General features: G+C 58.3%; 46 protein-coding genes and 1 tRNA gene. 21 read left to right on the top strand and 26 right to left on the bottom strand.

Translation table 11 applies throughout. The features are described from left to right. Positions 1-361: 361 nt before the first annotated feature. The 4 genes from VG146_09915 to VG146_09900 all read right to left on the bottom strand — a co-directional run bounded on the left by VG146_09915 (position 362) and on the right by VG146_09900 (position 5,862). Entirely contained in the window at positions 362-2,032 is a 1,671-nt protein-coding gene (locus tag VG146_09915; protein ID HEV2392665.1) for a DUF3631 domain-containing protein, read from the bottom strand. Positions 2,033-2,927: 895 nt separating this feature from the next. Continuing rightward, complete coding sequence (locus VG146_09910) at positions 2,928-3,554, bottom strand: BON domain-containing protein (GenBank protein ID HEV2392664.1); 627 nt, start codon at positions 3,552-3,554, stop codon at positions 2,928-2,930. Between the two features lie 76 nt (positions 3,555-3,630). Further along, positions 3,631-4,758, bottom strand: coding sequence for a PfkB family carbohydrate kinase (locus VG146_09905; protein HEV2392663.1), 1,128 nt, complete (start codon positions 4,756-4,758; stop codon positions 3,631-3,633). Positions 4,759-4,770: 12 nt separating this feature from the next. Beyond that, entirely contained in the window at positions 4,771-5,862 is a 1,092-nt protein-coding gene (locus tag VG146_09900) for a hypothetical protein (GenBank protein ID HEV2392662.1), read from the bottom strand. A gap of 141 nt (positions 5,863-6,003) precedes the next feature. Between VG146_09900 and VG146_09895 the strand changes: the two genes are divergently transcribed. Further along, positions 6,004-6,918, top strand: coding sequence for an HAD family hydrolase (locus VG146_09895; GenBank protein ID HEV2392661.1), 915 nt, complete (start codon positions 6,004-6,006; stop codon positions 6,916-6,918). Here VG146_09895 and VG146_09890 read toward each other — a convergent pair. Genes VG146_09890 through VG146_09865 form a run of 6 tightly spaced genes read right to left on the bottom strand, consistent with a single transcriptional unit; the run spans position 6,875 to position 12,244 of the window. Next, positions 6,875-8,008 (bottom strand): sugar phosphate nucleotidyltransferase, encoded by a 1,134-nt coding sequence (locus tag VG146_09890; GenBank protein HEV2392660.1) that lies wholly within the window; start codon positions 8,006-8,008, stop codon positions 6,875-6,877. The genes VG146_09895 and VG146_09890 overlap by 44 nt on opposite strands. Further along, complete coding sequence (trpA, locus tag VG146_09885; GenBank protein ID HEV2392659.1) at positions 8,005-8,805, bottom strand: tryptophan synthase subunit alpha; 801 nt, start codon at positions 8,803-8,805, stop codon at positions 8,005-8,007. Before trpA ends, VG146_09890 begins: the two co-directional genes overlap by 4 nt. A gap of 33 nt (positions 8,806-8,838) precedes the next feature. Further along, positions 8,839-9,645, bottom strand: coding sequence for a type III pantothenate kinase (locus VG146_09880; protein ID HEV2392658.1), 807 nt, complete (start codon positions 9,643-9,645; stop codon positions 8,839-8,841). Beyond that, positions 9,642-10,622, bottom strand: a complete 981-nt coding sequence (locus VG146_09875) for a biotin--[acetyl-CoA-carboxylase] ligase (protein HEV2392657.1) — start codon at positions 10,620-10,622, stop codon at positions 9,642-9,644. The genes VG146_09880 and VG146_09875 overlap by 4 nt, the downstream gene beginning before the upstream one ends. 3 nt (positions 10,623-10,625) lie before the next feature. After that, entirely contained in the window at positions 10,626-11,501 is an 876-nt protein-coding gene (gene nadC, locus VG146_09870) for a carboxylating nicotinate-nucleotide diphosphorylase (GenBank protein HEV2392656.1), read from the bottom strand. Between the two features lie 17 nt (positions 11,502-11,518). Beyond that, on the bottom strand, positions 11,519-12,244 hold the full coding sequence (locus tag VG146_09865) for an acyloxyacyl hydrolase (protein ID HEV2392655.1): 726 nt from the start codon (positions 12,242-12,244) through the stop codon (positions 11,519-11,521). A gap of 163 nt (positions 12,245-12,407) precedes the next feature. Between VG146_09865 and VG146_09860 the strand changes: the two genes are divergently transcribed. The 4 genes from VG146_09860 to VG146_09845 all read left to right on the top strand — a co-directional run bounded on the left by VG146_09860 (position 12,408) and on the right by VG146_09845 (position 17,528). Continuing rightward, positions 12,408-13,838 (top strand): Gfo/Idh/MocA family oxidoreductase, encoded by a 1,431-nt coding sequence (locus VG146_09860; protein HEV2392654.1) that lies wholly within the window; start codon positions 12,408-12,410, stop codon positions 13,836-13,838. 84 nt (positions 13,839-13,922) lie between these two features. Then, positions 13,923-15,350 carry an NAD(P)H-hydrate dehydratase gene (locus VG146_09855; protein ID HEV2392653.1) on the top strand — a complete coding sequence of 476 codons (1,428 nt, stop codon included), beginning with the start codon at positions 13,923-13,925 and terminating at the stop codon, positions 15,348-15,350. A 71-nt stretch (positions 15,351-15,421) separates the two neighbouring features. Beyond that, a complete protein-coding gene (locus tag VG146_09850; GenBank protein ID HEV2392652.1) occupies positions 15,422-17,311 on the top strand; it encodes an ABC transporter ATP-binding protein in 1,890 nt (629 codons plus the stop codon). 4 nt (positions 17,312-17,315) lie between these two features. Next, on the top strand, positions 17,316-17,528 hold the full coding sequence (locus VG146_09845) for a DUF2905 domain-containing protein (protein ID HEV2392651.1): 213 nt from the start codon (positions 17,316-17,318) through the stop codon (positions 17,526-17,528). 103 nt (positions 17,529-17,631) lie between these two features. Here the strand turns inward: VG146_09845 and VG146_09840 are convergent, their stop codons facing one another. From VG146_09840 to ilvE, 4 genes are read right to left on the bottom strand one after another with little or no spacing between them, the layout of a single operon-like run. Next, complete coding sequence (locus tag VG146_09840) at positions 17,632-20,133, bottom strand: ATP-dependent Clp protease ATP-binding subunit (protein HEV2392650.1); 2,502 nt, start codon at positions 20,131-20,133, stop codon at positions 17,632-17,634. A gap of 28 nt (positions 20,134-20,161) precedes the next feature. Continuing rightward, positions 20,162-21,268, bottom strand: coding sequence for a protein arginine kinase (locus tag VG146_09835; GenBank protein HEV2392649.1), 1,107 nt, complete (start codon positions 21,266-21,268; stop codon positions 20,162-20,164). A gap of 2 nt (positions 21,269-21,270) precedes the next feature. Further along, on the bottom strand, positions 21,271-21,780 hold the full coding sequence (locus tag VG146_09830; GenBank protein HEV2392648.1) for a UvrB/UvrC motif-containing protein: 510 nt from the start codon (positions 21,778-21,780) through the stop codon (positions 21,271-21,273). Between the two features lie 7 nt (positions 21,781-21,787). Then, positions 21,788-22,660 carry a branched-chain-amino-acid transaminase gene (ilvE, locus tag VG146_09825; protein HEV2392647.1) on the bottom strand — a complete coding sequence of 291 codons (873 nt, stop codon included), beginning with the start codon at positions 22,658-22,660 and terminating at the stop codon, positions 21,788-21,790. Between the two features lie 102 nt (positions 22,661-22,762). On the opposite strand from ilvE, the gene VG146_09820 reads away from it, so the two are divergent. Both VG146_09820 and VG146_09815 read left to right on the top strand, forming a co-directional pair. Further along, positions 22,763-22,837 (top strand) — tRNA-Glu (locus tag VG146_09820). 3 nt (positions 22,838-22,840) lie between these two features. Continuing rightward, positions 22,841-23,041 (top strand): hypothetical protein, encoded by a 201-nt coding sequence (locus VG146_09815; GenBank protein ID HEV2392646.1) that lies wholly within the window; start codon positions 22,841-22,843, stop codon positions 23,039-23,041. Positions 23,042-23,069: 28 nt separating this feature from the next. Here VG146_09815 and VG146_09810 read toward each other — a convergent pair whose 3' ends face one another. Both VG146_09810 and ndhC read right to left on the bottom strand, forming a co-directional pair. Then, entirely contained in the window at positions 23,070-23,327 is a 258-nt protein-coding gene (locus VG146_09810; protein ID HEV2392645.1) for a hypothetical protein, read from the bottom strand. Positions 23,328-23,559: 232 nt separating this feature from the next. After that, on the bottom strand, positions 23,560-23,946 hold the full coding sequence (gene ndhC / locus VG146_09805; protein ID HEV2392644.1) for an NADH-quinone oxidoreductase subunit A: 387 nt from the start codon (positions 23,944-23,946) through the stop codon (positions 23,560-23,562). A gap of 175 nt (positions 23,947-24,121) precedes the next feature. Here ndhC and gmd point away from each other — a divergent pair, with 175 nt between their 5' ends. Further along, entirely contained in the window at positions 24,122-25,135 is a 1,014-nt protein-coding gene (gmd, locus tag VG146_09800; GenBank protein ID HEV2392643.1) for a GDP-mannose 4,6-dehydratase, read from the top strand. A gap of 12 nt (positions 25,136-25,147) precedes the next feature. Further along, entirely contained in the window at positions 25,148-26,599 is a 1,452-nt protein-coding gene (locus VG146_09795; protein HEV2392642.1) for a PhoPQ-activated pathogenicity-related family protein, read from the top strand. 42 nt (positions 26,600-26,641) lie between these two features. On the opposite strand, the gene VG146_09790 is transcribed toward VG146_09795, so the two are convergent. Then, the gene (locus VG146_09790; GenBank protein ID HEV2392641.1) at positions 26,642-26,893 is read right to left on the bottom strand and encodes a hypothetical protein; all 252 of its coding nucleotides are present in this window, start codon (positions 26,891-26,893) and stop codon (positions 26,642-26,644) included. Between the two features lie 144 nt (positions 26,894-27,037). On the opposite strand from VG146_09790, the gene VG146_09785 reads away from it, so the two are divergent. The 4 genes from VG146_09785 (at position 27,038) to VG146_09770 (ending at position 35,898) form a co-directional block, all read left to right on the top strand. After that, the gene (locus tag VG146_09785; protein HEV2392640.1) at positions 27,038-28,393 is read left to right on the top strand and encodes a Gfo/Idh/MocA family oxidoreductase; all 1,356 of its coding nucleotides are present in this window, start codon (positions 27,038-27,040) and stop codon (positions 28,391-28,393) included. Between the two features lie 180 nt (positions 28,394-28,573). Further along, positions 28,574-32,359 carry a DNA polymerase III subunit alpha gene (locus VG146_09780; protein ID HEV2392639.1) on the top strand — a complete coding sequence of 1,262 codons (3,786 nt, stop codon included), beginning with the start codon at positions 28,574-28,576 and terminating at the stop codon, positions 32,357-32,359. Positions 32,360-32,580: 221 nt separating this feature from the next. Continuing rightward, positions 32,581-34,707, top strand: coding sequence for a right-handed parallel beta-helix repeat-containing protein (locus tag VG146_09775; protein ID HEV2392638.1), 2,127 nt, complete (start codon positions 32,581-32,583; stop codon positions 34,705-34,707). Positions 34,708-34,842: 135 nt separating this feature from the next. Then, positions 34,843-35,898 carry a C-type lectin domain-containing protein gene (locus VG146_09770; GenBank protein ID HEV2392637.1) on the top strand — a complete coding sequence of 352 codons (1,056 nt, stop codon included), beginning with the start codon at positions 34,843-34,845 and terminating at the stop codon, positions 35,896-35,898. A gap of 6 nt (positions 35,899-35,904) precedes the next feature. Here the strand turns inward: VG146_09770 and VG146_09765 are convergent, their stop codons facing one another. Together VG146_09765 and VG146_09760 are read right to left on the bottom strand one after the other, a co-directional pair. After that, complete coding sequence (locus VG146_09765) at positions 35,905-36,417, bottom strand: hypothetical protein (protein ID HEV2392636.1); 513 nt, start codon at positions 36,415-36,417, stop codon at positions 35,905-35,907. Positions 36,418-36,668: 251 nt separating this feature from the next. Then, positions 36,669-37,055, bottom strand: coding sequence for a hypothetical protein (locus tag VG146_09760; protein ID HEV2392635.1), 387 nt, complete (start codon positions 37,053-37,055; stop codon positions 36,669-36,671). A 565-nt stretch (positions 37,056-37,620) separates the two neighbouring features. Between VG146_09760 and VG146_09755 the strand changes: the two genes are divergently transcribed. The 3 genes from VG146_09755 to VG146_09745 all read left to right on the top strand — a co-directional run bounded on the left by VG146_09755 (position 37,621) and on the right by VG146_09745 (position 40,309). Then, on the top strand, positions 37,621-38,850 hold the full coding sequence (locus VG146_09755) for a M20/M25/M40 family metallo-hydrolase (protein ID HEV2392634.1): 1,230 nt from the start codon (positions 37,621-37,623) through the stop codon (positions 38,848-38,850). A gap of 207 nt (positions 38,851-39,057) precedes the next feature. Further along, positions 39,058-39,480 carry a polymer-forming cytoskeletal protein gene (locus tag VG146_09750; protein HEV2392633.1) on the top strand — a complete coding sequence of 141 codons (423 nt, stop codon included), beginning with the start codon at positions 39,058-39,060 and terminating at the stop codon, positions 39,478-39,480. 109 nt (positions 39,481-39,589) lie between these two features. After that, complete coding sequence (locus VG146_09745) at positions 39,590-40,309, top strand: polymer-forming cytoskeletal protein (GenBank protein HEV2392632.1); 720 nt, start codon at positions 39,590-39,592, stop codon at positions 40,307-40,309. Here the strand turns inward: VG146_09745 and VG146_09740 are convergent. After that, complete coding sequence (locus tag VG146_09740; protein ID HEV2392631.1) at positions 40,279-41,685, bottom strand: TonB-dependent receptor; 1,407 nt, start codon at positions 41,683-41,685, stop codon at positions 40,279-40,281. The two genes, VG146_09745 and VG146_09740, sit on opposite strands and share 31 nt — an antisense overlap. Positions 41,686-41,963: 278 nt before the next feature. Further along, on the bottom strand, positions 41,964-43,646 hold the full coding sequence (locus VG146_09735) for a glycosyltransferase family 39 protein (protein HEV2392630.1): 1,683 nt from the start codon (positions 43,644-43,646) through the stop codon (positions 41,964-41,966). A 445-nt stretch (positions 43,647-44,091) separates the two neighbouring features. On the opposite strand from VG146_09735, the gene VG146_09730 reads away from it, so the two are divergent. Beyond that, positions 44,092-44,526, top strand: a complete 435-nt coding sequence (locus tag VG146_09730; protein HEV2392629.1) for a LamG domain-containing protein — start codon at positions 44,092-44,094, stop codon at positions 44,524-44,526. Positions 44,527-44,720: 194 nt separating this feature from the next. On the opposite strand, the gene xth is transcribed toward VG146_09730, so the two are convergent. Continuing rightward, positions 44,721-45,491 carry an exodeoxyribonuclease III gene (gene xth, locus VG146_09725; protein ID HEV2392628.1) on the bottom strand — a complete coding sequence of 257 codons (771 nt, stop codon included), beginning with the start codon at positions 45,489-45,491 and terminating at the stop codon, positions 44,721-44,723. A 376-nt stretch (positions 45,492-45,867) separates the two neighbouring features. On the opposite strand from xth, the gene VG146_09720 reads away from it, so the two are divergent. The 4 genes from VG146_09720 to VG146_09705 all read left to right on the top strand — a co-directional run bounded on the left by VG146_09720 (position 45,868) and on the right by VG146_09705 (position 51,835). Beyond that, entirely contained in the window at positions 45,868-47,472 is a 1,605-nt protein-coding gene (locus VG146_09720; protein HEV2392627.1) for a sigma-70 family RNA polymerase sigma factor, read from the top strand. Positions 47,473-47,545: 73 nt separating this feature from the next. Then, complete coding sequence (locus VG146_09715) at positions 47,546-48,937, top strand: glycoside hydrolase family 18 protein (GenBank protein ID HEV2392626.1); 1,392 nt, start codon at positions 47,546-47,548, stop codon at positions 48,935-48,937. A gap of 126 nt (positions 48,938-49,063) precedes the next feature. Beyond that, a complete protein-coding gene (locus tag VG146_09710) occupies positions 49,064-51,394 on the top strand; it encodes a LamG-like jellyroll fold domain-containing protein (GenBank protein HEV2392625.1) in 2,331 nt (776 codons plus the stop codon). A gap of 60 nt (positions 51,395-51,454) precedes the next feature. Next, positions 51,455-51,835 (top strand): hypothetical protein, encoded by a 381-nt coding sequence (locus VG146_09705; GenBank protein HEV2392624.1) that lies wholly within the window; start codon positions 51,455-51,457, stop codon positions 51,833-51,835. Between the two features lie 136 nt (positions 51,836-51,971). Here VG146_09705 and VG146_09700 read toward each other — a convergent pair whose 3' ends face one another. The 4 genes from VG146_09700 to VG146_09685 form a co-directional block, all read right to left on the bottom strand. Then, complete coding sequence (locus tag VG146_09700) at positions 51,972-52,928, bottom strand: carbohydrate-binding family 9-like protein (GenBank protein HEV2392623.1); 957 nt, start codon at positions 52,926-52,928, stop codon at positions 51,972-51,974. Between the two features lie 197 nt (positions 52,929-53,125). Continuing rightward, the gene (locus VG146_09695) at positions 53,126-54,643 is read right to left on the bottom strand and encodes an MFS transporter (protein HEV2392622.1); all 1,518 of its coding nucleotides are present in this window, start codon (positions 54,641-54,643) and stop codon (positions 53,126-53,128) included. A 7-nt stretch (positions 54,644-54,650) separates the two neighbouring features. Then, positions 54,651-56,987 (bottom strand): glycoside hydrolase family 3 N-terminal domain-containing protein, encoded by a 2,337-nt coding sequence (locus tag VG146_09690; GenBank protein HEV2392621.1) that lies wholly within the window; start codon positions 56,985-56,987, stop codon positions 54,651-54,653. Beyond that, a partial coding sequence (locus VG146_09685; GenBank protein HEV2392620.1) for a glycoside hydrolase occupies positions 56,984-57,528 on the bottom strand: 545 nt, incomplete at its 5' end. The genes VG146_09685 and VG146_09690, both read right to left, overlap by 4 nt.

The following is a 57,528-nucleotide window of genomic DNA, read 5'->3' as shown; positions in this document are numbered from 1 at the left end:
AGCGAAGGCCAGCGCGAAGCGTTTGGATCTCAGTTCCGCCTACCGCCCTCCAGCGTGCAATCATACCGTTCCAACCGCCTTCATTCTAAAAGCTCCTTCCCCTTCTACCCAAACTCAGCCACTAAATTCCCCGAATATCCTCTGTTTGTAGTCTATCCCACGGTCCTTTCATTATCTGGCCGATGATGCCGTGGCGAAGGGGTTTCCCATAGTTAGTTGGTTTGGCTCCCCCATTGACGCGGCTCAAGTTGGGCGGCGCAGCCCAACTCCACGCCCCTCCCACACCCCTCAAGAGCTCAAGCCGCCACCAACTCGGCTTTGATTTTCCCCCCCAGGCCGCGGCCCGCTTTTTCCAGGGTGGTCATCCCCCCTGTCTGCTGTCCCCATTCCCACCCTCCTTCTTCTTCGCCTCCTCCGCCAATCTCGCCTTCTCCGCTTCATACCTCTTGCGCATCGACGCCTGCTCATCCAAAAACGCCTGCGCCATCGCCTTCGGCATATACCGCCGGAATGTCTCAGTGAAATCCTCCGCCATATATCCCTTTGCCGAAACTTCCCCAATCCATATCGTCCGCGGCCGCACTCCATACGGATTCAACTGCTGCGACAGCCACCGCTCCGTCACTTCCTTTCCCCGCCGCATCACCACCCACGGACGGTCCTCGCTCCGGTTCAGCCCTGCCACGATGTCCCTGCTGAACATCCTCACCCCGCCGCTGCTTTTCATCCACTGGTTGTTCTCATCACTCTCCTGCTGCAACAGCAGAACCCAGATGTCCAGCAACAGTGTTCCAATCGGGCTCTCCTCTTGCGCCCCCACCGTTAATGCCACCGCCGCCTGCCGCGCCTTCTCCGCCCAGTCTCCCCCAGCCAGGTCCGCTATCGCCAGCAGCGGCTCCCAAATGTCCGCCGCGCGGTCGTTCAAATCCTCCGGCAACTCCGGTTGCGCCTTCGCTATCTCCTGCGCGTGGTCCGCCACAAACCGCGCGCACTTCCGTCTCAAATCCTTCCCGTCCAGGTTCCTCATCCGCTCGCACTTCTCCTTCGACGTCTTACGGTCCATCCGTATAATAATGCACCGGTCCGCCAGCGTCTCAGGCAGATGTTTGATCGTCGCTATCACCTTCGGACACCAGCTCGAAAAACGCCCCAGCTCCAGCCCGTTCCCCTGCCCCTTGCCATTTGCCTCTTTCGCCTGGGCGCTTTCCTTCTTGGCACCTCCCGCATTTGCCTTCGGCGTCATCCGGATCACATACGCCGTTCTCTTCTTGTAGCCCGAATTCAATATCCCCTTCAGTTCCCGGTTCCGGTGCAGCACCGTGTCCCACTCATCGATCAGCAACGTCGGCTTCTTGTCCTCGATCACCCGGTAAAACGCCGGCGAACTGATGTTCGACGCCACAATTGGCCGGTTCACCAATTCGCATAAGCCCGTCAGCAACGTCGTCTTCCCGCACCGCTTCTCCGGCGATTCAATCCCAATGTAAGTCGCCACAGGCCGCAACTCGAACGCATAGGTGTGTGCTATCCACAGCGCCAAGGTCTCCGCGCTCCATTGCGCCAGGACCACATACCGCTTGAGCCAGAGCGTCAATTCATTCAGCAACTCCTTCCCATCCACCGGCTCATCCCAAGGCTCCACCGCAACACCTTCCTCCCATAAATACAGGTCCTCGGCCGCCCCCGTCCCGTTCCCTATCGCCTTCCCAAACGCCGCGGCCTTGGCAAACACCCCGTCGCCCTCCTCGCCCGGCCCCATCTCCGCCTCCCGCTCCTCGCTCCCAATCTCAGCCGCGCCCTCCGAACCCGGACCCGCGCTCTCCGCCGCCTGCGCTCCACCTCCCTGCCCTTTCAAGCCGCCGCCTGAACCGTTGCCCGCCTGTTCCGCCCCAGAACCTTTGCCTTTCACTGTCCCGTCCTTGGACGCTTCCTGTCCACTTCCGTTACCCTCCGGCCCTGGATGTGCCACATCCGCCTTGCTTTTATCCTGGGGCTCCTCTGCTTCTCTTCGCTCGCTTTCATCATTATTCATACTTCATTTCCTTCCAATTATCCGCCTCTCATCAGAAACGATTAACATTTCCGAACCCACTCCACCCGCAGTAAAGCACCTTCTAGGCCCAATTCCCCTCCTCGTGTGCCGCAGGCGTCCTCGCCTGCGAGATCACCGGGCGTCTTGCCCGGTTTTTTCCCCCTACCAGCGTCTCGAAATCTCGAAATTGACGGATGCCTGACGGATAATTGACGGGAAATTGACGGATCTTTTTGAAAAAAATGCCCATCTTTCTGTGTTCCTGACGGGTTGACGGCAAAACAAGGGGGTGAGGGTGTGTCCCCCCTGTTTTACCGCCCCCTGTTCCCCTCTTCTATACTCAATACGCCATGGCCATCGGCTATTGGCTATCGGTGGCTACTGGCGATTCGTCACGTTGGCTCTCGCTGCTCTTCCTCAAAAAAACCGGAGTCAACCGGAGCCAACCGCACTCAACCGGACCTATTTCAGTTTTCCTTCGCGGCATTCTGCAGTTTTCCCCTTGCCCCCATTAAGCCAAATTAAGCCAGATTAAACCAAATTAAGGTAAATTAAGCTACGAAATGCACCGCAGCGGCGGTGGCGCCCCCAAACCCCAATCGGTGGTCTCCTTTCTAAAAATTCAATGTCAAACTTCGTACTCCCTCCCTCCGCGCCTGGAAAAAATTGCGGTAAATTGCGCTTGGTTGCGCCAAATTGCGCTTCCCTCATTTTGCCCCACAACTTTAACTCCCTTAAAAGGGGTGAGCCCTCTGCCGCTTGCTCGGCGCCTTGGTAACCGTAGTAGCGAAATTATCAACCCGCACAGGCGCCGAGGCATTGAGAAAACCAAACCACCGAAAGCGGCTTCGCGCAGTCTTCTCTGAGCCTCAGTGCCTGTGGTTAACCTGCAAGCTTAATCCCGTTGCAACTGGTCGTAGATAGCGGTTAGGCCGCTAACATGCTGGATCGAGGCGATGATCGCATCGTGAGCGGTCGAACCCGCCGTGCCCTGCAAGCTCACCGTTCCGTTCCTGACCATGATGGTCACATTCTCCAGCCCCGCTGAGGGGACATCATCCTCTTGCAACTGGCGGGCAATCCGTTTGGCTGCCAAGACGTCGTCGCTCGACCAAGGCTGCACCTTGAGCTTGGGATACTGGGGAATAATCACCGGCGTTGGAACGGTCACCACCGGTGCTGGGGTTGCCACCACTGGCGGAGGAGTTGCATAAACCGGCACTGTCGAGGGTTGCGCGCCCAGCACTCCTGGCGAAGGGAGAGTCACCTTCAAATTGTCCTTTACCGCCACCACACCGGCGGTATCGCGCACCAGCGAATCGATTCGTTGGCGGTCCGCTTCGGTAGGCACCTTCCCGTCGAGGGTGACAATGCCGTCGTGGACGTTGACGTGAACATGACGTTCGTTAAGAACGGCTCGCAAACTCCCCTCCAACCCTTTGTCCGCTTCGTGGTTGTCGGCCGCGCAAACGGTCGCAAAGAGCAGAAACGAAGCAATCGTGAACATTCCGAGGATTTTCATACAACAGACTCCTTTCTCCTTGTTTGGAATAACCTCGGTCCCCCCCGGCCAGATTGCAGTGGGGTTTATTACCTACTCAGCGCGCCAGTTCGGCAATTTCAGCCACACTGGCCGTCCCGGTTGTCCCGAGCTTGTGAATGACAATGGAGGCAGCCGCGTTGGCCAGTTCCATAGCTTCGTTCACAGTCGCGCCAGCCGCCAGGGCCGTTGTCAGGTTGGCAGAGACGGCATCACCCGCCCCTACAATGTCAATCGGCCCGCGAGTCGCCAGGGCCGGGACATGGTCCAACCTGCCTCCAGGCGCCGCCCCAAGAATGCCGCGTTCGGATAAGGTAATAAAAACCGGGCGTTGGTTCTTTCTGGCGAGAGCCAGCGCGGTTTGTTTAATGTCATCAAACGCGCTCACCCCAAGCCGCCGAAGTTCCTCCCCCTCCCCTTCCGACTCGCCGCGCTGTCGCGCCGTCGCAGCGGGAGGGCAGAGGGCTCCCTCTGCGTGTAGTCCATCCCGCGGTCCTTCCGGTTGTAGCACACGACTTCTCTGTAATTCCTCCGCATTCATTTTGAAGATAACCGGCGGGAATCCGGCCAACCCGCGGCGGCCGTCCGCAAGCACCGGAAGGCCGGGGTTTTTTGCCGCAAACTCATCGAGCGCCTTGAGCACTCGTGTCGTCACCACCCCCGTTTGCGGGAGATCGACCTGGTCCAAAACGATGAGGGCATCGATGGAACCGCTCAGTCCGAGCAACCGCCTGGCCAATTCCTCCTCGATGGCCGGGGGCGTAGGCGTCCAATTCTTTGAATCGAGGCGGTTCAATTCCACAGGCGCTTTGCCTGCGGCAACCACCAGGGGTTTGCAATACGTGAAGGTGCGGCGTTGGTTGGTTTTGATGAAGAAATCGAGCCGCACCCCGGGCCTGCTTTCGAGCGCGCGCCGCAACTCGAACCCCTCGCCGTCATCCCCGGCAAACCCAATGGGGTGTATCGTCCCGATACCCTGCGCCACCAGGTTGTTCAGGATCGTTCCAGCCCCGCCAGGCTGCGCCCGCACATTCACCACATTATGAACTGGCAGACCCGTCTCGATTGAAACCTCCTCTCGGGTTGGATCAATCTCGAGGTAGCGGTCCAGGCAGAAATCCCCCAGGACCCCAACGCGCAACCGCGGATACACTCCAGTAATGGCATGAAAGCGCGCGAGGTCCATCCGGTCAACGTTTCACTTTGTTGGGCTGGATTCCAGCCGCTGAAGCAGATGATGCAGAAAGGCGGCGTTGTCGCATTGGCTGTACACCATCGCGCCGCCCATGCGGGAAAAGCTCTTACAGAAGCGCAAATAATAAGCTGGATTATCCTTTGGCGGCTCGCCTTTGGACCAATCCCAACGACCCCCGTCCTGGATGTCCACCACGTAGATGGTGTGACCCTGAACGATGGGCCGCTCCGCCTGGAGCCGCAAATTATTGACCACGCTCAAGCTCTTTTCAAAGACCTGCGGCGCCATGATGGCCGAGCCGACGCAAAGCACCACGCCGTTGTCGAGTCCTTCGACGGCCTGGCCAAAGAGGAGGAAGTCGGTTTGCGCCGCGCGGCCAATAGCTGCGCCATTGAACATGGGGTGTGTGGAAAAAATGTCGTAACCAATTCCCGGATGCGCCGTGAGCGGGTCATTCGTGGAAAAAGCCCGCGCAAGGATTGAGTTCTCCTTCCAGGGATGCTTCACCTCGATCCGTCCCGCAGGCAAATGATGGGTGAGCATGGCCTGGAGCAGCTCAGCGCGAGCAGGGGCCAGCGGATGCGATGGCTCGGCACGCAAAATCGCAGCGAGCGATTCGATCGTTGGCAGGGTAACGCCATCCTCGACAATAAAGCGGCCCAGGCTGCGTCCATAACCCTCTTCGCGCAACCCCCCAACTAACAGAGCGAGGTGGATGCAGCGCCCCGTTTCGTCCCAAGTCCCAAATGAACCTGTCGCGACGTTTTGGCGCACGTTTTCCTCCGTTCGTCCTTGAAAAGCCAATTCCCAATCGTGAATTGTTCCGGCCCCGTTGGTGGCCAGGTGAGTGACCCAACCCCCCTCGATGAGCCGATTGACGATCTGCATGGCCCCATTCTTGATGAGATGCGCGCCGTAAAGGAGCATCACACTGGCGCCCACGGCTCGCGCGGTGAGGACCCGGCTCGCGCACTCCTGGATGGTATCAAGTACTTCAGCCGGACAGGCCCGCAGCGCGCCGTCCGGATTGACAAGCACGTCGGCTATTGAGCTCAGGCTCCGGCGTGTTGCCAGCGGATAAACCTTCACCTTCATTAAATCCAGTGGTTTCGGATAATCTCTCATCAGGATGGGCCCTTGGGATTACTGATATCTGGAAAGACGTTGCGCATCGCGGTATGAATAAATGGCCCTCATGATGCGCGCAAACACTTTCCGGTTGCCCCGGCAAGCCCCTTGCCGGAACATCGCCACATTACGACACAACCTTATCAAACCACGAACCAATTTGGCGGCAGGGTCGAGTTCAGCTCGGGCTTTGCCCCAAGGCCTTGCATCAGCCACATCCTGTTTGATTTCGATGGCACTCTCTCTTTGATCCGCGAGGGTTGGCCCGAGGTAATGGCGCCGATGTTTGCTGAGTTTCTGCCGGCAATCCCAGGCGAGAGCGAGCAGGCTCGCCGCCGGCTTTGCAACGAGGATATCATGCGCCTCAACGGCAAGCAAACCATCTACCAGATGATCCAATTGGCCGAGCGGATTAAAGAGCGGGGCGGCGCGCCGCGGGACCCCCTTTGGTACAAGCACGAATACCTTCGCCGGTTGGACGAGCGGATTCGCCACCGGCTCGAGGGCCTGCGCAACGGTGCGATTAAACCGGACGATCTGCTGGTTTATGGAGCCGGTCCCTTTTTGGAACTGCTCCGGCGCGGCGGATTTCATCTTTATCTGGCCAGCGGCACCGATGAGATATTTGTGAAACAAGAGGCTGAGCTGCTGGGCCTGGGGCCTTTCTTTGGACCGCACATCTACGGCGCGCTGGATGATTACAAGCAATTCTCGAAACAAAAGGTCATTCGGCGCATTTTACGCGATAACCAAATCGATGGGGGTCAATTGGTTTCCTTTGGCGATGGGTATGTTGAAATCCAAAACACAAAAGAAGCCGGGGGCCTGGCCATCGCCGTTGCCAGCGATGAAGCCCACAATGGCTCTGGCAGGTTCGATGAATGGAAATATCGCCGCCTCTTAGGAGTCGGAGCCGATGTGGTCATCCCGGATTTCCGCGATGCGGAAGCGTTGCTGAAGGAAATCGTGGGCCATGCCCCTATACCAATTTCTTCAGCTTCGGGTCCTGGGCCAGTTTCTTGACCAATTCTTTCACCTTTTGAGCTTGGGTCTTGTGCGCCAGGAGCGTGGCGTCATCGGTCTGGACCAGGATTGAATCCCGCAAACCGACTACGGCAATTGGGGTGCGCCGCTCTTTGCTGCGCGCATCAAAGATGATGTTTCGAGCGCCGTCCACATGGATGAACTCGCCCACGGCGCAATTGCCTTCCGGGTCGGCTTTCAGATGCCGCCCCAGAGCAGTCCATGACCCAAGGTCATCCCACTCGAAGGCGCCGTCGGCCACGACGACATTCTGGGCGTGCTCCATCAGCGCATAATCAATCGAGATTCTCTTAAGGCCAGGGTAATCCTTGGCCAAGGCGCTTTTGAGTTTTGCGGGGGTTGCGGCAAGCTTGAACCAGCGCTGGCAGGCGGCGTACATCTCGGGCTGGTGCTTTTGCAACCCCTCAGTAATGGTGACAAAGGACCAGAGGAACATCCCGGCATTCCAGCGATACCGGCCACTGTTGACATACTCGAGGGCTTTGTCAAAGTGCGGCTTTTCCACGAATTGTTCGGCGCGGAAGAATTGGGTTTTATAGCCCTTGACACCCTGAGGCGGCGGCAAGGCTTCGCCGACCCGGATGTAGCCGTAACCGGTAGCCGGCTCGGTCGGCTGGATGCCTATCGTGACAATGGCCTGGCCTCGGCCGGCCAAATCAAAGGCATCGGACAGAACCTGCTGGAATTTCTTCTGCTCCGGAATGACGTGGTCGGCAGGCAGAACGGCCATCACCCCGGTGGTCGAGCGCGCGCCCACTAATGCGGCGCCCAGCGTGACAGCGGCGGTGGTGTCGCGGCCTACCGGCTCGGCAATCACATTTTCCTTGGGCAGTTTTGGCAACTGCTTTCGCGCTTCCGGCGCCTGCGTCTCGTTGGTAATCACGAACACGTTGCGCAGGGGGATAATGGGCAGCACCCGCTCGACGGCCTGCTGAAGGAAGGAACCCCCTCCCAGCAATGATAAAAGCTGCTTGGGTGTCTTCTCCCGGCTTACGGGCCAAAACCGCTCGCCTTTTCCCCCGGCCATAATAATTGCAAAGCGATCCGTTGTGTTGATCTTGCCTTTCATGAATTCTTGACCCCTTCCATCAAGGATTTTACAAACGCGGCTGTGCGCTCGACCAGATTAAACGCACTGCCATGCAGCGCGATCTGGTTGACAATAGCGCTGCCGACCACTACCGCCTGCGCGTTCTGCGCCACCAGGCGCGCCTGGTCCGGCGTCGAGATGCCAAATCCCACCGCAATGGGTAAATGGGTGTGCGCGCGGATTTTGGCCGTCATTTGTGCAATGCTCTCGGCTACTTTGGCCTGCATTCCGGTGACGCCTTCGCGCGAGACGTAATAAATGAAGCCTCGCCCCCGTTTAACGATGAGAGCGATGCGCTCATCGGGGGTTGTGGGGGCAACCAGATAGATGTTGGACAAGCCATGGCGCTGCATCAGAGCCTCATAATTATTGCTCTCTTCCGGCGGCAAATCCAGGACCAGCATACCGTCCACACCCGCTCTGGCGGCATCATGGATAAACCGCTCGATGCCATGACGGTGTACCAGGTTGAAATAGATATAGAGCACGATGGGGATGGCGGACTCCTTCCGAATTTGACCCACCAGTTCCAGGACCTTTGGAGGCGTGGTGCCGGATGCCAGCCCGCGCTGGGCCGCCAGTTGGTTCACCAATCCATCGGCCAATGGATCGCTGAAGGGGACACCCAGTTCGAGAACATCCACCCCAAGCCGATCAAACGCCAGCCCCAGTTGGCGCGTCGATTCGAGGTCGGGGTCCCCTGCCCCGATATAGACAATAAATCCCTTTTGCCCTGACTTTTCGAGCCGGGCGAATCGTTCCTCAATGCGATTCATGCCCGCGAAGTTTCAGGGTTCAGCTTATGTGTTTCAAGCGGGAAAGGGTCCCGACTTCTCAGTGCCCGAACCTTTGTGCGATGAATGCCAGACCAGGCGGAGGCCCTCGAGCGTCAACTCCGGTTCGACGGCGCTGATTTCCGGCATGCGCGAGGCCATGAGGCACCCATAACCGCCTGTCGCAACGACGGGCAGCCGCGGCGCCTTCAGTTCGCGCCTGAGTTCCCGGATTAATTCCCGGACCAGGCCGCGGTAGCCGTGAACGGCCCCAATGAGCATTGCTTCCTTGGTGCTCTTGCCGATAACTGGCTCAATCTCGCGGATTTCGATTCGCGGCAGCAGGGCTGTTTTTTCATGCAAGTACTCGGTCATCGCCGCCAAGCCCGGCGCGATGATGCCCCCGGCGTAATTGCCGGCCCGGTCCACCACATCGAATGTAACCGCCGTCCCGAAGTCCACCACAATCACGGGGGCCCCGAAGCGGTGGTGGGCGGCCACGGCATTGGCAAGGCGGTCCGGGCCGATGGTGTGAGGTTGAGGGTAATCGATTCCAATGCCGGCCAGGGTTTTTTCTGTCAGCTCCAATGCTTCAACGCCCCACGTCCGCTTAAGCATCCGCGCGGCGAGCGGCGTGGCCCGCGGCACAACGCTGCACAAGGCCGCCCCGCTAAATTGCGTGGCGCCGGCAAATCGGGCTGCGGCTTTAACGGCAGGCCCTTGAAACCAGTCTGCGGTCGATATAGTGGCTTGCTTAATCACCCGCTCGCCGTTGGCCAGGCCCAGGTGGGTATGAGTATTGCCAATGTCGAGCAGAAACAGCATGGGGCCGGTTGCTTTCACGCCTCGAGCGTCACGTCTCCTCCCACGACTCGCTCGAGGTGGCCGTGCTCGCTGCGCAGCAGCAGCTCGCCATCTTCTCCAAGCGATTCGGCCCGCCCGTGCAGTTGGCGCTGCCCGCTTCGAATGGTGACCTGCCGGCCTATGGTGCTACAGCAGGCCTCCCACTCATCGGCCACCTTGGCGAAGGCTCCCGAAACAACGCGCTCGTAATCGCTATCCAGCTCTCGCAGGATGGCCACCGCCAGTTCCGCCCGATCTATCGCGCTGCCCAACTCTGCCTTGAGCGACGTTGCACGGCTGCTCAGGTCCTTGGGGAAACCCTCCGTATCCACATTAACATCGACACCGATTCCCAGGATTAGGTAATTGACTCGATCGACTTCCGCGTTGAGTTCGGTAAGGATTCCGGCGACCTTTTTGCCTCCCAGGAGAATGTCGTTGGGCCATTTGACCTGAGGGTTGAGCCCGGTTTGCGCGACAATGGCTCGCCTCAGAGCCGTGGCGGAGGCCACTGTCAAGCGGGTGGCTTCCTGGGGGCGCAAGGCTGGCGTGAGCAGAATCGAAAACCACAGACCCTGACCGGCGGGGGACATCCATTTTCGTCCCAGCCGCCCGCGGCCTTTGGTCTGCGTCTCGGCGAAGACGGCGACGCCTTCCTTGACACCATCACGGGCGAGCTTGTCCACGACATCGTTTGTGGAAGTCGTTTTCTGGAAGACATAAATCTCGCGCCCGATCACGCGCACTGAACCCAGCCGCGCGGTTAAATCGTCCGCGTGCAACAGGTCGGGAGCGCTCAGGAGCCGGTAACCCTGGTGCGGGCTGGCTTCGATTTCATAACCCAAGCCGCGCAAGGCCTCGATGCGCGCCCAAACCGCAGCGCGGCTGACGCGCAGTTTCTGCGACAATTCGGTTCCGGAAACCGCCTCCCGCTCGCCGCGGCGCAGGGCATGAAGAATCTGAGCATCGAGGGACATGGCTCAACCTTTCAGTGGTCCGGACTCAAAGTCCAATCCAATGTCCACAGCCCGGGCCGAATGTGTCAATGCGCCGATCGAGATGAAATCGACGCCAGCCTCCGCAATAGCCCGAACGCTGGCAAGGGTGACTCCCCCGCTGGCCTCGGTTTGCGCGCAGCCTCTGCATTTCTGGACTGCCAGCCGGAGTTGGACCAGGTTCATATTATCCAGCAGGATGAGGCGCGCCCCAGCCTCGAGCGCTTGCTCGACCTGTTCGAGGGTGTCGGTTTCCACCTCGATCTGGAGCTGCGGATAAGAAGTCCGCGCGCGTTGCACTGCGGCGGCAATGGGGTTGGGCAACTCACCCGCCAATGCGGCCAAATGGTTGTCCTTGATCAAGACCATATCATAGAGCCCCAATCGATGGTTGCGCCCGCCGCCGCAACCCACGGCGTACTTCTCGAGGCGGCGCCAGCCCGGAGTGGTCTTGCGCGTATCCAGGATTTGGGCGGAGGTTCCTTTGAGTTGCTCGACGAACTGGGCCGTCAAGGTCGCAATGCCGGAGAGCCATTGCACAAAGTTCAAGGCGATACGTTCGGCGCTCAACAGCGGTTGGGCCGGCCCGGAGAGACGCAAAATCGATTCTCCGGCATCGAGTCGCTGGGCATCCTGTGCCTGGCGTTCCAGGAACACGGCTGGGGAAAGATGGCGAAAAGCCGCTTCGGCCAGAGGCAGACCAGCCAATACCAAAGGCTCACGCGCGCGCAACACGGCGCGCGCAATGGTATTCTCGGCAACGGTTGCCAGTGTCGTGACATCCCCTTCGCCGATGTCCTCGCTCAAGGCGAGTTCGACAGCGGAGTGAATCTCTTGGTCAGTGAGCGCGTTGACACGCACAAAACGAAACTGTCACGTTAAAACCACCAGGCAACTCCAACGAGCAACGTGCTATTGTTGACCCCAAGGTTGGGGGATTCCATGCCTGCATTGGACAGGTGCATCATGCGGTATTGGGCGGTCAGCGCGGCGTGATCGCACAAAAACCAATGGACCCCTGCGCCGAATTGGAGATTGAATTCAAATGATGTGCTTAAATCGCCGTTGCGGATGTCTGTCCCGCTGACGCCCGCCCCGATGTTGACGAAAGGGACCAACCGCGTTCCGGTGGCGAAATCGTAGCGCAGGAGCGGGGCTGCCCCAAAAAGGTAGGCATGATTCGGATGAAACTGGAAACCGCCGAACACATCGGCCATCAGTTCCCAATTACCGCAATACCAATGGCCATTGCCGACCACATCCGTCAGCACCCATCCATAATCGACCGCGCCCAAAACCCAGTCGTGGTACTGGCGCGTGCCGAAGATAGCCATGCCCGCTCCAGCGCCGGATGACAACTCGAGTTCATGGGCGCCGCGGGTGAATCCCTCGCCGACCTCCCCCGCCCACAAAGAGGGCGCCGGAGTGGAAAGAGCTTGCTGCGCGCTTTCCTGCGCCAATGTGACCGGAGGGCCTGCGAGCACCAGGGCAGCCACCACCACAATAAGAACCAGCAGTGAAGATGTGCCAGGAGCCACTGGCCGCGGCTCACTGCAATAGCCGGTCTTTGTGTGGACAAGGTTTCCGCGCCATGGTTTGGCCATAACATGCATAGGTTTTCCACCGATGAAATTCCGTAGTTCGCCTAGTGTACTTGAGGATGGCTTTTTGGCAAATCCTCTTTGCGCCAAGGCTCTTTACGACCTTTACGACTGTCCGGGGAAAAATAATCTTGTAACATGCCGGTTTTCGCGTAGGAAAAGACTTATGTTGAAAAACGATTCCATCCGCGCCTCCTCCCTCACCCGTCGTCAGTTCCTTTATTATTCGGCTTTGGCTGCTGCCGGGGCCAGCACGTTGAGCGGCTACGCCAAACCACAGCCGCGCATGCTCAGCCCAGGGGACAAACTGCGCATCGCGTGCGTGGGCACGGGCGGCAAGGGCCGCAGCGACATCCAGCACTGCAGCCATGAAGAGATTGTTGCCTTGTGCGACGCCGATGAGCATATGGCCGCGCGGTCGCGGGAGGCCCATCCCAACGCCAAATTTTATTCCGACTGGCGGCAGATGCTTGATAAAGAGCACAAGAACATCGACGCCGTCACGGTATCGACACCCGACCATTGCCACGCCCTGGTTGCCTCGGCGGCCATTAAACTGGGCAAACATGTGTATTGCCAGAAGCCCTTGACGCAACGGGTCTATGAGGCGCGCTATTTGCGCAAACTGGCTAAAGAATATGGTGTCGTGACGCAAATGGGCAACCAAGGCAGTTCCGAAGACGGCTTGCGCCGGGCCGTGGAAGTGGTTCATGCGGGAGTGATCGGAAATGTGAAGCAGATCCATGTCTGGACCAACCGCCCGATTTGGCCGCAGGGAATACGCCGGCCAGAGGGGGAAGACCCCGTGCCGCCGAATTTGAAATGGGACTTGTGGCTGGGACCGGCGCCCGCGCGGCCATTCAAAGACGGGGTATATCATCCGTTTAAGTGGCGCGGCTGGTTCGATTTCGGCACCGGGGCAATGGGCGACATGGCCTGCCACACGGCGAATATGCCATTCCGCGCGGCCAAACTGGGTTACCCGCGTCTTATTGAGTTGGTCGATCATTCCGAGTTGAATCCGGACACTTACCCCAAGACGGCCAAAATCCGGTTTGTGTTTCCTCCTCGCGAAGGGCTGCCTGAAACGGAATTCTTCTGGTATGACGGCAATCCGCAGGACAAGACCTGCACCCCGCTGCGCCCCTCGCCAGAGTTGACCAGCAGCATTAAGGAAATGTTGGATAAAGTTCCCTCGAGCGGTTGCCTGCTCATCGGTGAGAAAGGCCAAATCTTTTCGCCCGACGATTACGGGGCGCGTTTCTTCATCAAGCTCAATGACGAAAAGGAATTTGTGAATGGCAACAATCATGAGGCGGCCAAAGCGGTCCCGGAGACACTGCCGCGCAATCACCTGGCCTCGGACGCCGATGCCAAGCAGCACCTCGAGTGGATCGAGGCCTGCAAAGGCGGCCCAACGCCCTACTCGAATTTCGAAATAGCGGGGTACCTTACCGAGATTATTCTCCTGGGATGCGTGGCGCTGCGAGTCGGCAAACAACTGGAATGGGACGGACCCAACATGCGCGCCACAAACGCGCCTGAAGCCGCCCAGTTCGTGACACGCCATTACAGGAAGGGTTTTAAGCTGGCCTGAGAAGGTGCGGTATCTTTGGTCACGGGACCTGCACCTCGCTTTGGAACTGGCGAAGCTTAGGGAAATCGCGTGTATTGTTAATTCATGGGGCTGCCTGTCATTGCGGTCGAGCAAATGCGGGACTGGGAAAGGGCCACCTGGGCCGCCGGCCAGACTGAGGCGGAGGTCATTCGCCGCGTGGGCCGGTGTGTGGCCCGGCGCGCACTGAGCCTGACCCGGCCGGCGGACTTGGTTTTGATCCTCGCCGGCAAAGGCCATAATGGGGAGGACGCCCGGGGGGCCCGCGAGCTTCTGGGCGAGAGGCGGGTGGATGTGCTCGAAGTGACGGAGCCTGCCGCCGACCTGCCAAAGCTGGATGCCCTGCTTTCCTTGAAGCCAGCGCTGGTCATTGATGGCCTTTTTGGAATTGGGATAAACCGCCCGCTCTCGGCTGAATGGATTGCCCTGATCCAGCGGGTGAACGAAGCCCGACGGCCTGTCCTGGCTGTGGATGTGCCTTCGGGGTTGGATGCCAATACCGGCCAACCGCATGGAGGAGCGGTACGGGCATCGGTGACGCTGACGGTTGGGGCACCCAAGGTGGGAATGCTGCAGGAATCGGCGTGGCCATTCGTGGGGCAACTCGAAGTGGCCCCCGACGTCGGCCTGGTCCCCTGCCCTCTTTCGGGCGAGCTGCAATGGACCTTGCCTGGAGACTTTGAGGCCTTCCCTCCGGCCCGCTCTGCGGCGACTCACAAAGGAAGCTACGGACATCTCCTCATTATTGCGGGCAGCATGGGCTACCATGGGGCGGCGGTGCTGGCTGCCCGGGGCGCCCAACGGGCGCAACCGGGGTTGATTACCCTCTACACGATGGAATCGGTATATCATTCTGTGGCCCCGCAATTGCAGGCCGTGATGGTGTCCCCATGGCGGATGGAGTCGAAATTGCCCAACTTTTGGGATGCGGTCCTGGTAGGCCCCGGGTTGGCGGCCACTGAGATGCCAGACCAATTGAAGACTCAGGTGCGCCATCTTTGGCGGGATTCGCCGGTGCCGGTGGTGGTGGATGCCAGCGCCCTAGACTGGCTGCCGATGGAATCCCCCCCCAAAACCGGCATCCGGGTTATCACTCCGCATCCGGGCGAAGCGGCGCGATTGATGCGAGCCACGCCGGCCCAAATGCAATCGAATCGGTTGCAGTCCCTGCGGAATGTGTCGAAGAGATTCGGCAACTCGTATGTGGTGCTCAAAGGCCATCAAACCCTCATTGGCCGCAGCGCCGGCGAGGTCTATGTGAATTGCTCCGGCAACCCGCATTTGGCGCAAGGCGGGAGCGGCGATGCGCTTTCGGGGTTTCTCGCGGGTTTGCTGGCCCAACCAGCGATGCAGGCGGACCCGTTGCAGACAATCCGCTATGCGGCATGGCAGCACGGCGCCACCGCCGACGCTCTGCAGGCCACAAGCCGCAATTGGGTCGTGGAAGATTTGGTGGCGGCTTTGGGGAGCCAGGCGCCGCGAGCGCACCCCTAAACTCGTCGTACTGGGAATTCCCTTCATCGCCCGGCTTGTCCCAAAGCCTTTTTTGGCCAATAAATAAGGGGATGCATCACATGGCACATGGAGACCCAACGTTTCAGGCCAGGTCGCGCACGACTTGGGAAGTCCTGAGGCGTGTTGCCCGCTATTTGCGTCCTTACAAACTGATGGCCGCCGGGAACATTGGTTGCGCGCTCCTTTCATTGGGCTTTGCGCTCGCCTATCCCAAGCTGACGCAATTTGTCATAGATGATGTCATCGGCCACAAGCGCATTAACCTCCTGATGCCGATGATGCTTGGGCTTCTGGGCGCATTTCTCTTGCGGGACCTTTTCAACAGCCTTCGTCTGTGGATCAACAACACATTCGAGCAGAATGTCATCTATGATATGCGCCGGGATGTGTATGCCCGCCTGCAGCGGCTGCCGGTTGGCTATTTCGACCAGCGCGCCTCGGGCGACCTCATGACACGCGTCATCGAGGATGTTAACTCCGTCGAGCGCGTGCTCATTGACGGGACGGAACAGGGAACGGTTGCGGTTCTGGCGATCATCGGGGTGGCGACGATCATGTTCACGACCAACTCGACGCTGGCGTGGGTGGCGTTGATTCCGCTGCCCTTGCTGAGCGCAGGCGCGCTCTGGTACACCCTGACAGCCCATCGCCGCTACCGCGCCCAACGGCTCGCAGCCAGCGCCATGAACGCGCTGCTAATGGATAATCTCCAAGGGGTCCGCCAGATCAAGGCCTTCCACCGGGAGGACCACGAGGATGCGCGGTTCGACCAGCGAGCGGATGACCTGCGCAAGGGAAGTCTCGGGGTCATGCGCGTCTGGGCAGCCTATTCGCCCGCGATGAGCTACGCCGGCGCCCTGGGCCTGGTCCTGGTCCTGTGGGTTGGGGGCCGGCAGGTGCTGGCGGATCACCTGACGCTGGGCCAGCTCATCGGCTTCATGTTTTACCTCGCCCTTTTCTATGAACCTGTCGCCCGGCTTCATGGATTGAATCAAATGGTCCAGGCGGCGCGCGCGGCCGGTGAGCGTGTGTTCGACATTTTGGATACAGCCGAGGAACGAGCGGCGGGCCAAACCAGCGCGCTTCCTTCCCAAGCAGAAACCAGCCCTGCCCTGCAGGCGCCTGGGACAAAGCTCGGGATTGAGCCGGGCGGTCGAGAAACCCTCCGCAACCCAGTTCGCGGCGAGGTCGTTTATGAAAACGTGGCATTCGGCTACAACCCCGAGCGCGTAGTGCTGCACGGGATTTCGTTGCATGCCCGGCCCGGAGAAATGATCGCGCTGGCTGGGCCTACCGGCGCGGGCAAATCGACATTGGTCAATCTTTTGCCGGCCTTTTACGAAGTCACTTCGGGCCACATCCTGATTGATGGGCAGGATATTCGCGGGATTTGCCTTGAATCGTTGCGGAGCCACATCAGTGTCGTCAGCCAGGAGGCATTCCTCTTCAACGGCACGGTGCGCGAGAACATCCTGTTTGGGCGGCTGGATGCGACCGAGGAGGAGCTGCTGGCGGCGTCGCGCGCAGCCAACTGCCATGAATTCATCAGCCGGCTGCCGCAAGGGTACGAGTCGCGTGTTGGCGAACGGGGCGTGAAGCTCAGTGTGGGAGAAAAGCAGCGCGTGAGCATCGCCCGTGCATTGCTCAAGAACGCGCCGATACTTATCCTGGACGAGGCCACCGCCAGTGTGGATACGGCGACCGAAAAGCTCATCCAGGAAGCGCTTGAACGGCTCCTGGCTAATCGCACCAGCTTCGTCATCGCTCATCGCCTGAGCACGATTCGCAAAGCCGACCAGATACTCGTCATGCGCCAGGGCCAGATCATTGAGCGCGGCACACACGATGAACTGGTCTCGGGCAGCGGGCTCTACAGCAAATTGGCTCGGATTCAAAGCACTGCGTTGATTGAAGAAACACTCGAAATGGTCGAGGGTTGATTCAATGAATGAGTTGGGCAAGTTTCTCGTGATAGCCGGACTGGGCTTGGCGGCGCTTGGGGTTTTGCTCTGGACCGGTTTTGGCCGTGGTTGGTTGGGACGGCTTCCGGGCGATATTAATTACACGAAAGGAAACTTCACTTTCTATTTTCCAATTGTGACCTGCATTTTGGTGAGCCTGTTCCTGACACTGATCCTATGGTTGTTCCGGAAGTGACAAGACTTATTAGCCGCAAAGGAACGCAAGGAACACAAAGAGGGAAATAATAAGGACCCTTTGCGATCTTTGTGTTCTTTTGCGGCTGGGTCCCTATTTCGACCTAGCTCGAAAGGGCGGCGCCCTCGGTTTGGGCTTTTTGGGAGAAGACCAGGCGGTCTTTATCCACGCTCACAAGGATCGGTTCGCCTTCGTGGAAGGCGCCTTTGAGGATTTCTTCGGCCAAGGGGTCTTCGAGGAAGCGCTCGACGCCCCTACGCATTGGGCGGGCGCCGTATTGCGGGTCGTAGCCGCGGGTGACCAGGAAGTCTTTGGCGCCCTCATCGAGTTGCAGCACAATGTTGCGGGCCTTAAGCCGATGCATGACTTTGTTGATTTCGAGGTCGAGAATCTGGATGAGGTCGGGCTTGGTGAGGGCGCGGAAAACGATGATGTCGTCCAAGCGGTTGAGGAACTCGGGGCGGAAGGTCCTTTTGGCCTCATCGAGGATCTTCTCGCGCATTCTCTCGTAACTGTTCTCGTCGGAAATGGGCGAAAAACCCATGGTAGATTGTTTTTTGATTGTGTCGCTGCCGACGTTGGAGGTCATCAGGATGATAGTATTCCTGAAATTGACGACCCGTCCGATGTTATCGGTCAGCTTGCCCTCTTCGAGAATCTGCAGGAGCAGGTTCCAGACATCAGGATGGGCCTTCTCGATTTCGTCGAAGAGAACCACGGAATAGGGTTTGCGGCGGACCTGTTCAGTGAGCTGGCCGCCTTCCTCGTAACCGACATAGCCCGGAGGGGAACCGATCAGGCGCGAGACATTGAATTTTTCCATGTACTCGCTCATGTCGAGTTGGATGAGGGCTTTGGAATCGCCGAATAATTGTTCGGCAAGGGTTTTGGCCAGCAACGTCTTGCCGACCCCCGTAGGGCCGAGGAGGGCAAAGGTGCCGATGGGGCGGCGCGGGTCTTTGAGATCGGCGCGGGAGCGGCGAAGGGCTTTGCACATGGCGGAGACGGCTTCTTTCTGGCCGATGACGACCTTGTCCATCTCGGTTTCGACCTGCATCAGGCGCTGCATTTCGCCCTGCTCCATGCGCTGGAGGGGGATGCCGGTCCATTTGGAGACGACATGGAGGATGTCCTCTTCATCGACCTTGACGCGCTTTTCCTCGCGGGCGGTGCGCCACTCTTTCAAAACGGTCTCGAGCTTTTCCTTGGCTTGCTTTTCTTTGTCGCGCATGGCGGCAGCGCCCTCGAAATCCTGGTTCTTGATGGCGCGCTCTTTCTTGGCCTTAATTTCCTCGATGTCGCCTTCGAGGACCTTGACTTCAGGCGGGCGGGTCATGGTGCCGATGCGGGCGCGGGAGCCGGCTTCATCCATGAGATCGATGGCCTTATCCGGGAGGTACCGGTCGGTGATATAACGGTCGGAGAGTTTGACAGAGGCTTCGATGGCCTTGTCAGTAAATTCGGCTTTGTGGTGCTCTTCGTATTTGGGTCGGAGCCCCTTGAGGATGAGGATGGCCTCATCGATGGAGGGTGCTTCGACCTTGACGGCCTGGAACCGGCGTTCGAGGGCGGCGTCTTTTTCGATGTATTTGCGGTATTCGTTGAGGGTGGTGGCGCCGATGCACTGGAGTTCACCGCGGCTGAGGGCGGGCTTGATAATATTGGAGGCATCCATGGTGCCTTCGGCGGACCCGGCGCCGACAATGGTATGGAGCTCGTCAATGAAGAGGATAATGTTCTTGGAGCGGCGGATTTCGTCCATGACGGCTTTGATGCGCTCTTCAAACTGGCCGCGGTATTTGGTGCCGGCGACCATGAGGGCGAGGTCGAGGGTGATGACGCGTTTGTCCCGAAGCAGTTCGGGGACATTGCCGGCGGCGATTTCCTGAGCGAGGCCCTCGACGATGGCGGTTTTGCCGACACCGGCCTCGCCGAGGAGGACGGGGTTGTTTTTGGTGCGGCGGCAAAGGATTTGGATGACGCGTTCGATTTCGCTCTTACGTCCGATGACGGGGTCCATCTCGCCTTTGCGGGCGATATCGGTGAGGTCGCGTCCAAAGGCCTTGAGGGCCGGGGTTTTGATTTCGCCCTTCTTCTCCGGGGCCGGCTTTTCGGAAGGAGATTCAGCGGAGCCGGATTCTTCCTGGGCGGCGAAATTGGGGTCGAGTTCCTTGAGGATTTCCTGACGGGTCTGTTCGATATCGACGTCGAGGTTTTTGAGGACGCGGGCGGCGACGCCATCACCTTCGCGCAGGAGGCCTAAAAGGATATGTTCGGTGCCGACATAGGTATGGTTAAGGGCCTTGGCTTCTTTGGCGGCGAGGGCGAGGACCTTTTTGACACGCGGTGTGTAAGGGATGTTGCCGATCATTTTTTGGTCAGGCCCGGTGCCGACCTGCTTCTCGACTTCCATGCGGACGGTTTCCAGGTCGAGGCCAAGTTTCTGGAGGACGTTGACGGCGACGCCCTGGCCGAGTTTGATAAGGCCCAGGAGGAGGTGCTCGGTGCCGACGAAATTGTGGTTAAACCGGTCAGCCTCTTTGCGGGCGAGTGCGAGGACCTGTTGGGCTCGCGGGGTAAAATTGTTCATCGCTTCTTCGCTCATAATACTACTGATCAAAATGCAGCCAATTCTACTGTTTGTCCAATCCGCCGCCCGGCGGGGCGGGTGGCCTGGCGACCGGGCGGCTGATAGGTTTAAGGCGTTCGCGCACCATATCAGCGCGGAGCAAGTCCCGTTCCTCGGCAGAAAGTTTCTCAGAATGCTGTTTCTGGAGATGGGCCGGCTGGGTGAGAATGAATAACTCATCAACCAGCGAGCGGTCCATGCCTGGAAAGAGGCCTAAATCGACGCCCAATCGCATCAAAGATAGCAGGTTCATGGTTTCTTTCGAGGAAATACTGTGGGCATTGGCCAAAATACCATAGGCACGGCCAATATGGTTGAAGACGACCTTGGGCTTTTTCTCGAGCAGGGTGGCGCGGGCGTTTTCCTCATGCTCGATAATCTGGGCGAGGACCTTTTCGAGGCGCTCGACGATGGCGGATTCGGACTCGCCGAGCGTCATCTGATTGGACACTTGGAAGACATTGCCCAGGGCTTCGGTACCCTCGCCATAAAGGCCGCGGACGGCCAGGCCGAGTTTATTGACCGACTGGATGATGGGGTTGATCTGTTCGGCCAGGACCAGGCCCGGGAGGTGGAGCATGGCGCTGACGCGGATGCCGGTGCCGATATTGGTTGGGCAAGCGGTGAGGTAGCCCAGCTCGGGGCTGAAGGCGAATTCGAGTTTTTTTTCGAGGGCGGAATCTGCCTGGTCGATGGCGGCCCAGGCCTGGCGAAGCTGGAGTCCATGGCGGAGGGACTGCATGCGGAGGTGGTCCTCTTCATTAATCATGACGCAGAGGGTTTCGTCGTGATTGAGGACGATGCCGCTGCCGGCGCTTTTGGCAGCGTGCTCGCGGCTAATGAGGTGGCGTTCGACCAGGATATTCTTTTCCAGTGTGGTCAAGGTATCCATGGCCTCCGAGAAGGAATCTTTCATTTCGGGCAGACCTTCGATGGCCGGGCGGATGAGTTCCAGGACGCGGACACGTTCGGGCTTTTTAGCCCAGCCAGGGAACGCGGCGTCTTTGATATTGCGCGCGAGGCGGATGCGGCTGGACATGACGATGCGGTCGTGGGGGCCTTTGCGGCGGGCGGTATCGGCCGGCGGGGTGAGGAACTGGTAGAGGTCCATGATTAACTGGGAGCGGAGGTGGTGATGCGGGCCTTGGCCTGCTTGAGTTCATCGCGCAAGATGGCGGCTTCCTCGAAGTCTTCGTCCTGGATGGCCTTGTTGAGGCGTTTTTCCAGGAGCCGGACGCGGTCGGAGAGGTCGCGGGTGTGGCGGAAGGATTCAGGGATTTTGCCCGTATGGCGGGTGCCCTTGTGCATGCTTTTGAGGAGGGCTTCCAAAGGTTCGGCGAAGGTCTTGTAGCACTCGGGACAGCCCAGGCGGCCAGCCTTTTTAAAGTCAGCCTGGGTGAAGCCGCAGCGAGGGCATTTGAGTTCGGCGCCCCCGGCGGCCTGTTCGATTTCCTGCGCGGCGCCCAGGCCCAGGAGCAGGTCGGCCAACGAGAACCCGGTGGGGTCGTTGACGCCCTTGGTCTTGGCGCACTCTTCGCACAGGTCCACCTTTTGCATTTTGCCTTCGGCGATCTGGGTCAGGTGGACCTTGGCTTCTTTTTCCTTGCAGATGCAGCACAACATAAAATCTCTACTCGTATATCGGCTCGCCGGAGACTTTCGTCAAGGCATGGTATTGGGCCACCAGGCGGGCGGTGATGGGGCCGGGTTTGCCGGGACCGATCGGGCGGCCATCGATTTTAACGATGGGCAGGACTTCGGCGCCGGTGCCGGTCAGGAAGCACTCATCGGCGTTAAAGAGGTCGTAGCGGGTGAGGTTGGGTTCGCCGATTTTGAGGCCGGACTGTTCGGCGATATCGAGCACAATGCGGCGGGTGATGCCGTAGAGAGCGCCGGCGGAAAGGGGCGGGGTGAGCAAGGCGCCGTTTTTGATAATGAAGATATTATCAGCCGTGCATTCGGCGACAAAGCCCTCGGCATTGAGGAGGAGGGCCTCTTCACAACCGGCGTTGTTGGCCTCGATTTTGGCGAGGATGTTGTTGAGGTAATTCAGCGATTTGATGGCGGGATTCAAGGCGCTGTGCAGATTGCGCACCGTCGGGACGGTGACAATGGCCATTCCCTTTTCGTAAAGCTCGGGCGGGTAGAGCTGAATCTTGCCCGCAATGATGATGACGGAGGGATTTTTGCAACGGTTCGGGTTAAGGCCGAGGGTGCCGCAGCCGCGGGTGACGACCAGGCGGATATACCCGTCGCGGAGTTTGTTGCGCCGGCAGGTCTCGATGACGGCTTGCATGAGGGCGGCGTGGGACATGGGGATGCCGAGTAAAATGGCCTTGGCGGAGGCGAACAGGCGGTCGATGTGCTCATTGAGCTGGAAGACGCGGCCATTATAGGCGCGGATGCCCTCGAAGACGCCGTCGCCGTAAAGCAGGCCGTGGTCGAAGACGGAGACGCGGGCGTCCGCTTCGTTAAAATACTTGCCATCGATGAATATCTTCATGTCTAAGCCGCGTGAAACCTAAGACAAAGCAGGCTGATAAAGCAACAGGATACTATTTACGTGACAGAAAGCGGCTGAGGATTATATTTCGGGCGCTCAAACGACCCTATCGTCTAGCGGTTAGGACACCGCCCTTTCACGGCGGTAGCAGGGGTTCGATTCCCCTTAGGGTCGCCAATTTTGCCTCTGAGCGGTGGGGCGTTGTCTTTTGCGATGGCGCCTGTGACGCCAGGTGTCCACGACAAGGAACAGGAAGACCACGAAACCGAGGGCGAGCAAGATGATCGCGGCTGGTTTGTTCTCCCAGAGAGTTTGGAAACTTCTGGAGACTTCCTGCAAATCCATGCAGAGCTAATCTACACCAAGGGCGGGCAATTATGAAGGGCCAGGATGAGGAAAGAAGGGCGGATTACTGGCGAAACGAGAGGACGTGGATAGGGTTTGGTTGCTCAGGGTTGGGTGTGGGTGCCTCGTACCGAGGTTCCGTCGGGAAGGGTGCGGCGCCGTGTTGGGGTCCAGCGGCCAGGAGTTCATGGTCGATGTCGGGGTATTCGGTGTTGAGTTCCTCGACGAGTTGGGTGGCTTGTTCAAGATCGAAAAGTTTGGTGCCCTTGCCGGCGCGTCCGTTGACTTTCGATTTCCATTTGATCACGTATTTATTCGTCATAACCGCTCTGCTATAAACCAGAATGGGAAGGAGTTAAGTGGGTGGAAACCCGTGTATTTTGGGGGGAGATGCCGCAAAAGAACTCATAGAACGCAAAGAGAAGGGAGAAGGGAAAACCCTCTGGGGACCGCGTTATGCGCCTTGGGCCTTGGAAGGGGCTGAGCGATTACCCTCAACTTCTTTGCGATCTTTGCGTTCTTTCGCCGCGAATGATCGCCCCTTTGCGGCGCCTTCAGTGCTTCCAATCGAAGGCGCCCTTTTTGAGGGCGTAGAGGTAGCCCACGAAAAGGATGCCCAGGAAGGAGAGCATCGAGCCGAGGATGACACCGGGATTTTCCGTGAGCATCTGTTTGTAAATGACAGCCCAGGGATAGAGGAAGACCACTTCGATGTCGAAGAGGATGAAGAGCATGGCGACAAGATAAAAGCGGATGGAAAGCCGGGTGTTGCCAGGGCCGACGGGGAGCATGCCGCATTCGTAGGGGGTGTCTTTGATGGGAGGGCGCTTGCCCTTTTTGCCCAGAATAACGGAGCCCACAAGCATCCCCGCCGAAAAGAGGACGGCCAGCACCCCGAGCATCAACACCGGAAGGTATTGGAGCAATTGCGACTGTTCCATCAGAGGAATGTAAGAGGGGGAAAGGTCGTGGCAAGCGCAAAGCCGCACAGAGGGGGTAATTATCAGCCGCAAGAGAGTGCAAAGAACGCAAAGGAGGGGTGCCTTAAAACCCGGTTTGCACGTTCAGGCATTTGCGGGCTTGTGTTGGGAGAGGGGCTTGCTAAAGCTACTGGCCATGGCCAAAAAGGCGTTAATAACCGGCATCACCGGGCAGGATGGGTCGTATCTGGCCGAGTTGCTGCTGGGCAAAGGCTATGAGGTCCATGGCATTATCCGCCGCGCCAGCACGTTCAACACAGGCCGCCTGGAGCCCATTTACCAGGACCCCCATTCGGGTCGCAGCCGGCTGTTCCTGCATTACGGTGACCTGAGCGACGCCAGCGGCGTGGCGCGCTTGATTGGCAAGATTCAACCGGAGGAGGTCTATAACCTGGCGGCCCAGAGCCATGTGCGCGTGAGTTTCGACAGCCCGGAGTACACGTCGGACATCACCGCCACCGGCACGGTAAGGCTGCTGGAGGCCATACGCGAGACGGGCATTCGCCCGCGGTTTTATCAGGCCTCATCGAGCGAGATGTTCGGCATGGCGCGCGAGGTGCCGCAAACCGAGAAGACGGCTTTTTATCCGCGCAGCCCCTACGGCTGCGCGAAGCTGTTTTCTTATTGGATAACGGTCAATTACCGCGAGTCCTACGGGCTGCACGCCAACAACGGCATTTTGTTCAATCATGAATCACCCCGGCGCGGAGAGACGTTTGTGACGCGCAAGATCACGCGGGCGGTGGCGCATATCAAGGCAGGTCTGGAAAAGAAATTGTTTCTGGGCAACCTGGATGCCAAGCGGGACTGGGGCTACGCGAAGGAGTATGTCGAGGCGATGTGGCTGATGCTGCAAAAGGATAAAGGCGACGATTACGTCATCGCCACTAATGAAACGCATTCGGTGCGGGAGTTTTTGGAAGTGGCCTTCGGTCATGCGGGCTTGAACTGGGAGGAGCACGTCGATATCGACCCGCGCTATTACCGGCCAGCCGAGGTGGATTTGCTGATTGGCGATTACAGCAAAGCAAAGCGTGAATTGGGTTGGGCGCCAAAGACACGTTTTGCGGACCTCGCCCGGCTGATGGTGGATGCGGATATCGAGTTGTTGAAACGCCATCGGGCCGGGCAGATCAAGGTGAGCAGTTAAACGGGGTTTATTATGAAAGAACAAAGTCCAAGATGCTGGCGCGCAGTCGTGGCGATTGCGGCGCTGTTGCTCGCAATGGGATGCTCGAGGCCGGCGACGGCGCCTCCGACTGGTCCACAGATTACCGCGGCGGCGGCGCCGCGAGAAGAACGGACGGCTTTGGACGACTATGTTGCCGCGCCGGATACGAATTATAGTTTTCACCTGCTAAAGACCGTGCCTGGCGCGGGGCAGACCACATTCATCCTGGAGATGACCTCGCAGGCCTGGTTGACCACCAACCAGGTGGACCGTCCACTTTGGAAACATTGGATGATCATCGTGCGTCCCGAGACGGTCCAAAGTTCGAAGTCGCTCTTGTTCATTGACGGAGGCGCCAATGACCGGCCGCCGCCAAAAGGGGCCGATGGCAACCTCCTTCGGATCGCGCTGGCGACCCATTCTGTGGTGACCGAACTGCGGATGGTCCCCAATCAGCCCCTGGTATTCGCCGGAGAGACCCAGAGGCGCACGGAGGATGCAATCATCGCCTATACGTGGGATAAGTTCCTACGCACTGGCGATGCCAAATGGCCGGCGCGCCTGCCGATGACCAAAGCCGCGGTGCGCGCGATGGACACGGTGACGGCGTTTTGCTCCGGGCCCGAGGCCGGCGGGCTGAAGCTGGAGAAGTTCGTGGTGGCGGGGGCCTCAAAGAGAGGCTGGACGACTTGGACCACCGCGGCGGTGGACAGGCGAGTGATCGGGATTATCCCGATTGTGATTGACCTGCTGAACATCGAGCCCTCGTTTATGCACCATTACGCGGCTTATGGGTTCTGGGCGCCGGCGATACAGGATTATGAGCGCTTTGGCATAATGGATTGGACCGGCACGCCCCAATACCACGCCTTGATGGACATTGTGGAGCCCTATTCTTATCGCCGGCGTTATACGATGCCCAAGTTCCTGATCAACGATACAGGTGACCAGTTTTTCCTGCCGGATTCATCGCAGTTTTATTTCAAGGACCTGCCGGGAATAAAGTACCTGCGCTACATCCCCAATACGGACCATTCGCTCCGAGGGTCGGATGCGCCCGAAACGATATTGGCTTGTTACCATGCCCTGCTCTATGGGGATGCCCTGCCCCGCTTCTGGTGGGAACTGGAAAAAGACGGCGCCATTCGCGTGACGACGCAGACCGCACCCTTGGCCGTAAAACTATGGCAGGCCACCAACCCCGATGCCCGGGATTTTCGCCTCGAAACTTTCGGCCCGCACTGGGAGTCCTCAGACCTCGCGCCGCAGAGCGAAGGGGTTTATGTGGCGAAAGTGCCTGAGCCGGCGAAAGGTTGGACCGGCTTTTTCGTGGAGCTGACTTTTCGCAGCGGGTGCCAGGCGCCTTTCAAATTCACAACGCAGGTGCGGGTGGTGCCGGACAAGCTGCTGTACCATTGGCAGCGAACAGGCCCACCTCCCTGACCCTCTCCCCGCAGACGGGGAGAGGGAACCTGGCTGCGCGCGCTACCTTGCCCGGCTCCTGCGGTTCAGGCGGGAAAGCATCACGCTGCGAATGGTTCCTTTGAGCAGGCGTTGGGCGCGAGCCAGGGCGTCATCCAAACGCGCGCATTCTTCGAGTTCCTCTTCATCGAGAGGAAATTTGCCAATCAGGATTTGGGCTGACCTGCTGCATTCGGCGCGCATGGCATCAATTTCAAAAGCGAGCCGGGCGGTCCGGCCAATCGGAAGTGTAGCGTGTCGTTTGGTTGATCTCACGCTTTAGAATTAACCAGACCCCAATGGATAGCATTCGGAAGCGGTCTGATTTTGAGTTAGGTGTTTGTCTGACAAAAGAGTGTTTTGAGAATGGCCTGACTTGTCCTCGCGCTCATTCTCATTTACCCTGGGGACCACCCGAATATGAATGCCTCGTACAAAAAACTCTCGCGTCGCAGTTTCCTGTTCACATCGACTGCGGCAAGTTCGTTTCTGCTTCTGCCCAGCCACGTGGCGTTGGGCGCTGGTGAAAGCTCTCCGAATAATAAGCTCAACATCGCCGGAGTGGGCATTGGCGGCCAGGGCGGCAACGACATCGACGAAATGAGCAGCGAAAACATCATCGCCTTATGCGACGTGGATCAGGATCACGCGGCGCACACTTTCAACAAGTATCCAAAGGCAAAACGCTACAAAGATTTCAGGGAGATGCTGAATAAGGAGAAATCCATCGACGGTGTGGTCATTGGGACGCCGGACCATAACCATGCCATTGTGTCGATGGCGGCCATTAAAAGCGGCAAGCACGTCTATTGCGAGAAACCCCTCACGCGCACCGTGTATGAGGCGCGAGCAGTGGCCAAAGCGGCGCGCGAGGCCAGGGTAGCAACGCAAATGGGCAATCAAGGCATGGCATTCGAGGGCAATCGCTTGATCAACGACTGGCTTTGGGACGGGGCAATTGGAGCGGTCCGCGAGGCGCATGTGTGGTCCGACCGCCCGACGCATCGAGGAAAAATGCCGCTGTGGTGGGCTCAAGGCATCGAGCGGCCCAAAGACACCCCCCCGGAGCCGGAGTCGCTCGATTGGAATTTATGGCTCGGCCCGGCCCCATACCGGCCTTACAACCCAGCTTATGTGCCGTTTCGATGGCGTGGCTGGTGGGACTTCGGTTCAGGCGGGCTGGGCGATATGGGTATTCACAACTTGGCGCCGGTCTTTTCTGCCCTCAAGCTTGGCCCGCCCACAACCATCCAGGCCAGCTCGACGCCTGTCTTTGCCGAAAGCGTCCCGGTAGCGGCGATGGTCCATTATGAATTCCCGGCGCGCGGCGAACTGCCCGCTGTCAAACTCCATTGGTATGATGGCGGGCTGCTGCCGGAGCGCCCAGCCGAGTTGGAGCCCAATCGCGAACTGGACCCCGAAGACGGCATCCTGTTCGTAGGCGACAAAGGCAAAATGCTCGTCACCGGCTGGGGCGGAGAGCACCCGCGGCTGTTGCCCCATTCGCTGGATCAGAGCTACCGGCGACCGCCCAAAACGCTGCCCCGTTCCATCGGCCATTACAAAGAATGGATCGAGGCCTGCAAGCATGGCTCGCCCACCCGTTCGAACTTCGATTTTGCGGGGCCACTGACTGAAGCGGTCCTGCTTGGCAGCGTCTGCATCCATAACGGGGGCGATAAGCTGGTTTGGGACAGCGCCGATTTCAAAATCACAAATGATCCGGACGCAAACAAGCTCCTCCATTACGAATATCGCAAAGGGTGGACGTTGTGAGCTGAAAGCGCCTCGCAGGAGCCGACGTGAGGAGGCTTTGATCGATAGGAAAAACCCATCAAAATGTGAGTCTTCGTCCAGCCTCCTCACGTCGGCTCCTACAATTCTAAAACGCATTCTTAATAGAAAGTGAACATCTCGTGCTTGCTCCGCCGCGAGCCGAGGCGGTAATTTGATGTCATGGCGCATGCGGAGTTTGTCCACTTACATTTGCACACCGAGTATTCCTTGCTCGATGGGGCCTGTCGGCTGGACCGGCTGATGGACAAGGCGCGCGAGCTGAAATTCCCCTCGCTGGCCATAACGGACCACGGGGTGCTTTACGGCGCCATTGATTTTTACCAGGCGGCTCGCGACAAAGGCATCAAGCCCATAATCGGGTGCGAGGTGTATGTCGCCCCGGGCAGCCGGCTGGAAAAGAAGAGCAGCAGCGGTGGACGGGATGTGTATCATCATTTGGTGCTGCTTGCCAAAGATGAGACCGGCTACAAAAACCTCATTCGGCTCGCCACCGCCGCGCATCTGGAAGGTTACTATTACAAACCCCGAATCGACAAAGAGCTCCTGGCCGCCCATAAGGAAGGGCTCATCGCGCTCTCCGGCTGCCTGGCCAGCGAAATCCCCGAGGCCATCCAAAGAGAGCAACTCGCCAAAGCCCGCGATTCCATCGATTGGTTCAAGCAGACGCTGGGACCTGAAAATTTCTATCTCGAACTGCAAAACCACGGCATTGCCGAGCAGGAAAAAGTTAACCGGCACCTGATCCCCTGGGCCGCGGAATTCGGCCTGAAGCTGGTGGCCACCAATGACGTCCATTACGTCGAGAAAAGCCATTCCCACGCCCACGATTGTTTGATTTGCATCGGCACCCAGACGCTGCTCAGCGACACCAAGCGCATGAAGTACGCCCAGGAACAGTTTTATCTGCGCTCGGCTGAGGAAATGAAGACGCGTTTTGCAGAAAAACCCGAGGCGGTGCAAAACACGCTCGAAGTGGCCGAACGCTGCAATGTCGAAATCCAATTCAACACGCTCCATTACCCGGTGTTCGATCCGCCCCCGCCCTTCACGCGCGACAGCTACCTGCGCCGCCTTTGCGCCGAAGGTTTGAAGAAGCGTTACGGATTGGAAGCGCGAGTCGAGGGAACGGAATTTGTTCTCGAGCGCGTTACTGAACCCCAGCGGCTGCCGCCAATCGCCGGGCCGGAAACGGCAGGCGGACCGGCGCGCGCCAATGGAGACAAGGGTTCAACTGCGGGGACTGCCGCGGACACTGAACCAGATGGGGAGCAGGCCACCCCGTCCAGCTCCCCCAACCTTTCAGAATCTGAAGCGGCCGCGGCGGCCCAGGCGGTCATGAATCGGCTTCAAACCGAACTCAAGGTCATCGAAAAGACCGGGTTTATCAGTTACTTCCTGATCGTCGGCGACTTCGTCCGTTACGGCCACCAGAAGGGCGTTGCTTGCGTTGCGCGCGGTTCGGCCGCCGGTTCGATTGTGACGTACCTGCTGGAAATCTCCAATGTCGATCCCATCCGGTATGGGCTCCTGTTCGAGCGTTTTTTGAATCCCGAACGCGTGAACCCGCCGGACATCGACATCGATTTCGCCGATGACCGCCGCGCGGATGTTATCGAGTACGTCCGGCAGAAATATGGGCGGGAGGCCGTCGCGCAGATCGTCACCTTCGGCACGCTGGGCGCCAAGTCTGTGGTGCGCGATGTTGGGCGTGTCATGGGTTTGAGCTATGGCGAGTGCGACCGCCTGGCGAAGATGATCCCGTTCGACTTGAAAATGACTCTGGAAAAGGCGCTCAAGCAATCACCGGAGCTGAAACAGGCCTATGAGAGCGAGGAAGTCACGCGCGAATTGATCGACACGGCCATGGCGCTCGAAGACCTCTCGCGCAACGCCAGCGTCCATGCCGCCGGGGTGGTTATTGGCGATCAACCCCTGGTCAACTTGCTCCCACTCAAGCAGGATGACGACGGCGGCATTGTCACCCAGTACGCCATGGGGCCCGTTGGCGACCTCGGCCTGTTGAAGATGGACTTTTTGGGACTCAAGACATTGACCGTCATCCGCAACACCTGCGAGTTGGTCCACAAGACCAGGGGTATCGAGGTTCCTATCGATCATTTGCCGTTGGATGATGCCAAGACCTACGACCTGCTCAATAGAGCCAATACATTGGGGGTGTTCCAACTGGAATCCGGCGGCATGCGGGATTTGTGCCGCAAGTTCGAAATTAGCTCGATCGAACACATCACGGCGCTCATCGCGTTGTATCGGCCAGGGCCGATGGAGCTGATTCCCGAGTTCATCAGCCGGCGCCACGGCGAAGTGAAGATTGAATACGCGCACCCGTTGTTGGAACCCATTTGCCGTGAGACCTACGGCATCATGGTGTACCAGGAGCAGGTCATGCAGGCGGCCCAGGCCCTTGCCGGCTACACCCTCGGCGGCGCCGACCTCCTACGCCGCGCCATGGGCAAAAAGAAGACCGAGGAAATGGCCAAACAGCGCGAGATTTTTGTTAAAGGCGCCGCGCGCGTGAACAACATCCCGGCTGGCAAGGCCAACCAGATTTTTGATTTGCTCGAAAAATTCGCGGGCTACGGCTTCAACAAATCGCACGCCGCCGCCTACGCAATCGTCGCCTATCAAACCGCGTATCTCAAAGCCAATTACCCGGTCGAGTTCTTCTGCGCGATGATGACCAACGACATGGGGGACACCGAGAAGCTCAGCCAATATATCGCCGAGGCGCGGGCGATGGGCATCGAGGTGCTGCCGCCCGATGTCAATGAAAGCCAGGTGCATTTCGCGCCAAACAAGCCGGGGGCACAGCCGGCGCCGGCGGCTGCCAACGGCTCGAACTGCCATCCCATCCCGGAACCGACAGGGCAAAACGCCTCCTCTGCCATGGCGATTCGCTTCGGACTGGCTGCCATTAAAGGAATCGGCGAAGTCGCAGTCGAATCCATCCTCAAGGCGCGCAACGAGGGCGGCCCCTTCCATTCGCTGGCGGACATGTGCCAGCGCGTCGATGGCCGCACGATTAATCGCAAGGTCCTAGAAGCCCTCATCAAATCCGGCGCCTGCGATGGCTTCGGCAAAACCCGGGCCGGATTGTTTTCGCAGATTGACAGAACACTGACCCGCGCGGCGGGCATCATCTCCGACCGCCAACGGGGCCAGAGCTCGCTGTTTGGCGCGCTGGAAAACAAATCCTCCGCGGAGCCGGAAGCCGACACCGCACTCGAGGAATGGCCGGAGCACGAAATGCTGGCGCAGGAAAAGGAATTGCTGGGTTTTTATGTGACCGGCCACCCGCTCACGCCTTACGCGGCTATACTCGAGAAATATTCCCTAACCAACACCAAAACCCTCGCGCAATTACCCAACCGCGCGCTGACCCGGCTCGGGGGAATGATTGCGGCGGCGCAGAACGGTGTGTCGAAAAAATCCGGCAAACCTTACTCGATATTGACCCTCGAAGACCTTGAAGGTTCGGTGCAAATCCTGTGCATCAACGAAAACTACGAGAAGAACAGGGAGCTGCTCCAGGTTGGCAAAGCCGTTTTCGTTGTCGGCGAGGTCAACATCGGCGATGAGCGGCCCAAGCTTTTTCCGCAGGAAATCATGGCGCTGGAAGACGCCCCGCGGCGATTTACCAAACAAGTCCTCCTGCGGCTTCACACGGCTCATTTCAGCCCGTCAACCCTTGAGCCGGTGCGCGCGCTGGTTGAGGCCCATCCGGGCAAATGCCCCTTATATCTTTGTTTTATCCGTCCCACGGGGCAGAAGGTCATTGTCGAGACGCACGAAAAGTTCTTCGTAGCGCCCTCGCGCCAATTGCAACAAGCCGCCAATGAACTCCTGGGTGATGACGCCTATTTTGCAAAGGCCGACCCGACCTTGCCCGAACGCCCCCCTCGCCGTTGGAACGGAAACTCGAATTAGGCACTCTATCATCCAGACGCGAATCACATCCCATAAGGCGCATCTAACTTCGGATTCTCATGATTTCTTTTCTCAGAGCGTGTTTTGGAAATGGCCGGCTCTCCCTTGGTCCTCGTTCTCGAAACACCTGGAAAATCGAGAACGTGGAGGATGGCGGCGCCATTTTTTTAAAACGTGCTCTCACGTCGTCTTATGTTCCTCCGGCAATTCGCTCGCTGCTCATGAGATTTCCCCGGTTGCCCTTGGTGGGTTTCGCATCGTTCGTGGTCACCGTCTCTTCAGGCGTCGAGCCTGCCCATGCACCCGAAAAGGCAGTCGCTCCCCTGCCCTTGCGAACCAACGTCAGCATCCGTCTGGCATTGCCTCCCTGGCCGGCTCCTGGCCTGACCCTGCATGTTTCTTCACAAGGCAACGACGCGGGAAACGGCTCTGCAGAGCAGCCGTTCGCCAGCCTCCAAAGAGCGCGCAACGAAATCCGGACGCGCCGCCACAGCGGGTCCTTGCCCGCCGGCACGGTCGAGGTGCTGGTGCACGGCGGCGCCTATCATGTGAGCCGAACCTTCTCAGTCTCGGAAACCGACTCAGGGACTGAATCCGCGCCCGTGGTGTTTCGTGCGGCGCCTGGTGAGCAGCCAATCTTTTGCGGCGGCACGCAATTGACTGGCTGGCGCAGGCTCTCCGACGCCGACGGCTATGCCCTGCTCCCGCCAGAAGCGCGGTCCAAAATCTGGCTCGTGAATTTGCGGGCTTTGGGCATCACCCATCTCCTGCCATTGAAATTGGGCGGGTTCGCCAGTGGTAACGGTTTTCAAACGCACCCTGCGCACGAGCTGTTCTTCAACGGGCAGGCCATGCTGCTGGCCCGCGGCCCCAATCAGGGGTTCTTGCACATCAGCCAGGTCGCGGTCAAAGACGGCACCAAAGGCTACGATCGCCAAGGCAGCAAAACCGGCAAGTTCTTCTACGAAGGCGACAGGCCAAGCCGCTGGGCCAATGAGCCGGATTTGCTGCTCTACGGCTATTGGTTTTGGGATTGGGCTGATTCCTACGAGCGCGTGGCCAGCATCGCTCCGCGCCAGCGATTGATCACCCTGGCTCAGCCTTGGCACACCTATGGTTTCAGCGTCGGCGCGCCGTTTTATGCCGTGAACGCCATGAGCGAACTGGACGCCCCGGGCGAATGGTACCTGGACAGCAAGGGTGCCCAGGTGCTTTTTTATCCCCCCTCCGATCCGCGGCGGGCCACCATCGAGTTGTCCAGATTCGATGCTCCAATGGTCAACCTCGACAACGCCTCCTGGGTATGCTTTAGCGGCGTGACCTGGGAGTTCGGCAGCGCCGATGCCATCCATGTCCGCGGCGGTGCGCATTGTCTGTTTGCGGGGTGCGTCGTGCGCCACTTTGCTGGGAACGGCGTTGAAATTCGGGGCGGCCACCAGCATGGATTACTTGCTTGTGATATCTACTCCATGGGCCGTGGGGGAACACTGATTTCTGGTGGAGACCGCAAATCGCTCGAACCAGGCGGGCACTTTGTCGAGAACTGTGACATCCATGATTTATCTCGCATCGACCACACCTACACCCCCGCCGTAGTCCTCGATGGTGTCGGCAACCGGTTAGAACATAACCGGATGCACGACATCCCCAGCAGCGCCATGCGCGTCGCTGGCAACAACCACAGCATCCAATATAACGAGGTGTATAACGTCGTCACGGAATCGGACGACCAGGGCGGCGTCGATATGTTTGCAAACCCCACCTTCCGCGGTAACGTTTTTCGTTACAATTATTTTCATCACATCGGCAACTGGCGCGCTGCCGGCGAACAACCCAAGTGCGGCCAGGCTGGCATCCGCCTCGACGACGCTATCTGTGGAACGCTGATTTATGGAAATGTCTTCGAACGCTGCTCGGCGGGAAAACTCGGTTTCGGTGGAATCCAAATTCATGGTGGAAAAGACAACGTCGTCGAGAACAACCTCTTTATCCAATGCGCGGCCATGGTGAGCTGCTCCCCGTGGGACAGTAAACGCTGGCGCCAATATGTTGCAACCTCCCTGGAATCCCCCGAAATTGATCCAACACTATACCTGCGAAAATATCCTGACCTGGCCCAACTTGCTGAGAACCCAAACCGCAACCATATCCGCCGAAACCTGGGGTGGCGTTGCGGAGAATTGTTAAGGCGCGCCCCCGGCAATCTCGATGCAGAGGACAACGCCATTCTCCCGGATAAGGAATTCGTGTGGGACCCGGTGAAATTTGAATTGAACCACCCCGGCTTTGACCCCATCCCGTTCAAGGAAATCGGCCTTTATGCGGACGCCCGCTTTTTGACACGTTGAGATTTAAACCCCCAGATTTGACACTCGGCTCGGGGGGGGGGTACACTTGGCAACCTTATGCTTAGCCGCCTTGAGAGAATCTTGGTTCTTGCCACCCTTTTACTCGCCCCACAGGCTATAGCTCTTCCGGTTCCTTTGAGCCCGCTAATCCTTAACACGAATAACAACCATGAGTACCTGTTGTTGAAAAATGCCGTCTGGACCGACTCTGAGGCCGAAGCGGCCTTGATGGGCGGGAATCTTGCCACGGTCCGTAATCAAGCCGAACAGGATTGGATTCTCAATACTTTTGGGAGTTACGGCGGCAATCAGCACCTGCTATGGATTGGCCTCAACGACACCAACGTGGCCTTCGATTTTACGTGGCTGAGCGGCGAACCGTTTACCTACTCGAACTGGGCCGCAGGGGAGCCCAATAATGCCGGAGGGGTTGAAAGGTATGTGGCGATGTACTACCCAAACTTCAACCAGCCCGGAAAGTGGAATGATTGGACGAATCGGTTGCACGACCCTTCCGGCCTGCCATTAAATGGCGTCGTCGAGGTGATCCCGGCTTTCCCGTTTGTCCTAACGGCGTTGATGCTCAACCCGGGGAACAACCATTATTATTTGCTTCTCACCAACGCGAATTGGACAGAATCCGAGGCGCTGGCCGAATCAGTCGGCGGCCACTTGGCTACGGTCAGGGATCAAGCCGAGCAGGACTGGATTTTCAACACGTTTGGCAGCTATGGGGGACAGCAGCGGCTCTTGTGGGTCGGGCTTAACGACGCGGCGCAGGCATTCGATTTCACTTGGGTGAGCGGCGAACCGCTCACCTACACAAACCGGGCTTCGGGTGAACCGAACAACACTGGAGGAATCGAGCGTTACGTCGTAATATACTATCCGAATTTCAACCAGCCTGGCTCCTGGAACGATTGGAGCGACCGGACTGCCGACCCTATTGGCCTTCCGTTCAATGGCGTTGTCGAGATCATCCCTCGGCTCGCCGTCTCCCGGCAGAACGGCGCTGGTCTGCAGTTTTCATGGCCGATAGCGATGCCTAATGCAGTATTGGAAGGCACGACCAATTTGTCGGTCCCCTTTTCCCCAGTATCTTATACGCTCCTCACCAATGCGGCCGCCGGGACATTCAGTGTGGCAACTCCTGCATCGGTCCCCCAGATGTTCTTTCGTTTGCGACCCTGAGGGTCATTAATTACGGTCCAGGCTCCACTGCGCCGTCGGCGACCACAACCGATTAATCGCCTTCAAAATGCGCTCGTAGCCGGGCGGGAACTTCACCACGATCAACGTCGCGTAAAACGGATAATAGAATGCCCATTCGGGAGCCGCGATGATCTCAGGCTCCACCTTCCCGGGGATGACCAGGCCCTGCCGCAACAATTCGACCGCTTCACCGGGCTCGCGATATGGCTGAGTGACAACCACGTGTGACCTGTTTTTGGCCTCGTAATAGCAGGTGCAGTGATCAAAACAATGCTGGAAGTTGTCGCAATTCCTTGCGGCCATCATTTTCATATCCAGTGACGCACCATCGGTGTCGCTGACAAGCCCCCAGGCGTGGACGAATTCAGCCTCAAGTTCTTCCGCGATGCTCAAGGCCGCATTACGCATCAAGCCGTTGGGAACTTCGAGCAGCCGCCAAACCTCGCACTGTCGTGCTCTAAACCGCTTGGAAGGCGCAGGTTTCTCGGTCTGGTTCATATCGCTCTGCCCATAGACACTTTGAAATAGCAGGTTTTAGGCCAGATAACATTCAAAAGCATTTGCTTTAGAAACCCTTTCCCTGCCCTCATTGATCAGGTCAGCGATTTGCGCCATCGCTGACGTTCAATCGGTCGCCAGCCGTGAAAAAATGGTCGCGCAAAGAAATTGCCACGCCGTCGAAATCCAAATGTCTTCAGGAACGGCGCCACGCCCTTCCGAACCACCGCATCGATGCTCTCGGTTGTGTTTCACACGGTTTCGTATGGCAACTGATCCGCTGGAACTCCAACGAAATCAGGTTCCGGCATGGCTGACAAACGGAAGGCCTTGATAGTCTTCCATCCACCGATCAAGGCCTTGCACACCCGATGCATGCCATCCATAACGCGCCCCTCGGGATCGAGGATAATCGGATGGTCCAAACTTGTCTGGTTAATCAACAGGGTGTGTTCCGCGACTCGCCGGCACGTTGGAGGAGCGCCATTAGAAGAGAACCAGAAAACCTCGTCGAGTTCCCGGATATTCTGGAGAGGCAACTCGATAGGCTCCTGCCCCGAGGTAAGACGGATCAACCGATCAACGTCCCACGCCAGCAACCCGCGCTCTGAGTGGCGCATGTGATATTGTTTTCTCATTTCTGCATGGCAGCATCAGGCCGCGCTGTAAATCCCTTGAACCCCGGCCGCTTGTTGCTCTGCAATTTCACCCGCCTGCTCATGACCGGTCGAAAATGGCGTGCGCCCAATGTTCAGGCCGAAGCTTTCGTCCAGCGCGCTGAACTGGCCCAGACCGAGACCAATACAACCAAGAGGAGAGCTTCTGAAATAGATGCCCGCGTTCGATTCGTTTGCGCGCCGGGGAGGCTAAACCAGGAGCGCCTCAGAAGAAAGCGAGTAGTCCCTAAATTAATTGTTTCCGGCTTAACCGGAAACATGCAGAACGAAACGGAAAGAAACAGGAATAAACGGAGAGAACGGAATTTTTGAAGCACTTTTGTGGGCAACAGAGGCACAAACGGCGCCTCACCGTCCAGTGACCAGCCACAAGGGTGCAAGACACAGTGTCGGCTTTCTGTTCACGCTCCGCTTTCTGTTGTCTCCTGTTCAAACTGAATCGTTACGCCTTAGACTTACGCATGTAGAACTCCCTCCCTTACCGCGCAGTTGACCGGCCACCGCTTTCTTTGCACCCTCAGCGCCCATGCAAGAACCAGGCGCTATCCAGCATTATCTCGAAAGCCAGATGCCTGCCGCATTGCAAATGCTCCGCGAGATGGTCGCGATCAACAGCTTTACCGAAAACCGCCAAGGCGTGAACCAACTTGCCCGGTTAACAGCAACATCCTTCGCGCCACTCGGGTTCAGGCCGCAATTCGTCCCCGCAACAAACCCGCGCTATGGCGATCACCTGGTGCTCACCCGGCCTGGCCGCTCAGCCCGGAACATCGCGATGGTTTCGCATCTCGATACCGTCTTTCCTCCCGAAGAAGAAGCCGCCAACGGCTTTCGCTGGATGCACGAAGGCGACCGCATCTATGGTCCGGGAACCAATGACATCAAAGGCGGCACGGTGATGATGTGGCTGGTGCTCTCGGCCTTGCGCAACAAGGCGCCGCAGGTATTCGATGAACTCACCTGGAACCTCCTCTGGGACGCGGCTGAGGAAACCTTTGCGCCTGATTTTGGCGGCCTATGCTGCCGCAACCTCAACGACAAGACACTGGCGGCGCTGGTCTTCGAGGCCGAGGGTCGCTCCGCCGCCAACAGAATGCTCGTGGCCGCGCGCAAGGGCCGCGCTACATGGCGCATTACCGTCCGGGGCCGGGGCGCGCATGCTGGCGGAAAGCACGAGCATGGCGCCAACGCTATCACGCAATTGGCCCTCACGCTGCAGCAATTGGCTGCCCTGACAAACTACGCCCGCGATCTCACCTTCAACGCCGGCACAGTCTTAGGCGGGACCGTGCTCAACCGGGTCCCACACGAAGCGGTTGCCGAAGGAGAGTTTCGCGCGTTTTCAGCCGAAACCTATGAACAGGCCAAGACCCAGGTTTTAGCCCTCGCCGGCTCGGGCGCAATTGCCAGTCCTGCCGACGGCTATCCCTGCGCGGTCTCAGTGGAAATTACCAGCGAAACTCGCCCTTGGCCCCGCAATGCGGCTACGGACCGTTTGATAGACCTCTGGCAACGGACGGGGCGCCAACTCAAATTGCCGGTTGGCCTCGAGGAGCGCGGCGGCCTCAGTGATGGCAATCTGCTCTGGGATGTCGTTCCCACCCTCGACGGCCTCGGCCCGTGGGGCGACAACGACCATTGTTCGGAGCGTACGCCAGACGGTTCGAAGCTCCCCGAGTTTGTCGAGGTAAGTTCTTTCGTGCCCAAGGCGCTGCTGAACACGATGGCCATTTCGGCGTTAGCGGATTTATTTTGATTCTTGTTCCATTCCTGGCGGATCGAACCCGGTCTGGCCGTGGCACGGGCCTCTCGCCGGTGGGGACTCGGGCATGATGCCCGAGCCACGGTCTGAGGCCCGTCTGCGCTAGGAAAATCCTAGGTAGTGGCCGCGAGGTTTCGCTCTGGTTTCCAACCCCGGATGGCTAAACTTCAATTCCGAAAGCAAACAATCATATCGACCAACATGAGCATTCCATCCAATAACAACAATGGGTCCAAGAACGTTCTCAACTCCGATGTCGAGGTCAAAGGCACCCTGAAATTCTCCGGTGACCTGACCTTTGACGGGAAGCTGGACGGCGACATCGCTTCGGAAGGCACTCTGAGCCTGGGGGATAACGCTATCATCAAAGGAACAATCGACGTCGGCTCGGTCATCGTGCGCGGCAAAATAACCGGCAATGTTATTGCCAAGGATAAAATCGATATCAAGGCCAAGACCGAGCTGTTTGGCGACATTCGCGCCTCGAAGCTGGTCATCGAAGAAGGAGTCACCTTCGTCGGCAAGAGCGAAATCAATCCAAACAAGGTTTCTCCGGCTGTGCCCCCAACCCGCGGCGGAGATATCCCCAAGGTCAATTCACCGGTCAAAGCCCCGGGCCTCTAATTCTCCAACGCAAGGGCTTTTGAGGAAGGCCCAGGCGGGAAGGGATGAGCCTGAAGGATGAGGATGAACTCGCTTCAAGCCTCATCCTTCAACCTTTGCCTGAGACCGCATGCCAACGATGCCTGTAACCAAGGACACCATTGCGGTCTCATGCCCTAAATGCGGCCATAGCCAGCGTGAACCACGCGAGGCCTACTCGACCCTCTGCAAGAAATGCCACGAGCATTTCCGCGTCCAGGAGACGCTCCGCCCGGCATCCAAACCCGTTCAGACCGTAATCCGGGTTAGGAGCGTTCTTTGTTTTCAGTGCGGCACCGAACTCGATGTGCCTTTAGCGGCCGAATCCACAATGTGCAAACGTTGCAGCAGCCATGTGGACCTGCGCGATTACGTCGTCAACAAGACCGTCTCGAAGAATTTCCGGACTTACGGGCGGCTGGTAATTGAGGACAAAGGGTATGTCCTGAACACCGATTCGCGGGTCGGCGAGGCGGTGGTCAAAGGCCGCCTTATTGGCAAACTGGTTGCCGAACGCACTCTGGAAATTCACACCAACGCCAATATCAAAGGCGCCTTCAGCACAGGCCGTTTGATTATCCCTGCGGGCCACCATTTCCGGTGGCCCGAGCCACTCCGGCTGGGTGGCGCAGACATTTCAGGCGAATTAGCGGCCAACTTGTGCGCCTCCGGCACGGTGCTGCTCCGCGCCGCTTGCCGTTTGTTTGGAAACATTGAGGCCGCCAACCTCGTGGTCGAAGCCGGGGCCGTCTTCGTCGGCTGCGCCAAGATTGGAAGGGCTTACCGGGCTAAGTGCGCTTCGCCCCGGTAACCGAACAGCCGATGGGCCTTGATTGCCTCAACAATTGCCGGCGGCACCAACTCCTCCCAACCTGGTTCGCCCGACTGGATGCGCCCCAGCACCTCGCGGTGGCGGATGCGCAACAAGTCCGGGTTCGATGTGCGAATTTGCTGGATATAGCCGTTTTCCAGCAGATGCGCATACAAATGTTTTAAATGGGGCGCCACCGGATAATTATCCGCTGTGATCAACTGCCCCGAGGGAATGTCCAAATGCGGATAGACATAAAGGCGCGCTGGATTCTTGAAAAGTTGTCCCAGGCCGCCCAACAGGCCCCCTTCGCTTTCGTTGTAAAAACTCTCATCGAAAATTTCTTTGAGATTCGAGGCCCCCAGCGCAATGCCCAGGGGGCGCTTGGTGTACCGGGACAAGTAGGAGGCCAGGCGATGAAACCGGCGGAAATTCGAGACCAGCACCGTTTGGCCCAATGCCCGCAGGGTATCGGCGCGTTGCAAAAAATCATCGGTATCCACCACGTCGCCGGACATCAGGTGGCGCAGGGTCATCTCCATTAAGACTACCGGTGCTTGGCCGCGGAGTGCCGGCTCTTGAACAAACTTCTCGAGACCGCGTTCGAGCACGTCAATGCTGGCCTTGGTCACTGGCCGGAAGCTCCCGCGCAGGACCAGCGCTGGTTTGTCGTAAAGGGCTTCCGCCCATTGAATGGCTTCCCCCTGCGCGGTGAACATCGCAGCTTCCGTGAGCCCTCCCCGGACCAATTGTAGCGCCATCAGCCGATTATCCACACCCCCAAAAGCTGGCCCGGCAAAGCGGACCATATCCACTTCAACGCGTTCCCAGGTCAGGTCATCCAATAGCGAGCGAATTAATGCCTCCGGCTGCGGGTGCGAGTAGAAAGTCCCATACGCCAGGTTGACTCCAACGACCCCCAGGGCCTCTTGTTGCCGCACATGCTCCTTATCCAGCATCCGCAGGTGAATATAAATCTCGGACGGCTCGGCCCCCGGTTCCGCCTGGAACTTAATGCCCAACCACCCGTGGCCGCCCTCGCGGCGTGTCGTCACCGTGTCGGCGAATGCGAAAAAGGCACTGGCGCCGCCGCGTTTATCACCAAGCCGCTCGAGGAGCAGATCGTACTCGTAATCGAGCATCGCTTTGAGCCGGCGCCGGCTCACATACCGGTCCGTGGGCCCGTAAATGGCGTCGCTGACCGCCATGTCATACGCTGAGATGGTTTTGGCGACGGTCTTGGCAGCCCCGCCAACCCGGAAGAACCAACGCGCGACCTCCTGGCCCGCTCCAATCTCGGCGAAAGCCCCGTACCTCTTGGCTTCGAGGTTGATCTGCCTCGCCTTTTGGCTGGTATCCAGGTGTTCGTTGGTCATGTTAAAAAACACTACTGAGGAGTCCCTAACTTGAACTACATCTTCAATCTGCCGATGTTGAGCGACTCGGCTTCTCGGTTTCGGCATTCACGGTATCAGTTTCGCCACCGAAGGCAATACTCCGCCGTGAGCATGATGACCATACAGACACGAGCGCGCAGAACCGCTCAAGTTGTGGGTAATGACAAGGACTTCAGCCGGGTGGCGGGCAAGGTAGCGAGTGGCTAGCCGCTTCAACGGCTTCTCGGCGTTTCTGTCGCGGTCACGCGCGCGAAGCCTCAAAAGCCGTTGAAACGGCTCAATGCTCTCCCGCCAGGAGAATCACCCGTCTGAAGCCGGCTGTTAATGAGAGAACCGGATGGAACGTAAATGCGCATCACACCTCCGACGTCGCCAATCAACCGATACTCCTGATGCACATAATCGAGGATCGCCGGGGCATATGATTGCATGTCTGCCTCCGCGGTGGTCAGCACAATAGTAGGCGGATTGTTTCGCGCCTGCTGAATCAGGGCTTGGTGTTCCGCCAGGGTCTGGTCGCCGGGCCAGAGGTAATTCCAGCGCGTGGGATTCGGGCGATTGCACAAGAAGTAGAACATCGGCTGGTAAGGAAGGCAAAGGATCGGGTGACCCGGCGGAGCCAATCTTTGCAAGCTCTCGACCAAAGCTTTGAGATTATCGGCGCCCGGCAGGCGCACGCCTGCTCGTTCGAGGGGCACCCTATCTGCAGCCGGCAAGGCTGGGCACAACAACGCCGGCGTTAAAAGCCACAGAAAACAAAGCACGGCGGTTGACGCCAGACCGCAGATGATGGTCTTGGCAAGCACGGACGCGGAGTGGTTCTTGTACGCTTGGGTGACGATGTCCACGAATGGCGCCTGAATTGCCTTGAAACATAAGGCGCACAAAATGAAAAAGGGCGGCAAGGTTATAAGGAGATGGCACAGGTCCGACCGGGCGAGCACTTGGCAATAAAACAAGGCCGACCACGCCACCAGGAACGTGAGTGTGGCCTCTTGGAGACCGAAGCGTCCACGTGCAAAGCGCCGCGCCAATTCGAGCGCTGCGAGGATTTCCACAAGCGGCGCAAGGTAATAAAGCACCAGATACGCTTGGGGGCCAAAAGTCAGGCCGGAGCTGACGGAGGGAAAAGGTGAGGAGCTGGTTTTTGCATAAATGGTGAGCGGGAAGACAACGAGCTGTTTGAACATGTCGGGCAAGGCGCCCTTAGCCGTCCAATAAATTCCAAAAGGCAACAGGACCGCGATGAGGCCGGACGCCCAGAAAGCAACCACCCGCTTCATCTCCGGCTTGGAAATGGGAACCCCGCGGGCGTAGTTCAATGCCAGGCTGTAAACGAGCGTCGAGACCGCAAGGTAAAACCCCTCATCCTGCCGCAGCAAAACCGTGCACCCGGCCAAACACCCAGCCGGAAACGCGAGATAACGACGGCGGCCCAGGGTCGCGCGGAAATAGAAAAGGACGGACGCCAGCGCTGCCGCGATGCCTTGCCAGGGAGCAAAAGGAACGAACCCAAAATAGGGCAGTCCCAGAATAGTCGCCGGGAGGGCTGCAGCCAGGGATAAGGCGCGGCCACAGAGATTGCGCGAGATTCCATAAATCAGCAAAGGAATCAGGATGAATAGAGAGAGCCCCAGTATTCGAAGCGAGCAAAGTGATGTGCCAAACACTTTGAATGTGATTGCAGCGGTATAAAAGGAGAGCGGGGGCTGGAGGCTGACGAAATCGCGGTTGGGCACCTGTCCGTCCAGCACTCGAGCGGCGCCATAAGCCAGCAGGCCCTCGTCGCCCAGGTCAAGGCCTGAACGGAACCGCGGCAGCCCAATGAAAAGACAAACCGACACCAGCAACAAGATGGCCATCATATCGCCAATAAAGGGGTTTTGCCTCACTCCAACGCGCCCAATCGCCTCGGCTGGATAGCTGGCCTTGCCTGGCATTGTTTCCCTCGATGCCCGAGTTTTGAGCGAACGAGACGTCATGGAGTTGGCGATACGACGGTCCACCGGATGGTCAGCGATGAGGCAGAAGCGGAGTCATGGCCATTTGTTCAGATCTCTTTAGGGTGTTGCGCCTACAGCCCTATCAAATGCCACCCCGCGGCGCAATCATTTCGGGATGGACCCGGCGCAGATATTACTGAGGAGTCCCTAACAATGGAATACCTCTTTAATCTGCAGATGCTTCGGGTGCTTCTGGCTCCCTCTCCTACCTGCTTAGCGGCCTAATTGCGACCGATGCCGCCGGCAGTTTCGACGGGACATTCGATGATTATTCCGGGGCAGGCGCCATCACCTTCGGCGCCCAGACCAGCATCCTGCACGAGACCGATCCGGGTGTGAACGTCTCCGGCGGAGCCGCGTCATTGTGCCCTATGCGCTCGAAATGAATCCTTACGGCCCTTTCACTACATTGGCTTGGGTCCTATGGGGGAACAATTGGGTCAACACTTTCGTAACCGATACCGTTGATACTCTGACGGCCAACTCCTGGTATCACGTGGTGCTCACCTATGACGGCGCCGCCGCCTTCGCTCTTTATGTCAATGGCCATTTAGGCGCCTCCGCCATTTGGAGCGGTTTTGTGCCTAATCAAGGTGGCTCTGCCAATTTCGGCTGGCGGAGTGATAATGATTGGAAGGCCTTTGCCGGCACCGTGGATGACGTCGCTTTCTATAACCAGGCATTGACCCCGCAACAAATCCAGGCGCATTACCAGGCGACCGTCCGGCTCACCATCACAAAAATCGGCAACGATGTCATGCTTTCCTGGCCCTTCGGCAGGGCTAGGGAGAGGGGCCTGTTCGCTGGTGGCGCTTAAGAATTTCATTGTCGGGTGCAGCGAGTGGAGCCTCCACTCCCCGACCCACACCTCCAAAGGAGGAGAGAGAGACCGCGTTTCGCGCTTATTCCCCTAAAGGCAATGGCCGTGCGGCGCGCCCGCCCCTCCCTGAGAATGTTCAAACTCCAGCGGCCAGTGCGACACAACATCAAATGCCGATCAAAGAGGTGCGCTCACCTGAGACGCACCCAAGCCGGGGCGTGATCACTGGCCCCGGGCTGGCCGCGCACCCACGTGTCCACGCCGGCATCGGCCAGTTGCGATTTGAGCGGAGGGTTTAGCAGGAGATGATCGATCCGCAGCCCGGAGTTCCTTTGCCAGTGTTGGCGGAAGTAATCCCAGAAAGTGTACACCCGCTGGTCCGGGAAATGCGCCCGAAGCGCATCGGTCCAGCCTTGGGCCAGCAGCCGCTGGTAACAAGCCCGGGTCTGCGGCTGAAGCAACGCGTCTTTACGCCACGAGCGCGGGTCGTAAATGTCAAAATCAGTAGGCACGACATTGTAATCGCCGGCCAGCACCACGGGTTGGCCGCTTGGGCACAGGCTGGCCGCATGGCGCAGTAACCGTTCAAACCAGGCCAGCTTGTAATCGAATTTGGGCCCTGGTTGTGGGTTCCCGTTTGGCAGGTACAAGCAGCCGACCAGGATTCCCTTGACCATTGCCTCAATATATCGGCTGTGCGTATCCTCAGTGCCATCGGGCAGCCCCCGGCGAGTTTCAACCGGATTGGTGTCACGCGCCAGAATAGCCACCCCGTTCCAGGACTTCTGCCCATGCCAAACCGCCCCATAACCCGCAGAACAAATCGTCAGAGCAGGAAAGGCCTCCTCGCTCGCCTTCAGTTCCTGAAGGCACACGACATCGGGCGTTTCCCGTTGCAGCCACTCAATTAAATTGGCCAGACGCGACCTAATGCCGTTGACGTTGTAAGTCGCAATTTTCATTGGCGCTTTGGGCGTTTGCTTGCGCATCTATTGTGCTATACTCGCTGAAGAATCACAAACCCGCCTGAACTCGATCCGCATCATGTTGAATGACACGTTTTTAGTGATGGGGCGCCCAGCCTCATCTGAGAACCTTCAAGAGCGCCAACCTCCGCCTGCATACCGCAATGCTAGCGTCTCAAGCGTCCTCTCCAACTCAGGCCCGCTTGGCTTTATGAAACTCAGCGAACGATGTTATGGATTACCCCTTTGAAGGGCCCCCGGCTCTTTTCCCTTTCCCCATCCCAAATCCCCTGGACAACCAGCCGCAAATCCTCACCCGTTCCTGAACTTTTCTTTGTCGGATTTTGGTTTCCTTGGTTATTAAATAAGTGAGATGCAGGCCAAATCCGATGCGCAGCTCCTACGCGATTATGCCGAACAGGGCACTGAGGCATCATTCACCGAACTCGTCAACCGGCATACTAACCTCGTGTATTCCGCCGCGTTCCGGCAGGTGAATTCCCACGAAACCGCCGCGGAGATTGCCCAGAGCGCGTTCATCGGACTGGCGCGCGGTGCTCGGTCCTTAGCGCCCCGGTTGGCGGCACAAGCGTCATTGACGGGATGGCTTTGCCGCAGCGCCCGCAATCTTTCGCTCAACTTCCGGCGAGATGAGGTTCGGCGACGAATGCGTGAAAGGGAAGCCATGGAACAACTCAACTCGATTTCTGACACCGCTCCCGATTCGGAACGCCTGCGTCCAGTGCTGGACACCGCCATGTCAGAGCTTAACGAAACCGACTTCGACGCGCTCGTGCTGCGCTTTCTCAAAAATCAGGATTTGCGTAGCGTAGGTTCGGCGCTGGGCGTCAGTGACGATACGGCGCAAAAGAGGGTTGCGCGCGCGCTTGAAAAGCTCCGCGAACATTTAGCGCGGCACGGCATCAACACCACCGCGGCTGCTCTGTCCACCGTCATCTCCGCTAACGCCGTACAAGCCGCTCCGCCCGGTTTGGCCGCTTCCATTTCAACCGCCGCAGTTCTGGCTGGAACAACCCTCGGTACCACCGCGACGACAACCGCCATCAAAACAATCGCCATGACAACACTGCAAAAACCTCTTGTCACTGCCGCCCTTGTTGTCCTTGCCGGAACAGGACTCTATGAATCTCGCCAAACCGCGAAATTACGCGAGCAAAACGAGACTCTACAGCAACAGCACGCGCCATTGGTCGGCCAAATCCGGCAATTGCAATCGGAACGAGATGACGCGACGAACCTCTTGGCGGCCTTGCTCGCAGAAAGAAAGCAATGGCGGTCAGAGCCAAACGACACCGCGCTTTTGAGACTGCGCGGTGAGGTGACGCGCTTGCGCAAGGCCGTTAGAGAAGGAACAAACGATGTGGCCGATGTTGGCCTGGCAGAAGCCGCGGCTAGAATTAGCCAAACGAAAGAATGGTTGAAGCAAACGCCAGCAGAGAAAATTCCTGAACTTGACCTTATCGACGTTTCCCATTGGGTGAATTACGTAAGCGCAGTCCCCAAGTGGCAAGGGACCTCGAATGATTTTGAGTTGGTTTTGGGCAGCCTGCGCACAGAGGCGAAGGAACAGTTTGCCATGATTCTTGGGGGATGTTTGGATAATTACCTCGTCGCTAATGGCGGTCAGTTGCCCACTGATCTTTCAGAATTAAAGCCCTATCTCATGAACTGGAACAATCGCGCCACTCATTATGGCATCAAATCCCTGGAAATTAATGATGCCATGCTCCAGCGCTATCAACTGCTTGCAACTGGAAACGTGAGCCAACTCGCCCCATCAGAACCGTTGGTTTCGGAAAAGCTGCCTATTAATAACGCGCAATACGACGGCCTGTTTAAGATTGGCACGTTTAATTTTTCCTACACTGCCGTTTCTCCAATCGGCTCTAGTGGCAGTGGCCCGATAATAGCCGCTTTTAAGAACAACGCTCTGAAACAGCTATTTGGAGGCCAGTAATCGCGGAACCGCCGCGCAATCATTTCATTGGCGCCGAGCTCGACCCGCACCAGGGATTGTGTTAAACGGAGCTATGCACGCCGTCGCGTACTCCTGTCGTTTCGCGCTTGGGGTGTTCCTTTGGGGCGTGTTTAGCGTCTGCGGCTCGACCCATGCCGGCTTTTGGATCACAGCGTATTACCCCGGTTATCGGCAGAGTTACCTGGCCGCCTCTAATATCGACTTCACAGTTGTTACCCATGTAATCCACTTTTCCGTGATGCCCAATCCGGACGGCACACTGGACCCCGCCCTCAACGCGATCATACCCGCGCGGACCGCAGACCTGGTGGCCCGAGCCCACGCCGCCGGACGCGCCGCCCTCATCTGCGTGGGTGGCGCCGGCAGCCAGCCAGGCTTCCAGGCCGCCACAAGCAGCTTGAATCGCCCAGTATTTATCAGCAACATCCTTGGGTTTATGTCCGCATACGGCTATGACGGCGTGGATATCGATTGGGAACCGCTTCCTGCTTCTGATTTTAACCAATTCACGAATTTCGTGAAGGCCCTCCGCTCAGCCTTGAATGAGTCTTCATCAAAACTCCTCACCGTCGCAGCGCCAGCTTACCCTGTTCCCGGAGATCCACCCGCTGCGGAATTTGCCATGTTCGCTGCGCTCCAAGGGCAACTGGATCAAATCAATATCATGACCTACGACCTTTCTGGCGCCTATCAGGGCTGGGTCACCTGGTTTAATGCACCGATTTACGACGGGGGTTATCGTTTCCCCAGCAACGGTCGGCTCGTGCCCTCGGTTAATGGCGCCGTCAGCAACTTCGTCTCAAATGGTGTGGCCTCCGCCAAGCTGGGGCTGGGCATTCCCTTTTATGGCAAGGCCTGGACCAACGGCGCGGGTACCTCGACGAGCGGGACCCTGTTGCCGCGTCAAAGCTGGATCGGCGCCCCAACGGTTACGGCGCTCACCTATTCTCAAATCATGTCCAACCAGTACCAAGCGAGCCGCTATCATTGGGATGCTGCAGCCCAAGCCGCCTACCTCAGTGTCACCAGTTCAGTCCCGGCGAATGACGATTTCCTTTCCTTCGACGACGAATATTCCTGCCGGGCGAAAGTCAGCTTCGCCAGGAACCATTTTCTCGGAGGGCTCATGATTTGGGAACTCGGCCAAGGCTATTTCGCCGGAGCGCCAAACGGCCAGCGGGACCCGCTGCTTCAGACAATAAAACAGGCCTTGGCTACTCCGCAGTTGCTGTCCGTAGCACCCACCAATCAAGACATCCAGTTCACATTCACTACACTGCCTCTGGCGGGGTATCGGGTGCTGTGGACGAGCAACCTGGAGCCGCCTGCGTGGAAGACCTTCAGCAACAACGTTCCTGGTAACGGCGCTCCTCTTCAGATGCTGGATTCCGGCGCCCGGACTGCGGCGCCTCAACGCTTTTATCGCGTGCAAACGCCGCCCTAAATTCCCTTCGAATTTACCTGTCAATATCGGGACCGCTCTGGTAAAACTGACCGTGCAGAACCCGGTGACGCTGTGAAACCCCACGCGACCCTTTTGGCCGGTTGAATTGAAAGAGAATTGAGACCTATGAAATCAACAAAAAGAACGTCCTTGCCTGAAGCCGTCATGCTGACCCTGACAGGACTTGCCGCACTGGGCGGTTACAATGCGCGCGCGGCATATCCTGACTTGATTCTTTCAGATCATCCCGTGGCCTACTATCGCCTGGAAGAGACCTCAGGCGCGACCGCAGCGGACTCATCGGGCAATGGGTTCGACGCCGTCTTTAGCTTCAACAGCACCGGCACATTCCCTATCTTGGGGGAACCCGGCATAGACACCAACTCGGTTTTGTTCAACGGCGGCGCTGACTTTGCCTCGGTGAGCATTCCCTATCAACCGGAGCTTTCCCCGACGAATTCCGATGGCATCACCGGCGCGCCGTTCTCGGCCGAATGCTGGGCGCAGGCCACGAGCGACTCGCTCTCGGATTATACCTCGCCCTTGGCGATGTCAGGGGCTTACACAACGAGTTACCCCAGCGGCTCGGGCTGGAATTTCTACCAGACGCAAGGCCCCGGAAGCGGATGGGCTTTGTTCATCCGCGGCGGGGCGGTTTATACGTTCTTTGGCCCGCCCGTAACGCTGCTGCAATGGTACCACTTGGCCGTTACTTGGGATGGCGCCGCGGCAACCTTTTACGTCAATGGAGTGTCGCAAGGCTCATCCGCGATCAATTATAAAGCCGTCGATCCACTGGCCGGCTATGCCGGAGCCATTGGCGCCGGCCCGCAAACTGGCCATGGAGCCTTCGCGGGCGGCGTGGATGAGGTGGCCTTTTATACCAACACTCTGACCGCAGCCCAAATCCTGGACCATTATCAGCTTGGCACCAATTCCTTCCGTGCCCCCAACACCCCGCCCGTTTTCGTATCCACTCCGGGCCCGACGACCAATTATTCCGGGACCAGGGTGACCTTCAGCGCTGTGGTAAACGGAACCCAACCGCTGCATTATCAATGGAAGCGAAATGGGACCATCGTCGCCGGGGCCACCGACAGCAGCTACTCGTTTATCTGTTATTATCCAGCGGATGACCAGGCCACTTTTTCCATCACGGTCACCAACAGCGTCGGGCTGACCAATAGCCCCCTGGCGACTCTCACGGTTTTGACCAACCTGAACATTATCGCCGATCCCTATTCCATCACCAGAAACGTGGGCAGCGCCGCCGCCTTTCGGGTCGCTGCAAGTGGCGCAGTGCCCATCCAGTACCAGTGGTTTAAGGGAACGACAGCAATCGCCGGCCAAACCAGCGATACGCTGTGGCTGACCAATTTACAATCCGCAGATGACGGTTCGCTCTTTCATGCGCATGTGTCCAACCCATTCACTTCGGCAGATACAATGGACGCATCGCTTTCTGTTGTGGCTCGGGCAGTCAACGTTCCGTTAACCGGCTACGCCCAAATCGTCGCGGCCGATCACCCGGTGGCTTATTGGCGGCTCGACGAACCCAATGGAAGCGTCACCGCCGTTGATGCCGTGGGCAGTTTCGATGGGACATATGATAATTCCAAAGGGGACATCACCTTCGGTGTGCCGCCGGGCATCCCCGGTTTCAGCAACCCTTCGCTCGCGTCTTACGACCAAGCCGTCGATCTAAGCGACACCAATACTCTCGCGATCGGTCGGGGCGGTGTGGTGCGGATTCCTTACGCCCTCGAACTCAATCCATTCGGGCCTTGGTCGATGGAAGCTTGGGTTCGGCCAGATTCCAACGACACCAACAATAATTTCCGCAGCGTGATGTCTTCGTTATACAATTACAACTTCAGCGCGGCTGTTTATGGCTGGGTCATTTACCAGCACCCCAACTCCGGCAACGGCGCATGGACCCTGGGCTTGTTTAATGGCACCGGCGGCCCCGGCTTCTTCGGGAGCGATTTCGGGCATATCCCGCTAATCCCCGGGAGTTGGTATCATCTGGTCCTCACAGATGACGGGACCAACATCATTCTTTACGTCAATGGCGTCGCCGGCAGTGCTCGGACTACTGTGGCAGCCTCGGGGTTTATTCCTAATGGCATAAATGGCGACCCCACCCTCTCGGCAGGTTCTGAGGTGCTGGGCCAGCGCGGTGATGCCGCCTTCTTCGGCTTCTCCGGCGCGATGGATGAAGTCGCTTTCTATAACTATGCGCTGGCCCCTTCGCAAATCGCTGCCCATTCTCAAGCTACGCCCTTGTTGACGATCACTAGAACCGGCGCCAGCGTCGTCCTCGCATGGCCAGTCGGCACGCTGCAATCCGCCACGGCCCCAGGCGGCCCATTCAGCGATCTCAACCAGCCATCGCCCTATTCACCTTCAACCAGCGGCCCGCCCATGTACTATCGGGTCAGACTGCCGGCGCAATGATGGCGGATAACGCCCCTGGATGCCCGACGGCAGGCCGAACTCCAAGAGGGGTTCCAGACGGTGCAACGCGCAACCGCATCCGATCCGGACGGATATGTCACCAATGTTGAGTTTTTTGCCAACGGCGCGGATTTGGGCCGCGGACTGCCGCTGGCGACGGACCCGCCCAGCCCCATCGGCATCGCGTATTATCTGGCATGGTCGGACTCGCCCGCCGGCAATTACGCTTTGACCGCCGTCGTCACCGACAATGGCGGCTTGTCCGCCACCTCGGCGCCGGTGAAGATTTCCGTGGTCAACAGTCCTCCGCCGACCAACGTTCCGCCAGCGGTTCGCATTGATAGCCCGACCAACGGTGCGACCTTTCTCGCGCCAGTGGACATTCCAATTTTCGCCTCCGCCGGCGCCAGCAGTGGCTTGGCCGCGATTGAATTTCGTTGATCCCGACGCCCAAAGCTATCCGTCCCGATTCTATCGCGCCGTGCCCTTGACCAATCCGCCATCGGAATAACCCGAACCGGGTTGACACGAAAATTCAGGCACTTGTGCAAGAATTAATTCCGAGTCGTCCTGTGCATCATCGCCCCGAGGAAACTGTGCTCATCACGTCATTCGTTGAAAACTCGATAAAAGGGAAACACTCTGGGATGTGCGAATCCCAGACCCCATGCGGGCTCCAGAACCAGCCGCCAGAATCCTGTGCCGGTGGCGGCGCTTTGTATTGATTAAAGCGGGAAAAGTCGATGCGCCAAACGTCTCTTGGCTGGGGCGGCAAAGCGCGCCCGTCGGCCTTTGCTAGCCATTTCATTCCTTCCCATGGAAACGCCAACTCCACCGTCCAGCCACGGTCCTTGTCCTTGTCATTATTGAGCGTGCCGTCGATATGAACGGCCGTTTTCCGCCCGGGGAACGTCCATGCCCACGAACCCAGCCGCAGCCCGCGCGGGTGATTGGTATAGCCAACTCCATTAAAAGGTTTGACGAGCGGGTTCGCCCGACGGAACGCGGGCTCCCGGGCAAAGCCATCCTTTTCGTAGGTATCTTCCCACATGAAGAATGCCTCATAGACGGTGTTTAGCGCGTTGATTTCGAATTCGTAGTAACTGTCCCGTCCTGCAATAAACACCTCGGCATCGTTGTTTTCGTAAATGGGAGAGTTGTGTTTGGTGAAGGTGGCCTGCACGTTGGGTTCCTCCAGCCAGAAGCCGACGTAAAGATTGTTTTTGTCCCACAGCACACTCACCCGTGTGTCGTGCAGCGTCGGCGCCCCGGTGAGAATATCCACGAACCGTGTGGAGCGCGGAGCCGTTTGCCAGCACGGCTCGTCCAGCTTGCCATCGATCCGGATAGGCTGCGAAACACGGTAGGCGGTGTAGTGGGGAATCTTTTCCGGGTCGCACGGGAAGGCCGACGCGGCGTTGGTGGCAGCCCTGATACTCGCAGGCCCCAGGAATGAGAGGGACCCGGTGACACACAAAACCATGAGGCAATACTGGGCGGCATGAGCTGGAAAAAGCGGGCGTGGGTTCAGCATGCACACAGCTTAGAGACTGCAGCCCGATTTTTCCAGCGAGCTTTACAGCCGCGTCTGCCCTTAATACCTCAGGTTAGGACTGTGCACGAAAAACTGCCGTGAACCTCCATTTGCCAGGGGGCGCAACAAGCGCACATCACCTGCACAGCCTTGTCGCCCTCGGCGATGTTATCCTTGAAATGGTGGCTGAGTATGTTTTAGACGGTGGCGGGTTTGGGCATGAGTTTGCGTCGTCGCCCGGCAAGTTCGTCGGCCATCTGGATAGTCGCTCGTTTGTTCAAGGGATAAATGAAAAGCAAGACTGTGCAAATGGCAAACAGGACGCCAACGGCGACGCCACTGTTGAAGCGATACCCGGCGACGGCTTTAGGCGCCGAAGGAAGAGCCGTTTCGTAAGCAAAGAAGCCTTGCATGATCCATAGGAACGATGCGGAGCCAAGCGCCAGGCCGGACTTCAGCGCGAATCCAATCGTGGCGAAAACCATTCCGGTAAAGCGACGGCCCAGCCTCCATTCGGAATAATCCGCTACGTCCGCGAAAATTGCCCAAGTCAGCGGAATGGTGGGAGCATAGACAATGGAGATAAAGGCAGTTAGCCACACCATGCCCCAGACATTCGCAGGCGACAAAAGATAAAACGCCAAAGTGCCAACTGCCGCTAAGGCAAAGCCGCCGGCCGACACAGCCTTTTTCCCAAACCTTCGCGCCAGCGGCGGCGACAACAGAATGACGATCATAATCAAGCCGGTGCCGAGCATGTTGATAATGCTGTTGAACACGTCCGCCACATTGGAGCTTGCGGGATTGGCAAGGTCTCCATGGACAATATAACCAAGAGTTTCGAGAATTCCGCCCTGCGGCTCCGCGCCGACGGGCGCCACCAGGCCGAAGCGTTGCACAAAATCGAACATCGCCCCCTTATTGGCGTAGTAATGGTAGTAATTGTAGAGCGCCCCCCCGCGAAACGAGAGAATGGCGAAATGCACGAGCGTCCAGAAAAACATGACCCGCCACGGGCCGTTCTTGAGCAGGTCGAGGAAATCCTGTTTTGGCGATGACTTCCCGGTCCTGGCCGGCTGGACGCGTTCGCGAGTCGTGGCGAAGGTGATAAGAAACAATACCAGACAAAGCGCTGCCCAGATGCTCATCGTCATCCGCCACCCGTACTGTCGGTCATGGCCGATGGCAAATTTTGCCACCAGCGGCAGGGTGAATCCGCCGACGATGAACTGCGCTGCGTTGACGGCAATGAAACGAAAGGAATTCAGTTGCGCCCGCTCGTTGATGTCACCCGTCATGACGCCGCCGAGCGCAGCGTAGGGCATGTTGTTCATCGAGTAAACCGTCATGAGCAACGTATTGGTGATCACGGCGTATGAAACCCTTGCGGCCATGCTCCAGCCCTTCGGCGTTGTGTAAGCGAGCACCATAATGATGGCCCACGGCACGGCGGTGAACAGAATCCATGGCCGGAATTTTCCCCAACGCGTGGTGGTGCGATCGGCGAGAATACCGACAATCGGATCGGCGACGGCATCCCACAACCGTGGCCATAGCAGAATGGCCGCTGCAGCGCCGGCGCTTAGCCCAAAGGTGTCGGTGTAAAAATTGAGCTGGAACAGCACCATCGTCATGAACACGAAATTCGCCCCGGCATCCGCGCAGCTATACCCGGCCTTTTCGAAGAAGGAGAGCTTCTGCTCGTTATCGCTCATGGAAGATTCAGGGTTGTTTGGTCACTGTCAGAATCAACTTCTGCAAGTCCGCGTCGCGAGATGAGTTCCCGACCATGATTTCGAAGGCGCCGGGCTCAACCGCGTATTTCATGTTCACGTCGTAGAACGCCAAGGATTCAGGCGTGATGTCTAGCCCCACTTTCTTCGTTTCACCGGGCTGGAGCCAGACCTTTTTGAACCCCTTCAACTCCTTAACGGGCCGGGTGACCGAACTGACGCAGTCGCGGATGTACATCTGCACCACTTCCCAGCCGGCGCGTTTACCGGTATTGGTCACATCCGCCAAAACACGAGTCGAACCCTCGCAAGTGATTCGCTTCTTAGCGAGCCGGACATTTTGCAGCTTGAACGTGGTGTAACTAAGTCCAAAGCCGAACGGGAACAGGGGCGAAACGTCGTCCCAGAGGTAACCGCGTCGCGCCGACGGCTTATGGTTATAGAAAACGGGCAGATGTCCCGCCGAGCGCGGTATGGAGATAGGGAGCTTGCCACCCGGATTCACGTCGCCAAACAACACCTCCGCCAGTGCCAGGCCGCATTCCTGGCCCAGATACCAGCATTCAAAAATGACCGGCACGTCCTTCGCCACCTTGTTGATCGATAGCGGACGGCCATTGAACAGAAACACAATCACCGGCTTGCTGGTAGCCAGCATCGCGTCCACCAGTTCGTCCTGGAGCCCGATAAGATCCAGGCTCGTGCGGTCGCCCATGTGCTTGAGGCCCCAAGCTTCTCGCGATGTTTGTTCATTGCCGCCGATAGCCAGCACAATCGCCTCGGCCTGCTTCGCCACCTCCACCGCCTCGGCAATCTGTCTCCGGTCTTGGGCTGGATCGCTCGCGACAACAGCGCCCTCCTGCCAGGAGCCGCCCTGGGTGATCTTACAACCTTCTGCATAAAGCACCGTCACCTGATCACCAATCCGGGCTTTGATGCCCTCGAGCACCGTAACGTTGTGCTTGGGCAGCCCGCTGTAGCCGCCCAGCAACATTCGGTTGGCATTTGGCCCGATGACCGCGATGGTCCTTAGCTTTGAAGCATCGAGGGGCGCCAGGTTGTTCTCATTCTTGAGCAGCGTGATTGTTTCCCGTGCAGCCTCGAGTGCCAACTCACGGTGTGCTTCGCAGCCAACTCCCCGGGCTGCTTCCTCCGGATCGACGTAAGGATCGTCGAACAGGCCCATCTGGAACTTCCAATGCAGCATCGGGGCGACCAGATCGTCGAGCTGCTTTTCTTTGAGGGCGCCCTTGCGAACCAGATCGACCAGATGGAGGTAACAATCCGGCTCCGGCAGCTCAATGTTCACACCAGCCTCAACAGCCAGCCGGCAGGCTTCCCTTTTGTCCTTCGCCACGAAGTGTCCATGGGTGTCGGGACGGTAACCCAGTTCCCAGATTGCGTAGTAATCCGAAACTACAAATCCCTTAAACCCCCATTCTCTGCGAAGCACGTCCTGTAACAGCCACTTATTGGCGTGAGAGGGCACACCGTCAATCTCGTTGTAGGAAGCCATCACGCTAACAGCCCCGGCTTCGCGGATTACCTCTCGAAATGGTTGCAGGAAGGTTTCGCGCAGCACGCGCTCCGAAATATTAGCCGGCGCGCAGTTCTGGCCCGACTCCGGCTGCCCGTGCGCGGCAAAGTGCTTCAACGTCGCCATGACGCGCTTCTTGTCCTTGAATGTGGCGTCGCCCTGGAATCCAAGGACCGCAGCGATACCCATCCGGGTGGTCAGGTAAGGGTCCTCGCCATAGGTCTCCTCGACGCGGCCCCAACGTGGGTCACGGGCAACATCCACCACCGGCGTGAGCGCCTGATGTGTGCCGCGGAGCCGCGCCTCGTACGCTGTCATGGTGAAGAGCCGCTCGACCAGCGTCGGATTGAACGTGGCGCCCAGCCCGATGGGCTGGGGGAAACTCGTGCCCTCACGGGCCGCGTGGCCGTGCAGGCATTCCTCGTGAAAGATGACCGGAATGCCAAGTCGCGAGTTCTCCAGGAAAAACTTCTGAACGGCGTTGGTCAACTCAGCCATCTGCCGCGCCGTGCGTCCCATCCACGGCGCGGTGGCTGGGGCGCCAGCATCACTAGGGCGGCCCACCTGGCCCAGGCCGAGCCCTTTCCTGAACGCAGCCCTGGCCTTGGTTGGGTCGAAATTGCCATCGGCGTCCACGAGCTTTTGAGCCTTTTGCTGCCAGACGCACGTCATTTGTGCGGCCTTTTCCTCGAGCCTCATGCGCGCAAGCAGGTCTTTAACACGACGCGCAACCGGCACATCCGTATTCCTGTAAAGTGGAATGGCTAATGGACTTTGACCGCGTCTCATTGGATTGTCTTCCACCTGAAACACGCGCCGCCCTTGCGGTCCGGACGGGGGCCGGTGGCTGAAATCGCTACCACACCCGGGTTGTGCGGCTTGGTGGTTAGATAGCGGTGGTTGACGAGAGACATGAGCATGGTGTCACCGCGCATGAGGTTTATCCATTGAAACCATTCAGCTTCGCCCGGCATCTTTCCCGTGAGATTCTTCAAGATAACAACGTCATCAGCCACGGAAACCAATCGGCTGCTGGCCGTCTTCAGCGCCACATGGCCCTGGCCCAGATCAACGACCTGAAATTGCGCGTTCTGGCCGGCCGCCGCACTCGTATCGGCTGCAATATTCACCAGTGACATCTTCTGAGTATCGACAGCCAGCAAGCTGCCATCGGCGCCGCTGCTCAGGATAATGGTCCTGCCTATGGGCAGCGCGCGCTCAACGCCCCTCGCGCGCGGTTCATCAACCGTGAAATTATCGAAATCGGCGTAACCTCCGGGTTTGCCGGTGTCGTTGTAATTAAAGAGGCTAATTCGGACGCCTTGAAAGG

The sequence above is a fragment of the Verrucomicrobiia bacterium genome (assembly GCA_035946615.1).
In the GTDB taxonomy this organism is placed as follows: domain Bacteria; phylum Verrucomicrobiota; class Verrucomicrobiia; order Limisphaerales; family UBA8199; genus DASYZB01.
The sequence above is the reverse complement of the archived record's forward strand: the minus strand, read 5'-3'. Positions and strand labels throughout refer to the sequence as shown.

Bases quoted from the DNA above. Each gene is read 5' to 3' on its own strand.
- VG146_09915 (HEV2392665.1), bottom strand. From the start codon at position 2,032: ATGAATAATGATGAAAGCGAGCGAAGAGAAGCAGAGGAGCCCCAGGAT.
- VG146_09910 (HEV2392664.1), bottom strand. From the start codon at position 3,554: ATGAAAATCCTCGGAATGTTCACGATTGCTTCGTTTCTGCTCTTTGCG.
- VG146_09905 (HEV2392663.1), bottom strand. From the start codon at position 4,758: ATGGACCTCGCGCGCTTTCATGCCATTACTGGAGTGTATCCGCGGTTG.
- VG146_09900 (HEV2392662.1), bottom strand. From the start codon at position 5,862: ATGAAGGTGAAGGTTTATCCGCTGGCAACACGCCGGAGCCTGAGCTCA.
- VG146_09890 (HEV2392660.1), bottom strand. From the start codon at position 8,008: ATGAAAGGCAAGATCAACACAACGGATCGCTTTGCAATTATTATGGCC.
- trpA (HEV2392659.1), bottom strand. From the start codon at position 8,805: ATGAATCGCATTGAGGAACGATTCGCCCGGCTCGAAAAGTCAGGGCAA.
- VG146_09875 (HEV2392657.1), bottom strand. From the start codon at position 10,622: ATGTCCCTCGATGCTCAGATTCTTCATGCCCTGCGCCGCGGCGAGCGG.
- VG146_09865 (HEV2392655.1), bottom strand. From the start codon at position 12,244: ATGGCCAAACCATGGCGCGGAAACCTTGTCCACACAAAGACCGGCTAT.
- VG146_09860 (HEV2392654.1), top strand. From the start codon at position 12,408: ATGTTGAAAAACGATTCCATCCGCGCCTCCTCCCTCACCCGTCGTCAG.
- VG146_09855 (HEV2392653.1), top strand. From the start codon at position 13,923: ATGGGGCTGCCTGTCATTGCGGTCGAGCAAATGCGGGACTGGGAAAGG.
- VG146_09850 (HEV2392652.1), top strand. From the start codon at position 15,422: ATGCATCACATGGCACATGGAGACCCAACGTTTCAGGCCAGGTCGCGC.
- VG146_09845 (HEV2392651.1), top strand. From the start codon at position 17,316: ATGAATGAGTTGGGCAAGTTTCTCGTGATAGCCGGACTGGGCTTGGCG.
- VG146_09840 (HEV2392650.1), bottom strand. From the start codon at position 20,133: ATGAGCGAAGAAGCGATGAACAATTTTACCCCGCGAGCCCAACAGGTC.
- VG146_09835 (HEV2392649.1), bottom strand. From the start codon at position 21,268: ATGGACCTCTACCAGTTCCTCACCCCGCCGGCCGATACCGCCCGCCGC.
- VG146_09830 (HEV2392648.1), bottom strand. From the start codon at position 21,780: ATGTTGTGCTGCATCTGCAAGGAAAAAGAAGCCAAGGTCCACCTGACC.
- ilvE (HEV2392647.1), bottom strand. From the start codon at position 22,660: ATGAAGATATTCATCGATGGCAAGTATTTTAACGAAGCGGACGCCCGC.
- VG146_09810 (HEV2392645.1), bottom strand. From the start codon at position 23,327: ATGACGAATAAATACGTGATCAAATGGAAATCGAAAGTCAACGGACGC.
- ndhC (HEV2392644.1), bottom strand. From the start codon at position 23,946: ATGGAACAGTCGCAATTGCTCCAATACCTTCCGGTGTTGATGCTCGGG.
- gmd (HEV2392643.1), top strand. From the start codon at position 24,122: ATGGCCAAAAAGGCGTTAATAACCGGCATCACCGGGCAGGATGGGTCG.
- VG146_09795 (HEV2392642.1), top strand. From the start codon at position 25,148: ATGAAAGAACAAAGTCCAAGATGCTGGCGCGCAGTCGTGGCGATTGCG.
- VG146_09785 (HEV2392640.1), top strand. From the start codon at position 27,038: ATGAATGCCTCGTACAAAAAACTCTCGCGTCGCAGTTTCCTGTTCACA.
- VG146_09780 (HEV2392639.1), top strand. From the start codon at position 28,574: ATGGCGCATGCGGAGTTTGTCCACTTACATTTGCACACCGAGTATTCC.
- VG146_09775 (HEV2392638.1), top strand. From the start codon at position 32,581: ATGAGATTTCCCCGGTTGCCCTTGGTGGGTTTCGCATCGTTCGTGGTC.
- VG146_09765 (HEV2392636.1), bottom strand. From the start codon at position 36,417: ATGAACCAGACCGAGAAACCTGCGCCTTCCAAGCGGTTTAGAGCACGA.
- VG146_09760 (HEV2392635.1), bottom strand. From the start codon at position 37,055: ATGAGAAAACAATATCACATGCGCCACTCAGAGCGCGGGTTGCTGGCG.
- VG146_09755 (HEV2392634.1), top strand. From the start codon at position 37,621: ATGCAAGAACCAGGCGCTATCCAGCATTATCTCGAAAGCCAGATGCCT.
- VG146_09750 (HEV2392633.1), top strand. From the start codon at position 39,058: ATGAGCATTCCATCCAATAACAACAATGGGTCCAAGAACGTTCTCAAC.
- VG146_09745 (HEV2392632.1), top strand. From the start codon at position 39,590: ATGCCAACGATGCCTGTAACCAAGGACACCATTGCGGTCTCATGCCCT.
- VG146_09740 (HEV2392631.1), bottom strand. From the start codon at position 41,685: ATGACCAACGAACACCTGGATACCAGCCAAAAGGCGAGGCAGATCAAC.
- VG146_09735 (HEV2392630.1), bottom strand. From the start codon at position 43,646: ATGCCAGGCAAGGCCAGCTATCCAGCCGAGGCGATTGGGCGCGTTGGA.
- VG146_09730 (HEV2392629.1), top strand. From the start codon at position 44,092: ATGAATCCTTACGGCCCTTTCACTACATTGGCTTGGGTCCTATGGGGG.
- xth (HEV2392628.1), bottom strand. From the start codon at position 45,491: ATGAAAATTGCGACTTACAACGTCAACGGCATTAGGTCGCGTCTGGCC.
- VG146_09720 (HEV2392627.1), top strand. From the start codon at position 45,868: ATGCAGGCCAAATCCGATGCGCAGCTCCTACGCGATTATGCCGAACAG.
- VG146_09715 (HEV2392626.1), top strand. From the start codon at position 47,546: ATGCACGCCGTCGCGTACTCCTGTCGTTTCGCGCTTGGGGTGTTCCTT.
- VG146_09710 (HEV2392625.1), top strand. From the start codon at position 49,064: ATGAAATCAACAAAAAGAACGTCCTTGCCTGAAGCCGTCATGCTGACC.
- VG146_09700 (HEV2392623.1), bottom strand. From the start codon at position 52,928: ATGCTGAACCCACGCCCGCTTTTTCCAGCTCATGCCGCCCAGTATTGC.
- VG146_09695 (HEV2392622.1), bottom strand. From the start codon at position 54,643: ATGAGCGATAACGAGCAGAAGCTCTCCTTCTTCGAAAAGGCCGGGTAT.
- VG146_09690 (HEV2392621.1), bottom strand. From the start codon at position 56,987: ATGAGACGCGGTCAAAGTCCATTAGCCATTCCACTTTACAGGAATACG.